Below are 56933 nucleotides of genomic sequence, written 5' to 3'. Positions count from 1 at the left end.
CCGGGCTCTTGCCCAGCAGCGCCAAGTCCTTGTGACGGATGCTCACCCCGGGAAGGCCCTGCAGATGCTGCAGGAGCCACCGGCCGACCTTCTCGTCCTGGCTCAGCTCCTCCTGGTCCAGGTCGAGGACCGGCGCCTGGTTGATCTGGTCGAGCGCCGCACTCAGCTGCGGCTGCGACTTCAGCGAGGCGCGGACCAGCCCGGCGAGGCCGGCCCCGACCAGGGCCCCGGCGAAGACGGCGATGACGGGGATCACCGTGCACCCCCCGCCAGTGCGGCGGCGCGCCGGTCGGCGGCCTGACGAGGTGTCAGCGCGCTGACGGTGACGGAGCTGCGCGGGTCGGCGGCCAGGAACCTCGGCGTGGCCCTGAACGTCGCCAGCTGCCGCATCCAGGCCAGGACCCCGGCGAACCCGGCGACCAGTACGGTCAGGACCAGCTGGCCCAGGAAGGTCCCGTAGGGCTCGATGTAGGCGGTGTCGAAGGAGCCCGCGACGACGATGCCGAGGGTCATGAACGTCATCCACCGCACCGTGGTCCTGGGCTTGGCGCGGTCGGCCTCGATCTCGCGCCGCTGGCGCACTTCGTCGCGCACGGAGTCGGCGAGGTCCTCCAGGTTCCGGGCCAGGCCCGGGCCGCGGTCCGAGGCCCGCAGGATCAGGGCGGCGCACACCTTGTCCGCGGTGGCGTCGTTGAGGTGGTCCGCGAAGGCGACCAGCGCGTCCTGGGGCCGCCACCCGGACTGCAGGCGTGCGGCCAGCTCACCCACCGGGCGCTCCAGCACGGCGGGCGCGGTGCGCCGGGAGTCCTTCATCGCCTGCTCCAGGCCGACCCCCAGGTAGAGCACGTCGGCCAGGCGGCGGGTCCACTCCGCCAGGGCGTCCAGCTCGGTGATCCGGATCGTCGCGGCCTTGCCGGGGCTCAGCAGCCACGGCAGGCCGGCGGCGAGCAGCACCAGCAGCAGCCCCGCGACGAACCAGCCGGTGACGGCCCACGCGGCCAGGCCGACCAGGCCGCCGACCATCCACCTGGCGCGCAGCCTCGCCCGGGCGGCGGCGCTGTGGTCGCTGCCGCGCAGCGTGGCGCGGAAGCGGCCGGCGGGGCCGAGGGTGCGCGGCGCCGTGGTGCCCACGACGCCCGCGACCAGGCCGACCAGGCCGCCGGACAGCAGCAGCCCGGCGAGCAGCCCGGCGAGCATGAAGGCGGTGCCGCCCATCACCGGCCCACCTTCACATCGAGCGGCGCCCGCCAGGTCCCCGCGGGGGCGCGTAGCAGGTCGGCGTTGAAGCCGACGCGGACCAGGTCGTCCAGGGCCGTCGGGTTCATCCGCGGCACGGCCCGCAGCTCCCCGAGCTCCGGGTTCGGGCCGAAGATCGTGTTGCTGGTCGGGCGTCCGTTCTCACCGGCGCCCGTGACCTCCAGTACCTGGGACACGAAGCGGTGCCGGCGGCCGCCGATCGCGGTCTCGTCGATCAGCCGCAGGAAGACGACCGCGTCGATGCCGTTGGCGATCTGCCGGTACGCCAGCTGCTCGGAGAAGCCCTCACCGGCCTGCATGTACAGCTCGGCGATGCGGTCGTAGACCATGCCGGCTTCGCGGGCGTGGATGGTGCACAGCGAGCCGCCCTCGCCGTTGGTCATCGACTGCAGCATCGGCACCACCTCGCGTCCGCGGACCTCGCCGACCACGATCCGCGACAGGTTCATCCGCAGGGAGGGGTAGATGAGGTCGTTGACGGTGATCTCTCCGGCGGCCTGGCCGTCGACGCGTTCGCCGTTGCCCTCGCGGGCCTCCATCGCCACGATCTGCCGGTCCGGCTCGAGCTCGTGCAGGAACAGCTCGAACTCGGTCTCCAGCGTGCCGATCCGCTCGTCCTTGGGGATCTCGCGGGCCATGGCGCGCATCAGGCTCGTCTTGCCCGCGCCCTGCCCGCCCGCGATCAGGACGTTCTTGCGGGCCAGGACCAGGGCCTTCAGGTACGCGGCCAGCGTCGAGTCGATCGCGCCCAGCTCGACCATGCCCGCCAGGTCGCTGCTGCGGACCCGGTGGCGGCGGATGGTGACCTGGGGCCGCGGCGTGACCTCGGTCATCGCCTGCAGACGGGAGCCGTCGGGAAGGCGCAGCGCGAGCATCGGGCTGGCTGTCGACAGGGTCCGCTCGCCGTGGCCCGAGCGCCGCGCCAGGTCGCGCAGCAGCTCCACCAGGTCCTCGTCGGACTCGGCGATCGGCCCGACCCTCACCTTGCCCCGGTCCGCGTAGTCGATCACGACGTCGTCGCAGCCGTTGACGAGGATGTTCTCCACCTCGGCGTCGTCCAGGTAGGGCTGCAGCCGCCCGGCGCGGAACAGCAGGTCGAAGACCTGCGCCTCCAGGGCGCGCTGCACCTCCTCGCCCGGTGCGGTGCCCAGTTCCCCGGCGCGGTTGACGACCCAGGTCGCCACCCGGTTGTTGATCATGGCGCGGGCGCGTTGCTCGCGATCGGCCGCGCTCAGGCCCGGCAGCTGGGCGACGACGGTGGCGAGCTCGTCCGCGACCATGCGCCGGATCTGGCTGACCACCGCGGGGTCGACCTGCGCCGCCTGCTCTGCGGGCCGGGCGCTGCGCCCGGCCACGGCGGCGGCCGGGGTCGGCGTCGGCAGCAGGCTGGTCGCGAACGGGTCGCCCGGCGCCATCCCGGCGGCCCGCGCTACGCCGCCGCGGGCGACGACGGCCCGCCGAGGCGCGGGGGTGGCGACCGCGGCCTCGGGATCGGCCGGTACCAGGACCGGCTGGTTGTGGACCGGGCTAGCGCGCAGCATGGGCACCTCCGGGAACTGCGGCCCCCTGCGGGGCGTGGGGCGCCGGGCGGGGAGCGAGCTGCTCGCGGCGCTGGAGCACAAGGGCGTGGACGCGCTCGGCGGCGGTGGCCGCATGGCGCATCAGGTCACTGCGGCGGAAGCGGCGCTCGCCCAGGTCGGCCCCGTCGGAGAGCACCTCGGCGGCCTTCGGGTCGAAGGGCAGCTCGGCGGCGACCGGAACCTGCAGCCGCTCGCTGATCTCCGCCGCGCTGTAGGGCCCGGCCGCAACGAGCAGCAGCCGCAGCGCGTCGCGCCCGACCCCGCGGGTGTCGAGGTCCTCGGCCAGGGCCCGGACCCGGTGCTCGGCGTGGTGGACTCCGCGCAGTGTCGTGCGCACCACCGCCAGCACCAGGTCGGCCCGCAGCACCAGGGCCGCGGCGCTCTCCGTGCCGCCGCGCCGCCCCAGGTCGGCGATCACGTCGTGCTGCGCGCCTTCGTCGATACCGGCCAGCAGGTCGGCCAGCTGCGGCCACACGCTCTGCATGCCCGGAGCCTGGGCCGGGCTGGTCAGGCCGGGCAGGACCAGCCGCTGCCTGGCGCCGTCCGACAGGTCCAGGAGCTGGCGCCAGAACGCCTCGCCCAGGCGGCCGGTGCGCGCGGCGACGGGCAGGTTCTGCAGCCCGTGCGGACCGGGGGTGGCGCCGCGCAGCGCCCCGGCGACGACGGAGCCGCCGTCCGGGTCGCACTCGGCCATCACCACGTGCCTGCCCGGGACCAGGGGCCAGGCCATCGCCAGAGCGAGCGCCGCGGTGGTCGCGCCGGGCGCGCCGGGGCAGCCCGCGACTGCGATCAGCGCCATCAGCCGACCGCCGAAGGGCTCTGCACGATGATCGCGATGTTGCCGGTGGAGGCCCGCGCCGCCACAGTGGCGCCCGCGTTGGCGTCGACGGAGACGTCGACGGTGAGGCTGCCGCTGGAGTCGGGCGAGCCGACCCGCACTACCTGCGCGGGCAGGGTGCTCGGCGCGCCCGCCGAGGCGCCGGGGTCGGCGGCGGGATTCTGGCCCGGCGTCGAGACGATGACGACCTTCTGCCCCGGGACCAGCGCGGTGGCGGGCAGCTGGCCCGGCTTGACCTGGATGCCGACCAGCTGTTGGCCGGGCTGCACCAGCGCGTCGGTCGTCACGCTGCCCTTGGTCAGCGTGGTGCCCGGCAGCAGCTGCGCGGAGGCGTGCTTGCCCACGACGGAGTCGAGCTGCGCGGCGCTCACCGGCTTCAGGGCCGGATCCAGGCTGATGGAGGCCACAGTGAGGTCGTCGCGGGTGATGACCTGGCCGAACGCCAGCGGCTTGGCGACGACGAGGACGTCCTCCCGCTGCCCGGCCGCGGTCAGCGTCATCGCGCCGACCAGGCCGCCGACCGCGATGAGGGCCACGGACAGGCCGATCAGCGCCGGACGGCGCCGCCGGGCGGCCACCGGCTTCAGGGCCGGGGCCGCTGCAGTGAGCGCGGCCTGCTCGGCGCGCGGCTTGGTGATGCTCACGTTCAGGCTCCCGAGGAGGCTGGTCAGTTGTTGAGGACCTGCAGCTGCCCGATGGCCACCGTGGTGGTGGAAGTCCGAGCAGTCATGATCGTTCCGGTCTGTCCGGAGGTCGCCGTCCAGTCCACCTGCCACGTACTGGTCGCGGTGATGGTGTAGGCGCCGGAGGAAGACGTCTTCAGGTACGTGTGACCGCACGTCGGCGACGAGGTGTTGCCGTACGACGGGCTGTACGGGGTGCCCGCGTTCGCGCACGTCACCGAGGCGCCGTCACCGGTGCTCCACACGATCTGGGTGACGTGCGCGGTAGCCGTCACGGTGATGCCGGCCGCGCTGACGGAGGCGCTCTTGGGCCCCCAGGTGGAAGGGGCCTTGTTGTTCCAGAGCCAGACCGGCAGCCCGACCAAGCCCATCGAGCCGTTCTTCGGAGCGATGCCGATGTCGGCTCCCAGCAGCGCGAGCTCCTTTACCGCCTGCTGCGCCATCTGCGCGGGGTTCGCTCCGCCGCCGTAGCCCGGAGGTGGGTTGCGGCTCCAGGTCACGCCGCCGGACAGGCTCGCGCCCGGTCCCGTGCAGGTCACGTTGTACAGCTCGCCCTGGTCGGGGCCCGGCTGCCAGTCCGCGGGCCGGCGGTTCGCGATCTGCCATAGATGGTCGGCCGGGTCTGGCTGGGGGTCGAGCCGGGCCCAGTAGCAGGCGTCGGTCGAGTTGAACCAGCCGACGCCCGGACGGTAGCAGGGCACCTCGACGGTCTCTGCCAGGCAGGTGCTGCTGCCGCCTCCGCCACCGCCGCCCCCACCGCCGGTCCCGCCGCCACCGCCGGTTCCCCCGCCGCCGACGATGATGGTGCAGTTGGGGATGTTCGGCGGGCAGGTGACCGGGCCGCCGTCGGCGAAGGCCTGCGGCTGCGCCAGCATGGCCGCGGTCACGGCCACGGCGACTGAGGACACCGCGATCCGGGCGGGCCTGGCACGGCTCAGCACGACTGGTCCTGCTGGATCACCGACTGAGTGATCAGCCACGTGCCCCGGTCCTGGATCGCGGTGGAGTTCTCCACGTGGCGGAAGACGTTGCTGGCGAGCTGCGCCGGCTTGCCGCTGGTCTTGTCGACCGGCAGGAAGTTGGAGCTGTCGACGCAGCTGGTGATCTGCGCCGTCGGCGGGTTCGCCGACAGGTCGATCGAGGTCACCTGCGGAGTGAGGACCGGCTCGCCCTTCACCACGAGGTTCTGGTCCTGGTAGTAGACCTCGCTGGCCTTGATGCCCGCCAAAGCCTTGTCCGCAGCGTATTTCTCCAGGTCAGTGCCCTCGAGCGTGCCGGAGCTGTAGATCTTCACCATGCTCGCCCACATGCCGCGGTAGGCGGTCAGGACCTGGGCCTTCGCCGCCTCGTCCGGGGAAGTGCTGCTCGGCGGTGCGGCCACCGGCGGGGAGGACGGGGGAGTCGTCGGCTTGTCTGCGGAGGTGCATCCGGCTGCCAGCAGCGCAGCGCATCCGACGGCGAAGCCGGCCAGCACCCGCGGACGGCGCGATTGCATCAGTGGGCGTGAAGATGACACGGTCGTTCCCCCAAGGTCAGAGACGGTCAGGTGGACGTCGGGCTTCTAGTTGGCTACACGGGAGCGGGCACGACGGCCGTTTCGCGCGGCACCGTTGCCGCACTCGCACAAAGCCGGGACAGAACACAGACGTACCTGACCGGTCCAGGCGCCAGGCGTGTCCGGGCCCTGGCGAAGAACCAGCCGCAGTAGCAGGGCGCGGCACGAACCCGGCGCGGTTGCACGGCCGGGCGCACCCCGATCTGCTGCGGCCGCTGCGCTCGATACAGGCCGCGGTTCAGCCTTCGCGAGCGCCGGACGACGCAGCCGCAGTACACGCTCCCCCGACTGCCCGAACTGCCGGTCCCCCCATACCTTGGTGCGTGCCCGCGCACGGTCCCCCCGTCCTGAAAAGCCCCGCCCGCCTGCCAAATGCATATGCCGCAGGCCTAGTACTGCTTCAATCACGACGATTGAATCTTGCACGTCAATACAGCCAGGTCAAGGTAGTTCACCCTTGGTGACGCTGCTTGTTTCGCATGTCGCCCACTTGCATACCTTTCGACCGATTTTGGGATCACTGAAATGGAGCATCGCTACTCTCGGCAACTGCTTGATCGCTTCCCGGCAGCGCCGGGCGCAACTTCCCCGCTAAGACCTGGCCGGTTCGGGGTCTTGACACCCCTACGTCAAACCGACGTGAGGGGCTCGGCCCGCCCGGCGTTGTGACGAAAAGCGAAAGCCCCTGATATGCCGCGAGGCGGCATACCAGGGGCACTACGGCCACAGGCCGTCACACCGGCACGGGTCCAAGGCCGTTCACGGTGCGCAGCTCACGAGGCGGCGATGGGCACCAGGAAGAACGCCTGGCCGTCGGGCCCTTCAAGGCGCAGCGGCGTGTCGGGCAGGGACTCGAAGACGGCGTCGGCGACGTCCTGCGGGTCCGTGGCGCGGGTCAGCGGCTCCCGCAGGGCGCTGCGGACCGCAAGGCGGGTCTCCGGGGAGGGCGCCGGCGCCGAGGCGTCGTCCCGGGCCTCGGCGATGCACTCCAGCAGCTGATCCTCGGTCATGTCCGCGCTCAGGCCGCGGCGCAGCGCGATTGCCGCGGCGCCGGTCGCCAGCGCCGCCCGCGAGTGCGCGCGGCAGATCTCGCCGGCGGTTCCGACGGGGTGGAAGGAGCGGGCCGTGCCGATGTTGGACTTCACAGCAAGCCTCCAAGGCAAGCAGAAGGGACACGGGAGTGGAGGGCGGAAACCGGCAGAACCGGGGGGACTGACCTGCCCTGACCTGCACTTACATTCTCTCGCCCGGCACTGACATCCAGGCGCCCCCGGCTGCGCACCTGCGCCTCCATCACCGCACCGGCCCGCCGGACAGGCAGCGGCGCCGGTCTACGACGCGATCTCGCCGCTCTTGGCTTCGGCCAGGTCGATCCCCGCGCGGATCCCCTCGACCATGGAGACGTACGCGAGGATCCGGTCCCGCTCCCCGCGCAGCTGCGTGCGCGCGGCAGCGGCCCGCTCGGCGACCTGCGGGTCCTGCAGCGCGTCACCGCGGGCGACCACCACCCGGGGGCCCAGCCCCCACACGATGGCGTTCACGGCCGCCGCCGCTGCCGCCAGGCCGTCGAGCTCGACCAGGACCCACTCGTAGTGGCCCGGGTCGCCGCCCAGCTCACGCAGCCGCTGCGCCAGCGCCTGGAACAGGCCGCCGGAACCGCCCGCCGGCTCCAGGAACCGCTCCCCGGCGGGCGGCAGGCCGTCCACGGCGATCTTCGCCATGAGGTCGGAGACCTGGGGAGGGGTGTGGAACTCGCCCAGCCGCTGCCGGGCGCCGGGAGAGCGGAGTTCCGTCAGCGTCCACGACAGCACGTCCACCTCGCTGCGCTGGCCGGGATCGCTGCTCCCGGTCATCTCCAGCAGGCCGTGCTGCAGGCAGGCGTCGACGACCTTCCGCACCGAGTGGGCCAGGTCGGCGGGGACCTTCTCCGTCAGCCAGGCCATCAGCGGCGCGAGGGCCGGGGCCAGCTCGGGCCGCTGCGCCCAGTGATGGACCCAGACCTCGCGCAGTCCGCGGACCAGGTGCTCGTCGCAGGCCTCGTTGATGGTCCGGGCGACGTCGGCCGGGTGGTCCTTGACGGGGATCAGGGCCAGCGACGCGACGATGCTCAGCGGGATGTCGGTGCGGCTGCTGTAGGGGGTGGTGTGCCAGGCCTGGGCGACGGCCTCGCCCAGGCGCTGGACGTTGCCGCGGCTGAAGGTGCGGCCGGGCAGGAGGGCGGGGCGCCGGGAGGGTGCAGCGGTGCGCATCTGGGCTCCTTCGGGAGTGGAGGGGGCAGGCAGGGGACGGCCGGGGCCTGGGTGAAGGCGCGGGGCTGGGTCAGTTCGCGAGGGCGTAGGGGCCGGGGTGCCCGTACGCCTGGGACAGGTAGTGGCGCAGCGGGGCTTCCCAGGGGCGGCCGACGAGGGTGCCGATGACCGGGGGGACGACGACGGGGGAGACCACGTCGCCGATCTGCTGGCACGCCGCGGTGCGCGAGCCCTTCCACGGGTAGCCGGGCAGGATGCCGACCAGCAGCGCGGCCTCGTCGAGCGTGAAGCGGACGTTCGGGTCGTTGACCGGGTACCAGGCCCGGATCTTGCCGGTGATCGCGGTAGCGGGCTTGTCCAGGGGGAAGTCGTTCCCGCCCGCGGTGACCCTGTTGCCCCTGGTGCGGATCTTGATGTCGGGCGGCCAGTTCAGCGCCTGGGCGGCGGTGGTGGTCGGCAGGGCGGTGACGGGGCGCGTTCCGGCGAGGTCCAGGTAGCGGTGGCGGGCGGCGAGCATGAAGGCGCGCTTGCGGCGGCTGGCCAGCCCGTAGTCGGCCGCGTCGAGGACCTGGAAATCCACCGTCAGCCAGTCGGCGCACTGGAACTCTTCGCGGATGCCGTCGATGACGGCCTGCGGCAGCGAGCTGGACTGCTCCATGGCGATCCACCGGAAGTCCCGGGATCCGGCGCTCAGCGCCAGGCCCCAGATCACGACTTCGGCCAGCAGGGCGACCCGCTGGTCCGTCATGTCCTTGGCCATCGCGCGGACTTCGTCGAGCCCGTAGATCGGGCCGGACCAGCCCTCGTAGCAGTCGTCGCAGTCGGCGGGGCACTCTTCGGTGCATTCCTGGTCCTGCCGGACCCCGATCGTGGCCTCCCAGGCGCAGACGAACATGTCGAGGAGGATCTGCAGGTTGTGCTGGTCGTGCCCGGCGCGCTTGCCCGCCTGGGTCCACGGCTGGCACGGGGCGGAGAAGATCAGCCCGACGACGTGGAGCAGCGCGGGGTGGTGCGGGTTGAGGGTGGTGACGTCGGCGACGATCCGGCGGAAGCCTGCGGCCACCGCGGTGGCGGCCGCGTCGCGGTTCAGCTCGACACCGATCATGTCGACGTCGAAGCCAAGGGCGTCGCGGATGCCGACGCACCAGCCGCCGGGCCCGGCGAACAGGTTCACGATGCGGGGCGGGGCCGCGGGGGCGGGCGGGAAGAGCCACTCCACCGGGTACGGGTGTGCGACCTGTTCGAGGATCTCCAGACTCCACGGACCCATCTGGTCCGGCACGGCAGGAGCCTCAGAAGTCATCGGCACCCGCCCCGGGCTTGGGCCCGCGGCCGAACCGGTCGGCGGGCTCCCGCGGACCGCAGGAGCCCTGCGGGCGGCCGCCGACATCGGCGGGGCGCCGGCGGGCGGCGGTCGGGCGCCACCTGTGGTTGCGGCTTCTGGCAGCGGTGTTCGGCACGACAGAACCCCCTTTGCGGATGGTCAAGGTGCGAGGAAGGCAGGGTCCGTAGCCGCTCGCGTCAGCGGCCACGGACCGGTCGGGGGGGCTCAGTACAGGGGCTGGGGCAGGCCGTCATGGTTGTATCCGGGCTCGTCCGGGAAGCGGCCGTCGGCGTCGGGCACCACGATCTGCCACACCCCGTCGACCGGGTCGCTGCCGTAGATCCGGCGCGTCGTCGCGAAGCGCCTGGTGTCCGTGCAGCGGTGCAGCCGAGCGGTATATCCGCTTCCGAGGAGACCCTCGACGAGGTCGCCCTCGCTCGGCGTGGCGGTCAGGAGCGTGGCGGCGTGGTGCAGGATGGGTCCGGCAACCTCGAACGGCAGCGTGGCCAGAGCGAGTTCGAAGCCGAGCCGCGCGCCCAGGCCGGTGGTGTAGGTGTACCACTCGTGTTCGGCCGGTGCGGGGCTGTCGGCGGGGAAGACGCCGGTGAGGTGCAGTCCGTGTTTCTCGATGTTGGCGTGCACGCGGGCGAGCACGGGGTCGAGGACGGTCACGAAGGTGGCGAGCGTTTCCTCGAACTCGGCGGCCGCGTCCGCGAGGTGCGCCGGGATGGTGCGGGTGCGAGCGGGGAGGGCGTGCAGACGGCCGCTGGTGAGCGCAGCAGCGATCAGGAGGTTCTTGTTCATCGTTCTCCGTGTTCAGGGTGTTCAGGGAGGGCCTGGGGCCGGTGCGCTGATGTCGGGCCGTGCGGCCAGCGAAGACCGGGCGTCTTCTGGCGGCGCGCAGCTGGCCCACGCCTTGGTGCGACGGCCACAGGGCGGTGAGGTCCGGGTGCTGTACGGTCGCGGAGCCAGCGGCGCGGAGCCGGGCACCCGGGCCTCGGCCGGACGGGAGCACCGGGGGGATGGAAGCCGCTCCAGGCGGCCGGTCGGCGGATTTCGCCGTCCAGGAGGCGAGAGCTTCCGCGGGGGTCCGGCTCGGGCGCCGGGCCTCGGGACTGCCCGTCCTTGCTCCAGCGGCCGAGCCGGGCCGCAGCTGCTACGGGCGCAGCTCCGTGCTGCGGCTGTAGCCGGGGAACGGCCTGGTCCGGCCAGTCGGGAGGAACATGCGGCAGTTCCAGCACAGGAAGCCGATCTGGACGATCGCCTTCCGCTTCTATGGGGGCGGTTCAACGGTCTCGTAGGGGCGCAGATCCGTTCCCCGGCAGTGCCGACACTTCATAGGCGCCTCGTTTCCGTCGAGGGCCAGAGGGCCCGTCGGTTCGGTCAGCAACGCTCGTGGTACCGACCAGGTGGAAGGATCCGGCCCGGTAGTTCCGGTTCTCGGGCGAGAGACGCCGTAGCGATAAAACCCAATGTACAGCCAACTTGATTATTTTGCAATGCAAATGGTTGGGGGTGATGCCGCGGCGCTCCGCGACCTCGAATGCGTCGTCACCGCCTGCGACCTGGAGGCGTTCCGGATCCACGAGATTGAGGACAGCGCGACCATCAGCGGCCACGGATCTGCCGCCTCCTTCTCCGGCACGGGCTCGCCCCCGTTCCCGCCGCCGAGTCCAGCGCGCGCCATCCCCCGGCGCGTGGCCGTCTCCGTCAGCCGGCGAGGTGACGGCGGATGCTCTCCGCGCGCATCCGGGCCAGGCGCTGCTTCATCTCCCCGATCCCGCGAGCGCCGGACAGCGGAGCATCCAGGCCCGGCCAGACGGCGCGCGCAATCTCGGCGTACCGGCTTCCGGCCAGCACCGTCACCTGCGCGTTCCCCAGCCCGCGTTCGAGGACCTGGTCCCGTACGACGTCTGCGCCGATGCTGCCGGGATCGTCGACGGTCAGGTCGTAGGGGTCGATTTCGGTGTCCAGGTCGAGCAGGCCGTGCGCGGCGGTACGCCGGTGTGAGACGGGGCAGGGGCGGGCCGGCCGGGTGCGGCCCGCCGGAGGTGTTCGGGTCGAGGCGCGTGGTCATCGGGTTCCTCCCTGAGGGGCCCGCTTCGCGGTGCGGCGGCAGCGGGCGAAGGCGTGGCGCCGGACGCGCCGGCCGAATCCGGCGGGCTGGGCAGGGCCTGGGTGCAGGCCCTGACGTCGGGGGTCGCGGGCCTTGTGGTCGACGGCGACCAGGCGGTAGCCGTATCGCGAGATGGCGGCCGCCCGGCCGGAACCGGGACCGGGCGGCCAGCATGCGGACCTTCAGGCGGTGGCCGACGGAGCGGCCTTCAGGAGGATCGGGAACGGCACCAGGCGGTAGCCCCGCGCGTTCCGCCCGTCCCGCAACTCGATGAGCTCGTCGTGGAACGCGGTGCGGTCGAGGTCCACGGTGGTGGAGGTCCCGTCGGCGTAGCGGGCGGTGACCTCGGTGTAGTACTCCGGCCCGTTGTCCGGGCTGTGGTCGACGATCACCTCGATGCGCAGCACCTCGGCGGCGGTCTCCAGGCGGTCTGCCAGGGCTTCCTGGGCGGCTTCGACGAGGAGGCCGGGCAGGCTCGGGTTGAGGGCGGTTGCGCTGTTCACATGGTCTCCGGTTTCAGGAGGAGGGCGCGCACAGGGCGGCGGAGAGAAGGCGATCCGATGACAGACAATCTACATGCAAAATGCTTATATTACAATGCACAGCAGGGTGGTTCCCGACATCCGGCCAGGGTGGCGAGCTGCTGGCGCGCAGGTGCCGACCACCCGCCGAGGAATCCGTGCGGTCGCACAGCGCTCGCCGTGACGACGGACCGTCAGCTACTCGCCCAGCGGGCGGGGAGCGCGATGTCTCCGGCGTCCTCACGACGCTGGTCCTCCAGATCCGAGGCGCGAACACGGGTGATATGCCACTGCCGTATCTCCCACCCGCTCGGCCGACGGCAGCGCTGCCCAGGCAGCGCCCCGCACTGGGGGCAGGTCAACGCGCCCGGGCAGGTGTCCCCCAGGTCGACGCCATCGCAGTAGGCGCAGGGGCCGCCGGCGCTCGCCGCCAGAGAGCGGCCGACGACGTCGACGAGCATGCCGGACTCCCGCCGGGCCGCAGCCTCCTCCCCGGACGAAGGAGGTCCGAACGGCTGCCGCACTCCGGGCGGCCCCCAGGGCCTGCCGGTGCTCACCAGCCCACCAGGCAGCGGCCCTCGGACGCGAGCCGCGCGAGGTGCCCCAAGTGGACGCGCAGCCGGGCCAGGTCCGGCTCGGTGCACCCGTAGCGGTTGAAGATCTCGCGGGCGGAGACGGCGCGGGAGGCCGCCCAGGCGAGCTGGTCGCGTGCCCGCTGGAGCTCGAAGAGGGCCCGCACCGCGGCGACGTGCCGGGCGGTGTCGATGACGGGGGCAAGTCCGGCGCGGTGGCGGGGGTCGTGCACGAGCTGGGTGATGTGGGGCCCGGCCGCGTCCGTCATCTGCCGGGCCGAGGCGAGCCACCTGCGCTCCGCCTTCGCCAGGGCCAGCGCCCAGCTGGCGCCTGCGTCGGTGCTGACCAGCCCGAAGCGCAGGGTGAGGTCGACCCGGTACCTGAGCGACACGGTCGCCCTGATGTCCAGGTGCTCTCCGTGTGCGATGCCGCTGTCGGCGAGGCCAGCGGTGAAGGCGACGCGAGCGGAGCGGCCGCCGATGGAGGTCTCGACCGTGTAGGACCGGCTGGCCAAGGCCTCGACGTCAAGGTCTGCGGTGCCCGCACTGCCCTCGCCAAGGGCCGCTGCCTCGTGGAGCAGCCCGCCCCGCATCTGCTGGATCAGGTGCGCGGCAAGGTCGTCCGCCGGGCAGGTCCCGGCGGACCTGCGGATCGTGCGGATGCCGTCGTGCGGCACGGCGAGCAGCTGCTCCTCGGCGAGCAAGTCGGTGGAGGCTATGGCGATGGCTCCTGTTCGGGAGGGACGGGTTCGGAAGGCCAGGGCCGGAGGCGGGCCGGGCCAGCGGCCCAGTGGCGGGACAGCAGGCCGCCACCGGGCCGGGAGCGGCGCTCCGGGCTGTCGATTGCACGAGAGGGGGAAGGGGCCCGGCTGCGGCCGGGAGGGACGCTAGGGCTGCGCCTGGTCGGCGACCGGGCCGAGCCGCGTCCAGACCTGGAGGACTGCACTGGCCCGCTGGACCTCGGCCTGCCAGTAGAAGCCCGCGCAGTCCTCGACGAGCTGCGGTTCGGCGGGCATGAGGGCTGCGGCCTGTTCGACGCGCAGCATCCGGTCGACGTCGTCACCGGTGCCCGACGGGACCTGGAGGCAGGCGCGGGCCTCCGGGCCGACCACGGCCCGAAGGGGGAACGGTGCTGCGGCGATGGCCGCGGCGAGTGCTTCGGCGGCCTTGAGGACGTCGGCCAGCGCGGAGGGAGACAGGGGCGGCTGTGCGAATCCCGGGCGGGCACCGGCTGTCACAGGTGCCCCCCGGAGTCCTCGGCGGCTAAGAAGTGAACGGGCGCCTGCTTGCAGCTCATAGCTGGTCCCTAAGAATGTGAGGCGGTCCGGGAGGACCGGGTGTGGCTGATGGCTGGTTGCCGTTGATGGCTCGGAAGGAATGGCCGCCCGGTCCTTCGGGACGCTCCGACCACTGATTGAGAACTGCGGTCATCGCTGGTTAGGGACCTGTCGGCGGCGTCGCGGTCGGCGACCCGGCGCCCGTTCCCTTCGCCGGTGACCACGAGGCTGCCGCGCGTGCGCCATCGGGCGAAGGCAAGGCGGGAGGCAGAGAAGCGAGCCCAGTCCCGCAAGGGCCAATCTACCTCGCAAAAACTTATAATGCAATGCGTGGGGATGGTTCTTTGGCTCTCGGCCGGTCAGCCCGCGGACGCAGCTGTGTGTGCGGCGTCGAGGAGCGCTGCCCGGCGCGCGTAGGCGGCCCGGTGCTCGGCAAGTGCCGCTGCAACTCCCGAATCGGGCTCCCTGATCGCATCGGCCCGCGCAACCAGGACCCTGGACCCCAGCCGCCAGATCACGCTGTTCGCTACCAGCACGGCAGCTGACAGGGCGTCGATCTCGACGCCGACCCAGGTCTTCTCGGCCGGGTCCTGACCGCGGAACTGCAGGTCTGCGGCGACAGCACGCCACAGTGCACCCGAGCCGGCGGCCGGTTCCATGATGATGCCGTCCGCGGAGCCGACCTCCAGGATCTCCGCCATCAGTACGGCAGCTCCCCTCGGGGTGTGGAAGGCGCCGACGGCGTCCTTGTCCGCCCGCCCGCGCAGCTGCTGCATGAGGCGGCCGAGCAGATCGCAGCCCACGGCCCGCTCGCGGTCGCCGGTGAACTCCAGCAGCCCGGTGCGGATGCAGGTCTGAGCGGTCAGCAGGGCGCCAGCGGCCTGCCACGCCTCGGGGGCGTCGAGCCAGCTCCGCAGGGGCCGCATCCTCTCGACGTGGGCGGGAAGCGCCCAGTACATCTGCTGCCAGACCCGGTCGAGCAACTGGCACAGGTCCCCGGGCCTCAAACCGGCTACGGCACCCGCCAAAGAGCCGGCCTCGGGGTCCAAGACAGGCAGGAAGGCCATGGCGGCGACCGTGCCGACCACGACGTCGAGCCCGGCTGCGCCGTGGTTGGCGGTCCAGGCCGCCGCGACGGTATCGGCGATGAGGCGGCCGTGCTCGTCGGCGTCCTGCGGCATCAGCATCCGGCGGGCCGCCGAGGACTGGAACAGGGGGATGGCGGCGACTTCGGCCGCCGTGTAGATCGTGGTCAGGACGTGCTCCAATCCGATGGGGCAGTGGGTAGCAGGGCCAGTTGAGGCGGGGCCGCCGCAGCGGCAGGGTCAGGACGGGGCCGGCGGCTCCGTGGGCGGCGGCCAGGCCCGGGAGCAGGAAGGCGGGCTGAGTGCAGTGCAGGGGTCGGCAAGGGAGGCCCTACCGGTTGCACTGCGGGCTCGTGCCGCGGCCGCAGATCTTTGCGACCAGCTCCATCTGCGCGAGGTTCTTCTCGGCCCAGCCGTACGCGCGCTCCTCGTGCGATGTGCGGCTGTCCATGATTCCGCTGGGCGATCCGGGCCACTCCGAAGGGCGGCGGAGGTCATAGCGGTTGTTCCTCCACTCCAGCCAGATCTCGCGGTGCGCGGGGCACTCCTTCACGTGCTCGGGCATCTCCACGCCGAGCGGAACGCCCCAGTCGTGCCGCAAGGGATAGCAGCCCTGCAGCCGGGCCTGCTCGAAGATCTGACGGGAGCGGGCCGCGTCGTCGGTCATGCCGCCTCCTTGGAGTGTCGTATGGCCGGGCTGCGGCATTCGGAGTTCAGGTCGAAGCGGGGGTTGCACTGCGGGAGTGGGGCGCCCGGCGCGCTTTCGGCGCCGGGCGCGTGGAAGGACGGTTCCGGCGAGAGCGGTGTCAGCCGAGGATTTCGTTGACGAGTTCGGCGAACTCGTCGAAATCGGACCGCAGGGTCGCCAGGTCCTTGGAGTCGAGGGTTCCGGTACTGGCGAAATCCTCAACCAGGACGAAGAAGGAGTTGGCCAGGCCCTCTGCGAGGTCCCCGGCTCCCTTGAGTTCGTGGATGTCGAAATCCATGCGCACGCCCTTTGCTGCTAGCAAGTCGGCATCTTCTGATAGGTACAGTCTACAGCGAGAAAGTACATATTGCAATCTCTCGTCTTGTTGTGCTCCCTCCGCTCGCGGTCAGGCCGGGAGCCCGAGAACAGCGACGCGCTGCCAGACCTTGGGGAAGTTGCGCCGGGCCTTCTCCAGGGCCGTGGCGGGCGCGCAGACCAGGAACTCCTCGGCGGCGCCGAAGCGCATCGGGTTGGGGAGCCGACGCAGGTAGAGGCGCTGGATCGGCACCCCGTGGCGCCGCTCCAGCTCCAGGGCCGCGCCCGCTTCCGCGGCTTCCTCGCGCAGGCGGGCGGCGCACGCCGCCCGGGTGCCGGTCGCCACGACCGTCAACGACCGCCAGGGTGTCCCCTTGAGCGCACGGTCGCGGCAGGCAGCTGCAATGCAGTCGGCGCGGTGCTTCTCGCGGCACGCCCTGATACGGCCTGCGGTGTAGACGCGCCGCACCCGGTACAGCGCCCACTCCTGGGCCGGATCGTTCAGCAGGGCCTCGAACTCGCCGAGCGCCGCGGTGTTCCCGTCCGCGGCGACCTGGGAGTACAGCGGCTCCTTGTTCGGGTACAGCGAGCCGTTCTCGTTCAACGCCATCGATACGTACTCCAGCCGCATCGCCCGCGCCGCGGCCGAGGGCTCCTCGCGCAGCCGCAGCAACTGCTCGGGCATCGACCCGCACGAGAGGCTGTAGGTGCAGAAAAAGCACGCCGACCGCCTCCAGGACCGCCCGGTCACCTCCTCCACCCTGCGCACCACGTCGTCCCGGCTGCGCCCGGTCCGCACCAGCGGGTACTCCAGCGTCACCGCGGCCGGCCCCGGCTTCGCCTTGGCCTGCGCCTTCTCGGACTTCAGCGCCCGCCCGGCCTCGGACGCGCTGTAGCCGATCGCCGTACCCACGCTCGCACCGGCAAAGGCGTCCGCGACGAAGCCGCTGAGCACGTGAGCCTTAAACTTCAACGAGCACGTGTTGCCCCCGGCGGCCTGGACGACGGTGCCGCCGCTCTCCAGCTCGTCCAACAGCGTGAAGCGGCCCCGCCGGTGCAGCCGGTAAGGCTCGCGGGTGTCGGACAGGACCTCGTAGCCGTCCCTCAGGCTGCGCCCCCTGCGGGCCACCTCGACGAAGCGGACGCGCCGCTCACGCAGCCTGGGCAAGATGGCCTGCTCCACCAGCGCGTAGGTGCTGTCGTACTCGCTGCCGACGACGGCGTGAACGACCGTCAGGTCGGACAGGTCGGGCAGCAGGCCGTAGCTCTCCGGGTCGCGCAGGTACTCCAGCAGGATGTCGGTCGAGTCGAAGCCCAGCCCGTACGACAGCGTCTTGTGCCGGGCGGCGCGGAAGCGGGCGAAGGAGTCCCGGAGCCGCGCCTCGTCCAGGACGAGCTCCGGCTCCGGCACCGGCGCGGCTGCCTGGGGGGCGAGGTCGAACAGGGTCAGCTCACGCACGGGCGCCGCCTCCCCGGCCGTCCGGGTTGATCAGGCGGAGGCTTCCGTGCAGCGCGGCGAACTGCCGCAAGGTGCGGTCGCGTTCGCGGACCAACCGGGCCTTCTCCACAGCCGCGCGTTCGGGGCCGTCGCCCTCGTGCAGCGTGTCGCCGCACCACACCAGCACCCGCGGGCCCAGATCCCACAGGATCGCGCAGCAGGCCGCCACCGCGGCGGAGACCTGGTCCAGGTCCGTCATCGCCCAGGAGAAGTCCGCCGGCGCCAGGCCCCGCTCGTGCAGGTGGAGGGCCAGGGCACGGATCATCGCCCCGGTGCCGCTGGTCGGGTCATGGAACGCCTGGCCGGGCTTGATGTCCTCGGCCCGCTCCGCCAGGAGGAGCCTGCCCATCAGCGCCGCCATGTCCGGCGGGGTCGGGAACTCCGCGAGCATCTTCCGCTCGCCTCCGGAGCGCATGAGCGTCACCATCCAGCCAAGGACGTCGGTGTCGGTGCGCGCCCAGGCGTCGCCGCTGCTGACGAGCTCCAGCACGCCCTCGGTGACGGCGGTGCGGATCACCGCCCGCACCGCGGGCATGGCCGCGGCGCACACCTTGTCGTCGTCCAGCCAGCTGTGGAGCGGCGCGGCGCGGTGGATGAGATCGGGGCGCTGGATCCACCAGCGACCCCAGCACTCGCGCAGCGTCGCGGCGAGCTGCTCCTCGTCCAGGGAGAGCCACCAGCTGCCCTGCATCCAGGCGTCGGGGCCCTTGATCGGCCACAGGGCCAGGGCGGCGACGGCGCCGACGGGGATCTGGATGTGAGCGCCTCCGCGCTCGCGGTACCAGGCGTCTGCGCACGCGGTGGCGATGGCGAAGTCGGCTTCGCGCCGAGGGCCCCGCGGGAGGTAGCGGCGCGGGGCCGGGGCGGGCAGGGGCATGGAACTCCTTGCTGGGTGAGAGGGGGCCGTGGCCCGGCCCGGCGGAGGGCCGGGGCATGCGGAGCGCAGGCGGCGGAGTCCGGCATCCGGCAGCCGGCCTGCTGGGGCTGGGGCGTCAGGCGCGGTGGAGAGCCGCGCGAAGGCGGGATCCGATCCAGGCCCCGACCTGGGGGGACACGGCGTTGCCGAACCCGTCGGTCTGGTTGCGGGCGCTGCCCCACACGATGAACGAGCCCTGGTAGCCGGGGAAGTCGACGTCGAAGCCGCAGCCCCGGCCGATCTCGTACTCCCGCAGCATGCGGAAGTAGCAGTCCTCCAGGGACAGTTCGCTGAGTGCGGCCCGCCACCGGGCTGTGAGCAGCGCGGTGGTGTCGTGGGTGGTGAGGGTGCCGACAGGGTCGGTCAGGGGGTGCGGCGCTGTCTCGTTCCCGGTGGAACCGTTCCGCTTGTACCAGTCGGAGAGCAGCAGGCCAGGGAGCTGCATCGCCTCGGCGGGAGCGGGCGGGAGGGCCTCCGCGCGGAGCAGCTGCGCCTCTGCGGACAAGAGCCCCATTGTCTCCGAGCCGCCCTGCGTCGGGAAGGGCTCGTTGGCGCCCCGCGGGCCGCCCTGGAAGTTGTCGATGGCGAGCAGGAGCGCCTTCTCGCCATCGGCGGTGGCGCTCTGCGTGGCTCCGGCGTGCCGGGGCCCGGCCGCCAGGGTGCCGGTCGACAGGATCGCGGCCTCCTGCTGGCTGGTCTGCGTCGGCAGCGGCTGCCCCAGGGGCCGCTCGCTGCCGTGCACCCCCTTGGCGGGCATCAGCACGGCGGGGAACTCGCCGAAGCGCTGCAGGCACCGCTGGGCGCGGGCCGTCGTCGATGCCGCGAGGGGCCTGGTCCGGTCGCCGATCCGGGTTCCGAGCACGCTCAGGTCCAGGGCGGCCACCGACGGGGTGGCCGGAGGGGCGACCGGGCGGTGGCAGCTCGTGCACCGGTACTCGTACTGCTGTCCGTAGCGCACCGACCCGGTCGCCGGGAGTCCCGTCTTCCACGACCACACGGACTCGACGTCCCGGTCGCAGTGGCGGCAGCGCGCCACAGGCCGGAACTCGAGGTCGGGCGCGGGGATGGACTTGTCCCAGAACACCCAGTACCCCCGGTCGCGGGACTGCGGCACGCCGAAGTGCATTGAGTTCAGGTACAGCACCTTGTGCTGGTAGTTGAGCAGCTCGAACTGCTTGAGCCACCAGCGGTAGGTGGAGCCGTCCCCGACCTTCGGGCGCCCGGGCAGTGCCGGTCCCCAGGAGGCGAGCTCGGTGGTGCACTCCACGAGGATCATCCGCGGGTGGTGCTGGGCGGCGTAGTGCAGGACGCAGCTCGCGGTGGCGCGGTCGCGCTCGGACTTGGTCACCCGCGCCTCGAAGTCCGGGTCCTCGAGCTCGAACAGGGACAGGCCCTGCTCGTACGCCTTGCGGGTGTTGGCCTGCGAGTGGTTCACGCAGGAGACACCGGCGACCAGGAGGTCGGCCGCGGGCAGGTCGCGGGCGGAGTGGTAGTCGGCGGCTGCCGGGTCGACCAGGTCCGCGATCCAGTGCTCGGCGTGCGGGTGGTTCGCCTCGTGGATTTCAACCTTGTAGGCGTTGTGGTTGGCCGCCATGATCGTGGTGAACCCGGCCATCTCGATGCCGCGGGTCAGGCCCCCGAACCCGGAGAACAGGTCGACTGCGACGAGGTCGTCGTGGCGGAAGCGGCGGCGCCTGACGGCGGGCCTGTGCGCTGCGGTACGAGGGGCCTGCGGCTTGCCCATGGCGAGGGTTCCTCTCTTCGGTCATTGGGGCGGTGCGGCAGCGGCGTCGGCGGGAAGGCAGAGCCGGCCGTCGGCGGAGATCGCGGTGAGGTGCCAGACGGGCGGCTGCTGGCGGAGATCGCGGTGAGGTGCCAGACGGGCGGCTGCTGGCGGAGCTTGGCGGTGAAGAGGCCTCGGCTCCGCGGAACTCCCCGAGAAGGCGTGCTGCATCTGGAGGCTGCCGGGCTGCACCCGGCCAACGAACACTCAACTTACATTGTTTATGCTCATAATGCAATGCAAATGGGTGGCGTGGTCGACTGTGGGCCGGACCCTGTCGGCGGCCGGTGCGCGGCTGCCCCGGCGGGCGGCTGCCGCCTCGGGATGCAGGTGCGCGGGCGGGGATGGACGAAGGGCGTAAACGGCCGCCGGCCGGACCCTTGGGCGGGTCCGGCCGGCGGCAGTTGGGGAGCGAGGGTTGCCGGGAAGGCGGCCGCGGCGGACGCGGCGCTGCAGGGGGAGGTCAGTCGCCCGTCGAGGCGATGCGCCGCTCGAGCTCGGCCTCGGTGGTGACCTCCACGCCGACGGCCTGGCGGCCGTGGAGCTCGGCCGGGGCGGCGGCCAGCACGAGGTCGACGGCGGCCCGGGCGGCCTCGGCCGGGCCGGCTGCGGTGAGGCTGAGGATGACGGCGAAGTTGCCGTTGCCGGCGGTGGTGGTGTTGGCCGCGTGCGCGGACAGCGCGCGGAGCACTTCGTCGTGGGTGTCGTCGGAGACGTCGGTCGCGTCGAGCTCGACCAAGACGCTCCAGTCCTGGGTCTTCATCGTGGTCCTCCTGGTCGGGCGGTTTGATGCAGGGGGCGAGGGCCCGCCGGTGTCCCGGCGGGCCCTCGTGCTGGTTCAGCGCTTCCAGACGAATCCGGCCCGCCGCAGCACGGCGAGCTCGTTCAGCCGGGTTCGGTGGTCGGACGGCGTGCTTGCCAGGGTGGCGATCCGCTGCCCGTTCAGACGCACGATCAGGTGGCCGCTCTTGGAGGGGGTGACCTCGAAGCCTTGCTTCTCCAGGGCCTTTACCAAGTCCCGCACGTCCTTCTTCACTGGCTGCCTCCGCAGTTTCCCATGGGCGTCCGCCGCCCCTATGAGAATCATTCTACAGCCGGAATGTTCATTTTGCAATGCCTATGGGTCTCTTCGTGCCACACGCCCCACGCCGCGCCCGCCCATGCCGGGCTGGCTGACGATGTAGTCGTACACCGTCGCGCGGAACCACATGTCCTCGTAGACCTCCGGCCTGAGACCGTCCCCCTCGCGGCGGTCCGCCGCCGGGATCTGCTGGCGGCTGCGGTAGGACTGCATGGTCGTGCGGGCGATCGGCTTGCCGCGGTTGAACTCCCCCAGGAGAGTCCGGAAGTCGTCCAGGTCGAGCAGGTCCCCGGGGCCGCCCTGCGGCAGCCGGCGCAGGGCCGCCTCCCGGGCGGCTTCCTTCCCCTCGTGGGTGGCCAGCCACAGCCGGTTCTCGTGCTCGCGCACCCACGCGTCCACCGCCACCTCGTCGAACCGCTCCGCCTCGCGTCCGCGGTCCGCCCCTGCGGCTGCCGGGGCCTGCGCGGCGGGGAAGCTGGGCCGGGCGATCCACCCCTTGACGACGTTCGCGCCGACGCTGTACTTCCCCCGGATCTCCTGGCGGGTGACGAAACTGCGCCCGCCGGCCATCAGGACTCCTCCCCTTCGGCGGCCGCGGCCACCGCGACGCGCGTGGCCGACAGGTGTCGGCTCGCGTAGATGCGCTCGCGGACGGTGGACCAGTACCAGCCCACGAAGTCCACAGCCGGCTCCAGGCCGTCCTCCGGCCGACGGTCCGCCGCAGGGATGAAGGCGCGCGCCTCGTAGGTGCGGATGGTCGTCGGCGGCAGCGCCCGTTCGCCCTCCGGCAGGGTTGGCCGCAGGTAGGCCATCATCTCGCCGAAGCGCCTGGCGTCGAGCAGCTCCTTCTCCGGGAGCTCGGGTAGGCCGAGCGGGTTCTTGCTCCCGTCGCGCAGCTGGGCGTACGCCCAGGCGCCGGGGTTGTTCAGCCGCATCCACCGGTCGACCAGGATCGGATCCCAGCGTCCCTTCTTCACGGCCTCCGGGAACGTCTCGTCCTTCACCCAGCGGCGGACCGCCTGCTCCGCGACGTCGTACCGCGCCGCGATCGCCCGCACGGGCATCGGTAGGGGGGCGTGCTCCTGCTCGGGCATCCGACGTCTCCAGATTCTGTCGGCCGCTGGCGGCCGGAGGGGAAACCCGCAAGGGCGGGCGCGCCACAAACCGTACAGCCGCAACTGCCTTTTTGCAATGTGAAGTGCATCTGGGGCGCCCGCCCGAGCTAAGGTCATCGCCGATCTGCGACCGCGAACTTGAACTGTCGGAGATCACGGGGAAGGCGAAGTGGTTGCCCTCTGCCGCGGCCCAGCCCTCACGTGGTGACAGGTCTGTCCGAACACTCCGGTGGGCTGAGGCCACGAGCTTGAGCAGTCCGACTTCGCTGTCCCGGCACGCCGGTGCACGGCGCCGGGGTCCTGGGCGCCGGTCGGGCGTTCCCGGCCGGACCGCAGCCAGCTGCGGCCCCGGCTGATTCAGAGCCCTACGGGGTCAGCCCTCCTCGGCAGCTTCCGCCGCCTGCTGGCCCGCCTTCAGGCGCAACCGCTCGCGCTTCGTTTCCTCAACGATCTCCAGGCGTCGGGTTTCCGCCTCGATTTCCGCTTTGCGAATCTCGGCGCTGGCGTCGATCTTCGCCTTCACGGCCATGCTGGCAGCAGCGAATGCAGCACTAGCGGCAGTCACCAGCCCGGGGTCGATCTCGATTTCCGCTGTGCGAATCTCGGCGCTGGCGTCGATCTTCGCCTTCACGGCCATGCTGGCAGCAGCGAATGCAACACTAGCGGCAGTCACCAGCCCGGAGTCGATGTCGCCGACGACCTGACCGAGGGGATCCCCGTCGTGACCATCGCTCACCTGCACGGCCCTCGTCCCGTGTTCGTCCACTGCCTTGGCGGTGTCGTCCACGATGCTGTCGATGTGGTCTTCAGTGCTCATGGGCAGCACGTTAGAGCTGGTGCCCACAGCCCGGCAGCGGTTCACCGGTATAGGGGGCCAGCCGGAGCCGATGCGCGAGGCCAGGACCGACGAGGGCCGGAGGCGACCCGCGGGGCACCTCCGGCCCGCTGGACGACCTTCGCGGTGACTGCGCGGGCGCGATCAGGTAGCGACGGCCAGGCGCTGCTCCCAGCGCCGACAGGCTTCCTCGCCCAGGTGGCGCCGGACCGCGTCGCCGCGGCGCCAGGCGAGCGGACCGTCCAAGGCATCGAGCATCCGGGCCGCGGCGACCACCCCGGCAAGGGTCTGGCCGGGCTTGAAGGTGTGGCCGATCCTGCGCTCCAGCTCCACATACACCGTGGGAATGGACAGGCCCAGGGCGAAGCACACCCGGGTGGCGAGCACGAGTGCCGCCTCCGGCGCCAGGATGCAGTAGGCGCACGAAAGGCGCTCCAGGCCGGTGTCGTAGATCGGGTGGTACTCCAGGCCGTGCTCGCTGATCTCCTGCCAAACTTCCGCCGTGGACAGGTGATGGACGATGTTCCAGGTCAGCACGAGGCGCCTGCCGCTGCTGGCACGGGAGTCGAGGGACAGCGCGGCCTTCTTGGCCCGGGCCGCCGACTCGCCCCCGCGGACGCCGTAGACCGACACGATCAGCGCCTGGTCGTCCAACCCGAGCGCCGCCGTGATCTGCGTGTAGATGGGAGCCAGCTCGTCGCGCTTCAAGGTACTCGTGCACAGCCGCCGCTTCGAGTCGGGAAACATGCCGCGCTTCTCGACCATCCCGACGAAGCCGCCCTCGGCGGCGACAACCAGGAACCTCAGGCCGTAGCGCTCGGCCTGCCGCTGCGCCAACTCCCGCACCCCGGGCCACTCGGTGTCGGGTCCGAGGTCGGCATGGACGACGACCAGCTTGTGCAGGCACCCTGCACACTTGGCGGCCTGGACCGCCCGGTGCAGTCCCACGACCGAGTCCTTGCCCCCCGAACTGTGGAACACCAGCGCGTCGGCCCGCCGCACCAGGTCCACCGGGTCGGCCGCGAGCTCCGCGAGGACGGCATCGGCCGCCTGCCGGGCGGGGCCGCGGAACACGCCGCCGCGGCACGCCCGCCACGCCGCCCGCCAGGAGGCCTGCTGCGCCTTGGCCTTCCTCCGAGCGGCCCGCAGGCGGGCGAAGTCGGCGCGGGGGTCGTGCCCGGCCTTGGGCTTCCGGCGGGTTGCGTTGCGGGCGGTGCGTACGGCACCGCTGCTCTGGATGCCCAGCCTGAGCTGTTCCAGCAGCCTCTGGACGGAGTCGGTCACGGGAGTCTCCAAGGGGAAGCGGGGCAGGACGAGTAGGGTGCGAGCCGAGATCGGCGAGTCAGGCGGCCGCCGCCCGGGCGTACAGGGCAGAATCCGCGGCGCAGTCGGCGCCGAAGCCGAGGTCGGGTGCTGCGCTGCAAAAGCTCAATCGATGATCATTTTGCAATGTTGCGGGTGAGGGGGATCTCGTCGTCCAGCAGTGCGGACGTGGCGGACAGCAGGGCTGAACGAAGCAGCACTGCGGCGGCGTCCAGCGTGATGGCGGACGGCAGCGTGAGGAAGGAGTCCTCGCAGAACTCGCCGTCGGACGCGAACAGTGTGAGCGTCGCCAGGTCGTCGTCCTGGCCGCCGCTCGGCGGGATCTCCACGGTCACTCCGGTCAGGGTGTCGACCAGCTTGTGCGCGCCGAACATGTCGACACCCGCCGAGATCCATGCACCGCCGAGCGCGGTGATCGTGGCCTCGATCAATTCGTCCAGCGGGAGTTCGCTGGGGAGCCGGGTGAGGTCGTCGAGCCGGACCTCCTCCCAGCCACCCCCGGTCCCGGCGGGTCTGTCCATCTGGACCAGGAGCACGTCCGGGTCGGCGACATATCCCCGGACGCTTCCGGCGCGATGGGTGGAGTCCTGCCGGATACGAGTGCCGATCGGGTAGAGGGCGGCCACGGAGGGGTGAGAGGGCATGGCAGTCGGAGCCTTCTGTGTGCAGATGGGCAGAGCGAGACCGGTCGGCGGGTTGGCGGCGGCCCCGAGTGAGGCTGAACGCCCTTTGCAGGTGCCCCGCGCCCACCGAAGGGGCCTGGAGTGAGGCCAGATGCGCCTGTGAGGACCACCGGGATCGGGAAGGGGTTTCCGCGATGTCGGCAGCCTGGTGGCCGCCCCACCGGAGGCTGCCGGGCGGAATCGGCGGCGGGGGCCGGGCCCGTTGCCTCCGGCCCGGTGCGCTGCGCTCAGGGGCGCAGGTGTTCGTCGTCGATGAAGAGGGTTGGGAGCTCGGTGGTGGTCGCGTCGGACAGCACGTCGTGCGGACGGCACAGGCCGGTTCGAAGCGCTCGCAACGCGCTCGAAGGCGGCTGCCCTCAAAAGCACCAGGTGCGGTGGTTACGCGCAGACGGTGCGGCCCGTATCGCGGCTGTTGCCTGCATGCGCGCACGCGGCGTCGATGATGACCAGGGGAGTGGGCGGCATCGTCACCGCCTTCTGGTCGACACCTCCGCCAACGGCGGCCAATCTACAAAAATCTCGGTCTTTACGCAATGTCTCCGGTCCAGAGCGTCCGCGCCTCGGCCAAGAGGTCCCGGTGGCGCGCCCGGGCGTCCGGCAGTGCGCTTTCCAGGCAGCGCCAGAACCGTGGACCGTGCGAGGGGCCTGCCGGCCGTGCGGCGTGGGCGAGCTCGTGGGCGAGCGCGTACTCGACCAGGCGGGCGTCCAGCTGGAAGATGCGCCAGTGAAGTGTGACCCGGAACGGGCCGTCCTCGAAGAGGCCTTCCCTGCGCTTGCCGAGGTCGCGCACCGCCAGGGTCGGCAGCGGCCCCTGAGGGGCGAGGCGGCTCCACAGCGCCGGCGCCTGGGAGTTCATCCAGGCAAGCCCGAAGTCGCGGTACCAGTCGATGACCGAGTGCACCCCGCGCCGGTCCAGGTCGGCCCTGGGCAGCAGCATCACGGGGCCATCGGTCGCGAGGGCCGGAGAAGGGGACAGCCGCAGGACGGACGGCTGGCCGAGCAGCTGGAAGATCTCCCCGTCTTCCAGGCGCAGCGCCGGGCGCCGCGGGGCAGCCTCCCGGTTGCGCCTGGCGTGCTCCTCCAGGGTGGCGCGGTTGTCGCGGATGAATTTGGCGATCTTCTCGGGCGTGCTGGTGGCGAGGATCCGCACGACATGGCGGCCGTCGGCGAGGGTGTCCACCGAGGCCCTCCTGCGGCGCGAGAGCACGACGCTGTAGCTGCCCTCCGCCAGGGCCCCGTCGGCCGCGATGGCCTGGGCGACGCGCGTGGCCAGGTCGGTGGTGGGCTCGGTTGACATTGCGCTCCTTCGAATGGAGTTCGACAAGGGCGTGCGGGCGAAGGCCGCTGCGGGCGCCGGCCCTGAGGTCACCCCGGTCGTCGCAGCTGGCGGATCGTCAGCCGGGCTGCTGCCGGGGGGTGTTGCGGATGCTTGGATCCTGCGTCATACTATAGGTACCTTATAAGGGGTCGTTACAACGGTCCAGTGTAAGGGGTAGGTATCTGCGCCGCCATCGTGCGGCGCGAAGAAGCAGAGAGGGTGGATCGAATGACGACCACCGATCGCCAGCTGCCCGTCTTCGTCTACGGGACGCTGCGCTCCGGTCAGGGCAACTACCGGGGAATCCTCGCCGGTCACACCACGAGCGAGCGCCCGGCGCTCCTTCGCGGGTACAAGTTGCTGAACTCCGGTGTCCCGTTCGCCGTCCCCGGCGAAGGGCTCCAGGTCATCGGCGAGGCGATGGACGTCAGGACCTCGGAGTGGGACGAGGTCCTGTACCGCCTCGACTGCCTGGAGGGCTACACCGGCCGCGACCACGACAGCCTCTACGTCCGCGCGGTCCGCCAGGTCGAGCTCGCCGATGGAGGCGAGATCGACGCGTACGTCTACCTCGCCTCGCAGAGCACCCTGCGCGGCCACTGGCTGACGAACGCTCCGGAGGTTCCCGGTGGAGACTGGCTGGCCGCCGATGCCGCGTAACCCGGTCATCAACCGCAACAACGCGGACCCGCTGAAGCCGCGCAAGATCGGGATCACCGACGACGGGATGGCCGCGCTGCAGGAGACCGCAGCGCAGCTCCACGTCAGCCAGGGCTCCGTCGTCGACGCCATGATCCGTGAAGCGGCCGCGATGCCGCCCGAACACCTGGCGAACGTGCTGCTCAAGCACGAACTGCTCACCCCCGCCGAGTACCGCGCAGTCATGCGCATCCTCGGCGCCAAGGAGAAGGAAACCCCCGCGTCCACCGACGAAGGGGGTGCAGAAGGACTGTAATGTGCGGCCTGTTTGGAATGATCCGCAGCGACTCGTGCGACCCGCGGAAGGCCACCGCCATGTGCGTAGCCCTCGGCATCCTCGCTGAGGAGCGCGGCGTCGACTCCGCCGGTCTGGCGATGGCCACCACCGGCGCCACTACCGAACTGACCCGCGCACCGGCCGTCAGCCGCCGCGACACGAACGCTGGCGGCTGGCGCATCGTCAAGGGCCCCGGCCCGTTCCGGGGCGTGTGGGACGCCAAGTACGGGGCCGCACTCAACGCGGCCCCGGCCGCGATCGGGCACACCCGCTGGGCCACCCAGGGAGGAACCGGCAAGCTGGCCAACGCCAGCCCCCTCCAGGTGGGGCAGCTGATCGGCACTCACAACGGCGACGTGGACGCCTGGCGGCTGCGCGAGGCTTACGACCTCCCGCAGGCCGTCGGCGACACCGACACCGAGGCCCTGCTCCAGGCCCTGGACGCCCAGCGCGGCGTCATCATGCCCACCCTGGCCGTCCTGGAAGCCGTCGTCGGCCGGGCCGCTCTCGTCTGGACCGACCGCCGCTGGCCCAACCTCATGATGCTGGCCCGTACCGCCATCAGCCCCCTGGCCCTCACGCTGGACACCGACGGGAACCTGTACTGGGCCTCCAACCCGGGCTGGTTCGCCAAGGCAGCCCGCACGGCGGGCGTTGAGCTGAAGCGCGACAGCACCTGGCTGATGCCCGAGGGCACACTGCTGCTGGCGGACTTCGCTTCCGGACGGCCGCGCCGCGCGGGGATGTACGACTTCACGGCGACCGCGAGGGCGAAGGACGACCGCCTGGCCTCGATCGTCGCCTACCGCGGATTCAGCACCAAGGACAAGCTGGCCGACCAGGCTGGCGTGGCCCACGTGACGCTGCCGGATCCGCGTCCCGCCATCCGCAACAGCTGGCGTAGTCCGCTGCGGACGCACGTCTGACCTGGAGGACTACCGGACGCTGCGCCCGCACGTGAAGGCCGGGGCCGGGAGCAAACACGTTCCCGGCCCCGGCCTTCACGCGCCGCGGTGCCAACGCGTGCCAGCGAACAGCGCCGTCACCTGCGCCCTGTTCTCCTCCCGGCTGAAGAGGTGGTCCACCATGTTCCGGAAGGAGCGGGTGCTCTGCTCCCACCGCTCCCCGGTCAGCCTGCGGCGCAGCAGTCCCTCCCGCGCCAGGGCCGCCCGTTCGCTGCCGACCGGGTTGCGAGCGGGTGCCGCGGTTCGGCCGGCGTCGCGCAGGGCGGCATCGGCCAGGCCCAGCGACACGTTCACCTGAGCCTGGATGACGCCGGGGTCCAGCGAGCCGTCCCACATGCGGAACTCCGCGTGGTCGCCGGGACTTCCGCTCACCGACTGAAAATTGAGGCCGATGCGATGGCTGCTGTTGGCTGATTGCACGGCGCCGACCCAGACGTAGGGAGAACTCGGCAGCGTGTTGGGCCGACACCAGCGAAGGCCGCGGTGCTCCCGGCTGCCCGGGTTCTGGGCAAGGCGGTAGACGACGTCTTCGTACCCGGCGACCGTGTTGATCAGCTGGTTGTGGTTTGCGACGGTGTGGTCGTAGTCCGGGACGGCAACGTGGACGTGGCCACCCGTCCGGCGGCTGGCCGTACCGCCGTGACGGCGTACGATCTCACACACCTGGGCGAGGTTGTCCCAGGTCTGCGGCTCGTCGTAGAGGATCGGGGAGACGATCTCGCCTGCGACCGTGCTGTCGTACTCCATCCGCCAGGCGCCTGGGGCGTCGGTGTAGCCCTGCCGTGCCGACTCGTGCCAGCCGTGGATGTGCGGATCGGGCGCCAGACCAGCCTCGTGCATGTCGCGGGCGATCGCCCGCTTCGCGGCCGCCTGCTGGGAAGTGGTCATGGTCTGTGGGAAGTCGAACTCGATCTCCACGCCGAAGGCCCTGCCCCCTTCGCGGGCGCCGAGCCCGCCAGTGGCGTTCTCCCGCATGTAGGGCACGAGCGGCTCGCCGTTACGTTGCCGTTGCCTAGCCTCGTTGTAAGCGGCGTTGAAGGCGTCCATGTTCTCGCTGTAGGAGGCGACCGGTGGCCGCGCGCTCCGCTCGGCCCGCGCCTGCTCCTGGGCGGCGATGGAGGCCGCGTGCTCGGCCGCGACCTCGTCCAGCACGTCCTGGGCGGCGAGCCGGTCCGCAGCGGTGGAGGCGGCGGCGTTCAGTCGATCTTGGATTAGGCGGCTCACAACCTCCTGGTGCTGGCAAAGCCCCTCCGCGCCAGCATCCCCCTCCTCGCACCGCAGACCACGGGCGTCGACCTGGAACCGCCCGTCCGAACCCTGCGAGATTCGGGCCTCACCCTCCAGGTACGCCCGGTCGGCCCCATCGCCCACCGAGGCGCCGAGCTGGACCAGGGCGTCCTGGTCGTCGGTGACGTGGCTGCGGATGGTCTCGGGCTGCTGCGGCAGGAACACGAAGTTCCCGGCCTCGTTGAGGTTGTACCCCTGGATGCCGGCGTGATCCAGCGGGATGTCGTTGGCCACCCGCACGGCACCGCGCTCGGGCGCTTCTTCAAGGGTCAGCGTCGACGGGGCCGAGGTCAGGGCCTGTGACGCGGGCCGTGATGGGGCCACGGTGTGGTGCTGATGGTCGATCCGGCTACCGGAACCCACGTCAGTTCCCCTCCTTCCGGCCCGCCGCGGGCAGCATGCCCTCGCGCGCGTTCAGCACGATGACGCCGGCCCCGTGCAGGGACCGCAGCAGGCTCCAGGCGTCCCCGGGGTCGATCCAGACCAGCGCTCCGGCCGGACCCGTCGGCCGCGGCAGCCGGCCCTCGGGCCGGTAGAAGGTCGACACCAGCACCAGCGGCACCGGCGCATCCCACACCCGGACGGTCGGCGGAGTCTCGCGGCTGGAGAGCAGCACCGCCCGCTGCTCATCGGTGCACTGCGCCAGCTCGGAAGCGGTGTCCAGCAGCGCCTGCAGCTGCACCTGCAGGCGCAAGGCCAGGCGGATGCGGTCTGCGGCGCGCTCGCGCGGGCTGGCCTGCGTCGTGTACCCGGGGATGAGCGCATCGAGGAGCTCGTCCGGAGTGTCAGCGTAGGCACGCCAGCTACCGCCGTCGTAGATCATCTCGAACAGGTAGAAGCTCTGGTCGTCCTTCAGCGGCGGGGCCGGCGGTTCGACGGCGGAGGAGGCGTTGCGGATACGGATGACGGTCATTGTCGGTCTCCTACAGGTTCTGCCAGCGCGTCGTGGAGAACAGGGCGGTCGCCTGCTCTTTGTCCTGGGCCCGGTGGAAGACCTCGTCCACCAGACGTCGGAAGTTCAAGGTGCTGCTCCGCCAGGCGTCGCCGCTCAGACGTCGCCCGATCAGCCCCGCTTGCCTCAGCTGCGCGCGGTGGCTGCCGAGCTCCATCGGCGATCCGTACGCAGGGCCTGGGGGATCTTGGCGCACGGCCGCCGCGACCAGCCCGAGGGACAGTTTCGCCTGCGTCTGGATGACGCCAGGGTTGAGCGAGCCGTCCCACAGCCGGAACTCGCCGTGGTCGCTCCGTTCCCCGCAGGCCGCACTCAAGTTGACGGCCATCCCGTGCCAGTTGGCATACGCAACATCGTCGACCTCCCTGTAGCCCCGGGTGGGATCGCGGTTGGGGCGGCACCAGTTCGTGCCGCGGTGGCGGTTGTTCGGCGCACCCGGGTTCTGCGCGAGTCGGAACAGGACGTCCTCGTAGGTCCGGTAGCTCTCCAGGAGACGGTGGTGGTTGTCGATCTCGTGGTCGAAATCGTGCATGCCGACGTGGACGTGCCCGCCGGTGCGGGGGGTGGCGCAGCCGCCGTGCTCCTGGATGATTTGGCAGGCGGTGGCCAGGTTGCGCCAGCTGTCCGGTTCGTCGAACAGGATCGGGGAGACCAGCTCCCCGGCGACGGTGCAGTCCTCCTCCAGGCGCCAGGCGTTGGCCGCATCGGTGTAGCCCTCACTGGCCTGGGCGTGGTACTCGTGCTGGTACGCGTCCCGCGACAAGCCGGCGGCGTACAGATCACGGGCGATTCGCCCGAGAGCCTGTTGCTGGTCGAGGTAGCTGGTACCGGGCAGGTCGAACTCGATCTCCAAGCCGAAGCCGCGCCCGCCCTCCCGGGAAGCCAGACCGCCGGTGGCGTTCTCGACCAGGAACGGCACGACCTCCTCGCCGCGCCCCGCCCGCTCGCGTGCAGCCTGGTAGGCCTGCCGGAAGGCGTCGAAGTCCTCCTCGTAGGAGACGTCATGGTCGGCCGGCCACCGGTCGCGCGCCTGCATCTGCAGCACCGCGGCTGCCTGGTGCTCCGCCAGGGTCTCGTCCAAGACCTGCTGCGCGGCCGCGCGCTGAACCGCCCGGTCCTCCGGCGCGCCCCACTCCTGAGGTAGCCCGGAGACCGACAGTTCCGAACCGCCCGCGCCCGCCCCCGAGCCCCCGTCCTCGGACCGCGCCGTGGCGTAGCTGCTTCGCAACTCCTCGGAGACCTGGGTGAACTGCTGCTCTTCCTCGGGCGTGGCCTGACCGCTATGCACGGCTTCAGCCAGCCGGAGCATACGGTTGATCAGGTCCTGGTGCGCATCATCCGCGGTGAGGCCCTCCAGGCCGTCGGGGACAGTCAGGGTGCGCCCCACGGTGGGGGCGACCAGGTGGTGCTGGTGGTTGATCCGGCTACCGGAGCCCATGGCCGCCTCCGATGCCCTGCTGCTGACCGCCCGCGGCAAGGCCGGCGTAGAAGCGGACGTTGGCAGTGAAGAGATCCTCGGTGCGGGCCTGCGTGTCGACCCGCCCGCCCGCAGTCATCACCGCGCCGTGGCGCGCGTACTGCAAGGGGTTCTGGCTGATCAGACGCAGTCGGCCGCCCGGGAACAGCGCCTGCAAGGAGGCGATCCGGTCGGCGCGGCTGGCGCCGGTGAGCACGATCGGCAGATCCTCCGGCAGCGTGGCCGCGAGGTAGGTCAACCCGGGCAACGCCATCTCTTCCCAGTCGACCTGGGTGCGGAAGGTCTGCAGGTTGACGGCCAGGGCCGGCGGGCGGGTCTCGTCCAGCCAGTCAAGGTACCGGTCCAGGTCCTCCAGGCGCAGCCAGTAGCAGTTCGGGACGGCCGCTACCCCGGCTGCGGCGAGTTCGGAGGCCATCATGAGGTTGCGCCGCATGTTGATCAGGTTCTCGGCGCGGGGCTGGTTGAAGTACATCGACGCGTTCGGCGTCAGCACCAGGTCCCACTCCTGCTCGGCCAGCTGCTCGGCCAGACGGTCCTCCACCCTGCGGGTCCAGTACGCCTCGACCAACGGATCCTCGGCGTAGCCGACCAAGATGGCCCGCTGCTCGCTGCGCAGGCCCAGCGCCTGCCGGGCGGTGGTCCCCTGGAACCGCGGGTACACCTTGTGCGTCGCGGGACTGATCACGCGGCGCAGGCCGACGGCGTAGGCCGGCCACTGCAGCTGGGCGTCCAAGGCAGCGATGTCGTGGCCGTCGACCTGGGGGATGAACGGCGGCAGCTCGGGCAGGGTCCCGGGGATCCTCAGCCCGGTGAAGTGCATGGTGCCGCCGATGTCCTCCATCCACGCGGCGATGTCGGAGCGGGAGCCGCAGCGGATCGGGCAACGGCTGCACGCACTCGAGGCCACGGGGTCCGCCAGCGCCGGGCGCAGGTCCTCGGCGCGGCTGCAGCCGCAGTACTCGCAGCTGGAGGAGCTGCCGGAGCACACCGGCTCGACCGCGTCGGGGTTGTCGATGAAGAACGGGCACACCGCGCAGTTGCACCCGGCCGCCGGCACGGGCACCGGCCTGCCGAGCCGCGGCATGGGAAGGGAGATAGTCAACGCTCGGCCCTTTCTCAGATGGTCCGGTGCTGGACCTGGTCGAAGATGTCGGTGATCAGCAGGCGCAGGGAGCCAGCGTCGAAGCGGTGCAGGACGCGGCCCGCGGTGAGCTGGCGGTTCAGCTCGCGCATGGCGTCCAGGGCGCCCTTGACGATCTCGGCGTCGACAGGCACAGCTTCCGCTGCGCCCTCCTCCGCGTCCTCCGCCTCGGTGGCCGCCCCAGCAGCACCGTCGGCGGCCCGGACGACAGGAGCAGGACCCACACCGGGACCGCCGGACGGCTCGGGGAAGCGCTCTTTCGCCGCGTCGTCGCTGTCCGCCGCTGCCTCCGCGCCGGCTGGTGCGTCGAGCGCGACCGGGCGGGTGAGCTTGGCGGCCCGCAGCGCGTTGGCGCTGTGCTGGGCCGCGCTGGCTGCTTCGGCAGCGGCCTGCGGCGACATGGCGGGATCGCCCGCCTGGGCCCGCGCGGCAGCAGTCAGCAGGTCGGTGCGCCCCAGCCGCTTCACGGCCTGCCACAGCTCGTTGGCGACCTCTCGGCGGCCGCGGGTCAGCCGGGCCAGGTTGGTGCGCGCGGCAAGGGCGACTTCACGCTCGTCCATTTCCGAGGACAGCTCGCGCGGCAGCGTCCGGAAGGCTGCGACGAGCTCCCGGGCCCGCCGCGGGCTGATCTGCAGTCCCAGTCGGCGTAGCACGAGCGACCACGGGGCGGCCAGGCCGACGTCGGTGCCGCGCAGCTTGTCCAGCGCCTCGAACCGGGCCGCCGGGTCGTCCAGCAGCGGGATGCCCTCGTGGACGCTGATCCCGGCCTGGTCGAGGTTGTTCTGCAGGATCGCGCAGCGCTCCAGCAGCAGGGCGGCGGCGAGCTCGCCCGGCTGGAGGTCCTCGCGGGCCAGGTTCTCCACCAGCTGCCAGGTCCGGCGCTCCTCGACTGAGAGCGGGCCGGGGCAGATCACCGCCGGAAGGGCCTCGAAGTAGGGATTGTCGGGCTCGTTCACCGCGCCCCACCGGCAGGCGCGGTAGCGGCGCTCGCCGAGGACCAGGCGCAGCTGGGTGCCGCCGCCTTCGCCGGTCGCCTCCAGTTCCTCGACCAGGACGGGGTGGAGGACTCCGACGGAGGAGATGGAGGAGATCAGGTCGGCGAGTCCTTCCGGACTCACGCTGGGCCCGGGGCCGCGGCCTTGGACGTCAGTGGCGACGGCCCCGCGCAGGGGCAGCATCTCGAAGCGGCGCCGGCGCAGCCGCTCGGAGCGCTGGAGGGTGTCGGCCAGCGCGGCGAAGCGCTCGGCGTGCGGCGCGACGGTCGTGGTGGCGATGGCGGCAGTGGTCACGGTGGGGCCTTCCTCAGCTGCTGGCCGGCGGGCGCAGGAACATGTCGGTGGGCTGCTGGTGGCGCAGCAGCGGCTTGAAGATCGGCGCGAACGGCCCGTGTTCGCGGAGCCTGTCCAGCGTCGTCACGCCGATGGACAGCTCTCCCGCGAGGGACGACAGGCGCGGGTTCGCGCTGGTCATGGCCCCGAGGTCGTTGGTGCGTGCACTCAGGACGCGCTGGCTGGGGTGGTCGAGGACGATCAGCAGCCTCGGGAAGCGGCTGTAGGTCTGCTGCCAGGCGGGCCGGTTGCTGCTCGGGCGCCGGGAGCGCTCGTGCTCCTGCGGGATGTAGTCGAAGTACCGGCCGTAGGCCGCGACCTTGTCCGCCAGGCGGGAGACGGTCATCGTGCACCGGTCCAGCTCGACGAAGGCCCTGATCAGCCTGCGCCTGCCGTTGGTGCCGACGTGGGTGTAGTCCAGGACGGCGTCGCTGATGACATGGTCGTCCTCGAACCGGCGCTGGCCGTCGCGCAGCCGGTGCGCGACCTCCGGGATCCAGTCCAGCGGCCCGAACTCGTGGCCCAGGTGCCGGGCGTGCTGGAACATCGCAATGCCGATCTCGTTGACCGCGATGGTGTGGGCCTGCCTCGGCCCGACCGCGCTCGCGGCCGTCGTGCGGTGCTGGCGGGTGACGCTCTCCTCGGCGTCGTCCATGCAGGCGTAGCCCTCCTCGGAGAGGAACCACAGGAGCTGCGCGTGCCGGGTGTTGCGCCGCAGGGAGCGGACTCGCTCGACGAGACCGCCCTCTGCCAAGCGCTTGAGCTCGCGCAGGAGGTAGACCGGCCGCCGCGCCTCCGGCAGCAACAGCCGGTGAAGCTGCTCGGTGGTCATCAGCCGGTGCTGGTAGAGCACCTGCATGACCATCTGGGACAGCGCGGGCATGGTGGCCGGGCGCTTGAGGGACGTGGTGCTCACTCGATCTCCGTGTTCCACGCCTGGTCGGCGTCGTCGGGTCGGCTGTACTGCTCCTGCTCGGGGTCGACCACGGAGTCCGCGAGCGCGGTGCCGGGGTTGCCGCGAGCGCGGTGCCGGGCCGGTGCCGGTTGCTGCACTGGCGAGTCGCCGCTGTCGCCGTCGGCGGTCGTCCGGGAGGAGCCCCTCTCGGGCACGAGGTAGGAGATCGCGCCCTCGTAGATCCTGTCGTCGAGCGTCTCCAGCTCGGAGAGGATCTGTCCGACGGGCCGCCGGCGCAGGTTGCGGTTCAGGGCCTGCTGCAGGTGGTCCGCGCCGCCGGGGTTGTCGTAGAGGGTGTAGGCCTCTTCGACGCTGGCGCCCCGCACCCGGAACGGCGCGGACATGCCGCTGCCCTGGTTGACGGACATCACGTAGTGGTAGGGCTGCAGCTTGACCACGGTGTTCGGGTCGACCGCGCCGCCCCACCGCTTGGTGACCAGCGCGGCCTCCTCCACGTCCGCGGCTGTGGAGGAGAGGATCGACAGGTTCTGCAGCAGCCCGGCCCGAGTCGGTGCGCTCAGACGCTGCATCATCTGCGTCATCGCCAACAACTTGACCTGGTACTTCCTCAGCTGCTCGGTGATCGCCGCCAGGTGGCCCTTGCTGGCCCCGTCCACCGCGGTGAGCTCGTCGATGAACGTCCAGAAAGGCCGCCGCTGCGAGGGGTGGATGTTGCGGCGCGACAGGCCTGCGCGGAACAGGTCGTAGATCAGCAGGCAGGAGATGATCCGGTCGGTGTCGCCGGAGCCCTCCGGGCAGACGAAGACGACCTTGCCCTCGTCCATCGCCCGCCGGATGTCGTACGTCGACTCCGGGCTGCCCAGGAACGCCTTCAGCGCATCCGAACTGTCGAGGCGCTCAACCAGGTTGGTGACGACCGGCGCGGCCTCCGCCGGGTACCGGGGGAAGCTGTTGCGCCAGAAGCTCTGCAGGCGGGGCGGCAGGTAGGAGGTGACGAGCTTGCGCCAGTCCTCGTCCATGAGCAGGGCCTGGAGCTGGAACACGGTCGGCGCGAGCTCGGGGTGCCCGGCCTCGGCGAACTTGTAGGACAGGTAGGTTAGGGTCTGCACCGACCTGGTCAGGATCGTCTTCGCGCGGCCGCTCGTGTCGCCCCAGTTCAGCGCGGAGGCGAAGGAGTCGACGATCGCGCTGACGACCTTCGGGATGTCCTTCGGCTGCCGGCCCTGCATCGACAGCGGGTTCCACGAGGCGACCATGGCGTCCGGGTCGGTGATCGACAGGTCGATCTCCCACAGCCGGTCGTACAGGCTTTCGTGGGACAGGAACCGCTTCGCCTTGCCCCAGCCGTCACCGTGCGGGTCCAGGAACATCACCCCGTGGCCGCTGTGCGCGAGCGAGATCGCCTGGATCAAGGACATCTCGGTCTTGCCGTAGCCGGACTTCCCCAGGAACAGGCCGAACAGCACCCACCGCAGCGGCACGCCGACCAGGAACTCCCGGCCGTCGGCGCCGGTGACGAAGCCCAGCGGCAGCAGGTCCCGCTGGCCGGTGTACTCCACCAGGTCCAGCGGCGGCAGCGGCACGCTCGCGTCCGGCAGCTTGGTGTGCGCGTTGTGGGCAGTGGGCGGCTTGAGGAGCCCAGCGATCTCCGAGCCGTTGACCCAGCGCCGACGGCCGCGCGGGGAGAACTCCCCGGTGGCGAACCGCCGGTCAAACTGGCGCCGGTACAGCACCGAGTCGGCCCCCACCCGGCGCACGAGCAGGTTGAGGCCCGCTTCCTTCCACTGGTTGTCGCCGCTCCAGATCTCCAGCGCCGTGATGATCTCGTCCAGCAGCATCAGCTCCCGGCCCTCGACCCGGGACGTGGCCCGCACCAGCAGCTGGAACGCGAAGACCGGCTCCTTCGGTTCGTGCGGCAGGAACTTGCCCAGCACAGCGGTCATGTCGGCGCGCACCGACAGGCCCTCGTTGTAGAAGCCGGGGCCACCGCGCCCGCCGGCGGAGGAGCCGGACTGCTTCACCTCGCGCGCCACCTGCGCCACCAGGCCGCCGAGGTCGAGGGACGTGCCGCCGCCGTGCGGCATGCCGGGCAGGACCGGCTCGGAGCCGCGGCCCCGGCGCCCGGAGCGCAGCAGCTGCTTGCGGCGGCGGTTGAGCTGCTGCGCGGTGACGGGGACCAGGTCGAGCACCACGTCCGCCTGCTCGCCGTCCTCCTGGTTCACCGAGCTCAGCGCCGCGGTGATGCCCTGCAGGGGGTCGGGGCGCAAGGGAACGCGTCGCAGCGCGAGGTGGTCGGGCATGGCCAAGGTGAGCTCGGCCCGGGCGACGAACTCCGGGCGCGGATCCTCTGCACCCTGATCCGGACCGTCGGAGAGGATCGCGTCGAGCCCGGCAGGAGGTTCGTCCTCGGCGCTGCGCTGCTTGGCCAGGGAGATGACGTTGGACAGGCTGCTGCTCATCAGGCGGCCGCCCCGGTGGACTCCAGGCTGGCCGGGCCTTCGAAGGTGATGGTGACGCCCGAGGCGGCGGTCAGCTCCTGCTCAGGGTCGCGCAGCTCGCAGCCGACGTAGGCGTGACGGCTGATCAGGGCCAGGGTGCGGCTGCGGGCCTCCACCCGGTAGGAGGCCGGGCCGCCGTTCGAGGTCAGGCGGATTCGTACCGCGGTGGCCCTGCGGGGAGTCAGGTGCCAGCGGGAGGCGCTCGCCTGGGCCCGGGCGAGCTGGTGGACGAAGCGCAGGATCTCCTCGTCGTCGGGGCTGAAGCCGGGCCGGGGAAGGAACTCCACGCTGGCCCGGTCGGCGAGCGCGCGGCGGGCCAGCAGCGACTGCCCGGCGGCCAGCAGGAGAAGCAGCGGCGCGGTGACCAGGACGATGCCGGGAAGGTTGCCCGCCACCGCCGCGCCAGCGGACTGCGCGAGCTGGGGGGTGTGCGAGACGCTACCGAGTACGGAGTCGATCACGTCGACGACGGTCATGCAGAAGTCCCTCTTCCGAAGGCCCGGGCGCGGGTGCGCGGGGCGGTGATGCCCTGTCACCTCTCCATAGATGGCGGCAGGACAGTTGGTGTGACCGTGAAGGCGAGAAGTTTCCGGGAAGCCGGCCCCGCCGCGGCTACGGCGCGGCGACCGGCAGCCAGTCGGCGCCGCCTGCGCTCTGGGTGAGCATGATGGTGATGGTCTGGCGCTCCTGCGCCTGGCCGTGCGGGTCGGTGCCCGCGTACACCAGGTGCGCGTCGACGTCACCGCCGCCCTGGTGGCGGCGGGCGATTGCGGCCTGGACGCGGACGTCGCTCCACGGGGCGGTGGCGGCTTGGCCGCCGAAGTAGGAGGCGAACGCGGAGCGGCCCTGGCCGGTGAGGTCGGCCAGGAGGACCTGGCTGGCCAGGGCGACGAGCTGCTGCTCCTGGGCGGGGGGAAGGTCGGCCGGCTGGGTCTGCTCGAGGACCTGCTGCAGGTAGCTGTCGGGCATGTCTCCGGCGAGCAGGTCCGCGGGCGCGCTCTGGGCAGTGCTCGGCGCCGCGGCCGACGGCGAGGCGGGGGAGGCCGGTGAGGGCAAGGACGCGCTCGCGGTCGGCGCTGCCGGGGCCGAAGCAGAGGCAGTGATGCTGCGGGCCGGGGCCGCGGGCTGGACCGGCTGGGCCGGTGCTGCCCCTGCGCCCGGATGCCGGGCCTGGGGGTGTTCCCGGGGGATGAGCAGCAGGCTGCCCGCAAGGGCGAGCAGCGCGGCGGCGGCGATGAAGGGAAGGCGCGCGCTGCGCGGCGCCGGTCGGTCGGACACAGGACTCTCTCCTCGGTCGGCGAGCTGGGGGAGCGGTTGGCTGTCAGTACCGGCCGCCACCGGTGTACGACCCCATCCACACCGGCTCGGAGCGCACGTTCGCTCCGGTGTGCGGCGCGTTGATCATCTGGCCGCCGCCGACGTAGATGCCGACGTGGTAGATGCCCTGGCCGCTACCCGGGTTGAGGCTGAAGAAGACGAGGTCGCCGGGCTGCAGGGCCGCCAGACCTGCCGACATCGGGATCTTGGTGGGCGCGCCGTCGTACTGGGCCTGGGCGGTGCGGGCGATGCTGACGCCCGCTTGGCCGTACGCGTACTGGGACAGGCCGGAGCAGTCGAACCCGACGGTGTGCGAGGCGGAGCAGGTGCCGTTGAGGTAGCCGTTGCTCCCGTCGCAGAAGCCGAGGCTCGGGCCCGCCGTTCCGCCGCCGCCCCAGGAGTAGGGGATGTTCTGCGCCATCTCCCGCTGCGCGGCGGCGACCACGGCCTGTCCGCGGGCGCTGTCGGCGGGGATGGGGGAGCCGTTGCCGACGTTCTGCCCCATCTGGTCGTAGGTCGCCTTCCAGCCCAGCACCTGGTCGACGTAGACCTGGCTGTGGTTGTAGCGCAGGATCGCGCTCCGGAGCTGCTCGGGCTTGCCCAGGTCCGCGGTGCCGGGCCCGCACAGGTACGTCGCGGTGGTCAGCGTGGCGTCGAAGACGTTCTGCGGGCTGCGGACCCCGTCGCCGTTGCCGTCCTGCCCCTCGCTGATCCAGGTGGCGGGCATGAACTGCATCGGGCCCGCGGCGCGGGCGTAGGCGCTGCCGCCGGCGAGCTGCTTCTCCGCGTCACTCGCGTTGTACATGGCCGTGGTGTTCCCACCGGTGCCGGACCCGTCGAGGGCCGGGCCGTAGATCGCAGGACTGATGTCCCCGTTCGCCGCGATTGAGCTGCCCGCGGCCTGGTTGGACTCCACTTCGCCGATCGCCGCGAGCAGCGACCACGTCATCCCGGAGCAGTTCGGCCGCAGCTTCGGCAGGTGGGCGACCGCGTTGTTGTAGGCGCTCAGCAGCACCGGCGGGATCCCGGCCACGCTGGAGACGGCTCCGGGCTGCGCGGCCTGACCGGCCTGGGCGGACATGGTGGCGCCCAGGACCGCCGCGACCAGGACCAGCAGCAGGATGAAACCCGTGAAGGGCAGGAGCAGGACGCCGACGAGCAGGGCTTTCTGCTGGCCCGTCACGGCCTGCCCCCGCTCGGCGGCTCTGAGGGGCGGGCGGCCCGGCCCCGCGGCCGCGCGGGCGACGCAGCCGGGGCCGGAGCGGAGCTTGGCGTGGTCGGGGAACCGGTGGCGGCAGCCGCCGTCGTACCGCTGTCCGCCGGGGCCGCAGCCGGGGGCCGGGCCGCGCCGGGGTTCGGCCGCCGGGGGGAGGCGAGCGGCGCACTGGGACCGGAGGTGTTCGAGGAGGTGTCCCAGACCGAGTCCGCGACGAACTTGGCGCCGCGGCGCACGGCCCGTCCGGCGGCCCGGCTGTTGTCCGCGTACTCATGGAGGAAGGGCTTGGCCTCGTTCCACTGCTTCTTGATCGCGCCTCCGAGCCGCTCCTCCACACGGACCATGGCCGCGCTGGTCTTACGGGCGGCCGTGCTCGCGCCGCGCTTGGTTGCGGCCGCGCTGCGGGGGATACCGACCGGCCAGCCAACGGGGCTGGCCAGGAAGCCGTACTTGGCGGCGAACTTGGTGGTGCCGACCGCAGCCTTCCCTGCGGCCAGCGTCGCCCGGCCGCCGCGGGTGTTCGACATCCGCGCGGCCAGACGCCGGGCCAAGGCCTGCTTCGTCGCCTGCTGGGCGGCGACCTTGGCCGCGGTGGCAGTGCCCCCGGTGCCGACCGCAGCGGCCACGTTGGTGGCGGCACGCACCACCTTGCCCAGCCGCCCGCCCCTTGCTGCGCCCCCGCGGCCGGGCTGCGGGCCGACCCACAGGTCCTTGGCGGAGCGGCCGGCCTTCGCCAGCGGCTGCGTGACCTTTCGGGCCTCCGCTCTTCCCTCGCCCCAGATCTGCTTGAGGGACGGCGCGGTCTCGGCGTAGCGGCCAGGGGCCGCGAAGGCGCTACGGCCGGAGCCGCCGACACGCGCGTTGGCGAGCTTGCGGTTGATGCCGACGGCGACCTGCCGCGCCGTTTCCTTGATCTTCTTGTGCCCGGCCAATCCGGCCACCGCGACGAGGTCGATCGCCGCGAACTTCACGGCCAGGACGGTGCCGGTGTCCGACTTCAGCAGGGCGAGAATCATCAGAATGAAGATCGCCAGGAAGAGAACGCTCAGGACCACCGCGAGGACGGCCTTGATGATGGCGCTCACCCAGCGCCACAGGGCGGCGCGCCCGCCGCCAGGCAGGATGCCGACAGTCAGCGCCCAGGGCGCCCGAATGGCCTCGAACGCCACCCAGCCCTGCGCGACCAGGAAGCCGCCGCTGACCAGGGTGATGAGGATGACGCAGATGAGCGCGGCGACCGCCACGAACAGCGCGCTGAAGGCGGTGTCGGCCGAGGCCTTCTGGGCGCTGGGGTCGAAGTCCTTGGTCTGGCAGGTGTCCTTGAACCGGTTCCCGGCTTCGTGGAGCTGGTTCTGGTAGCGGGTCTCCAGCACCTCGCCGGAGGGAAGGTTCCAGGCGTTGTACTGGACGATGCTGTAGACCGCGTACGCCTTGGCGCAGTCGCCGGTGAAGATCCGCCCGTAGGTCATCAACTCGGTCGGCGCGACGACGAACGCGTTGATCAGCCCGCTGGTGATCGGCGTCGCCACCGACTCCGGGCTGCTGGACGACGAGCCCGGATCCTTGGAGAGGACCAGGTTCGAGACCTGCAGCGCCAAGTCCTTGGACTTGCCGACGACGCCGTCGTTGCTCAGCAGCATGTCCGAGCCCTGCGCCGCCGGTGCGCCGTCGGTGCCGAGCAGGATCTGGGCCGGGGAGAGCAGCACGGTCGCGGCGGCCGCGGCGACGACCAGCGAGATGCCCGCCTCCGCGAAGCCGCGGGCCCGCTGCCGAAAGAGGATGTGCCAGCCGCCGTACAGCGCGGCGAAGGTGAGGAACAGTCCGACGAGCCCGAGCCGGTTGACGACCTGGTCGCGGATCGTCTGGGAGATGTCGGCGACCGGCGTCACCATGATCTTCGCGAGTCCGAAGCTCAGCGCCCAGTCCACCAGCCAGCACACGAACCCGACCAGCCACTTCGCGATCGTGAAGAACAGGCTGGTCAAAAAGCCCCAGATCTTCAGGTCGAAGTCGTCCCAGTCGCCGGTGTCGACGTTGACGTTGTAGACCTGCAGCGGTGCGCCGTACTCGTCGTGGCCGTTGAAGGGAGCGAGGATGCCGCTGCCGTCCTGCAGCGGGAGGGCGAGGTTCTTCTCGGGGCCGGAGCCGTTGGCCACGCCGGTGGCGCCGGGCGACGGGGTGGGGTTGATGGAGGGGACCGAGGCCGGGTCGGTGGCGGCCGGGGTCGGCGCCGGGGTCGGGGTCGGGGTCGGCTTGTCGGTGGGGGTGGAGCCGGGCGCCGAGGGCTTCGGCCCGGGCTGCGGCGAGGGCACGGGGGTGTCGGCCCAGGCGATCGTGGTGAACAGTGCGACCAGCAGGCCGATCAGGACCGAGGTCACCACCAGGCGCCGCCTGCGGCTGCCGCGGCGTGCGGCGCGCGGCGCTATGGCGCGGGCGGCGGTGCGGCGGCTCATGAGCGGCCCTTGGCCAGGGAGAGCTCGCCGGGGGTGGTGTGGATCGCGTCGGCGGCCTGCTCGTCGGCCGGGATCAGGACCTTCATGCCGCCGATGCGGCGCTTGAGGTCGCGGTAGAGGCATTCGCCAGCGCGGATCGCGCGTTCGTGGTCGGAGACGTTCACCGGGGAGAGGCTCTCGGTGATGATCTTCAGCATGGTGGAGTCGGTGCCGTCCAGGCCGAGGAACTCCAGGGCCCGGGCGGCGAGCTGACGGGAGCGCTGGCGAAAGACGAGGACGTGGGTGATCAGGCCGCGGATCTTCTCGCCCTGCTCGTTGTCGGGGCCGATGTCGTAGGGGTCGTGCGAGGCGGCGAACAGACCCGCGTTGTGCTTGCGGCCGTCGCGGACGATCTCGAGCATCAAATCCAGGCCCTCGGGGCTGGAGGAGAGCCACCAGCACTCGTCGAAGAAGACACCGGTGAACTCGTCCTCCGACATGAAGGCGATCTCCCTGCACAGCGCGGCTACCAGGTACATCAGCCGCCAGCCGAACTTCTTCTCCACCTCCAGCCGGCTCAGGCGGTGCTCGTCGAGCTCCTCCTTGGTGGGCAGCTTGAGGCTGGAGACGGCGAAGACGATCGAGTCGGCGTCGGAAACCCGCACCACCGGCAGGTTGGGGTCGAAGATGACTCGGCCGAGGTCCTTCTTGGCGAGGGACCGGAGCTTGCGGACCAGTTCGCTGGCGGCGGCGCGCACGGCGTCGTCGTTGGGCTCTTCGGGGTCGGAGGTGCGGGCGCGCTCGACGAGGGTGTCGATGAGGCCGGACATGCTGCGGTTGGCGCCGGTGTTGGTCGCCTCGATGGCGTCGGCGAGGGTGACGCCCTCGACCGACATGGAGGCGATGTCCAGCAGCGGCGTCAGGAAGCTCTCGGCGTAGCGGGCGGCGCGCGGCCCGGTGAACACGCGCAGGGGGTCAAGGCTCAGGCCGGCGTTCTCGTCGACGTCGATGACCTGGGTGGTGCCGGGGCACGCCTCGACGAACCGGACCCATTCGCGCTGCGGGGTGCGGTCGATGACCAGGCCTCGGCCGCGGCTGGCGGCGCGGGCGAGGCGGTGGCCGGTGGACAGGATCGAGTACAGCGCCGCCTTCAGGGCCACCGACTTGCCCGAGCCGAGCTCGCCGATGAACGCGGCGTTCGCGGCGACGTTGACCCTGGGCCCGTGGGAGAAGTCGACCAGGACGGGCCGCACGCCGCCGCCGGACAGCTGCAGGCCGAACAGCGAGCCGGCGTCGTCGCCCAGGCCCTGCCCGGAGAACGGCATGCCCATCGCGAAGTCCCTGGCCAGCAGGATCTGCGCGTAGTCGTTCATCACCCGGGGGCTGCGGGCCCCGGGCAGCATCGCGTGGAAGAGGTTGACCTGGTCCCCGGCCGGGCGCTCCAGGGTGTAGTCGGAGCCGCCGAAGTGGTTGCGCAGGGCGGCCATCTGCTCGTCCAGGTCCGCCGGGGAGTCGCCCCACACGCACATGGCCACCGACGCCCGGATCTCGACCTCGGTGGAGGAGGAGGTCAGGCGCGAGCGGTACTCGTCCAGGGAGGCGGTGTCCTTGTCCAGGTGCGCGGGCACGCCCGCGACGTCGCCGTCGTACTCGGTGTACTGGTGGGCCAGCTCGTTGGCGCGCCGCCTCGACTTCGGCTCGGCCTTGGCGCCGGACTCGATGTGCAATCTCACGGTCCAGTCGATGGGGAAGGAGAACTCGTCCAGCGCCGAGAGGTATTCGCTGCCGGGGAAGACGAAGGAGTCCGGCATCTCCGACATGACGCAGAACGCCTGGTAGCTGCTGCCGTACTCGGTCTCGGCCCGCAGGTACTTGTGCCGCAGCGGGTTCGTGGGCGCCTTCGAGGCCAGCTGTCCGCGGCTGCCCTCGTCCAGGAGGACCTGCGTGTGTGCGGCCACCGTGCGCCCGCGGCCGCGGACGCCGCGCGGTGCGCCGTCCTCCGGCAGCAGCGGCTCCTCCAGCCCGCGCCGCGCGCTGTGGGCGTAGATCCACAGGATCTCGGCCTCGCTGGCCGGGCGCAGCCGCACGCCGGAGGGCCAGGTCGCCGCCAGGCGCCGCGCCTGGGTCAGACGGCGGGCGACCTCGTCCGCGGGGACGGCCGCAGGCAGCAGACCGAGCGATCCCATCACCTCCGCCGCCGCCGAGGCGGTGACCGCGCGCAGGCTCTCCCTGAAGTCCGCGTGCGACAGCGGCACGGCGAGGAAGTCGACACGGCTGGTCAGCTTGAGCTCCTCCAGCTGGCGCAGCACCTTCCAGGACAGCTCGACCAGCTCGGGGGACTGGTCCAGGTCCACACCGGAAGTCATCCGCTCCACCACGGACGCGGCGTCAACCTGCGGGCATAGGCTCAGCAGCATCACTTCACCGCGCAGCGCCTTGAACAGCGCCTCGAGCTGGTCGAGGCGCTCACGCTTGGTCTGGCGGGAGGCGTGGGCGTAGTTGTCGGACTCCACGCGCCACACGCCCCACACCGACGCGCTCGTGGTCCAGATGAGGTTGCCGCTGATATGGCGGACAGGCAGACGCATGGCGTTCTCCGGGAAGCGAGTGAAGGAGAGGGAAGGGGAGGGGTCAGTCCTCGCCGAGCTCGGCGAGGAGGGCCTGCAGCGCGGTCCGCGCAGCCGGGGTTCGGGCCCCCGCCCGGGGGCCGGTGGCGCCCGGACGGGGGGCGGCCACCGGCCCGCGGACTGCGACGGCGCCGGGTCGGGCCCCGGCCGCCGCGGCCCGCCGCGGCCGCAGACCCTCAGGGGCACGCGGTGCGGCCGCGGGCCGTGCCGCGGGGGCTTGGACCGGCCGGGCCGGCGACGGCTGGAGGGCCGCCGCCGGAGCCTGCGGGGTGAGCGTGATCCGGGTATCGAGCAGAGCCGGGCGCCGAAGCCGCACCGGGCGCCCGGCCAGCCGCCCGGCCCGCGGGGTCGACGCGTAGGTGAAGACCCCCAGCAGCGCCCGGGCCGGATCCCGGCCGTCCATCCGCGCGTACCGCAGCGCGAACGCCAGCCCCCACGGAACGGCGACCATGACCAGCACGTTGCCGGGCCCGAAGTGCGCCCACAGGGCCTTGGTGGTGATCAGCACGACGAAAACCAGGACCATCGTCACAACCTGGGTGATCGTGTACGGCCCACCCGGCAGCCGTCCCGCACCGGGCAACTTCCCGATCACGAGCGGGCTGCGCCGCGCCCGGGTGTAGGAACGCCCGACCAGGACGTCCTCGCCGGTGCTGCTCACGCCGCGGCCTGCCCGTGCTGCTCAGGCGCGGGCGCCGCTGGCGCTACGGCTGCAGGGGCGCGGGAGGCGCTGACCTCGGTGCCGACCTTGTTCTGGACGGTGGTCATGTTGTTGATGGCCCAGATGACCAGTCCGGCCAGCACGAGGGCGACCAGGGTGGCGACGAAGGAACGGGACTTCCACCAGGCCATCAGCACAGCGATGATCCCCATCAGCACGGCGGCGGCCAGCGCGAGCGTGTTCAGCTCGGCGATCTTGGTGTTGCCCCAGGTGATGATGTCTCCGGCGAGGTGTACCTGGCCGGTCACCGGGTGCGTGGGTGCGGGCATGAGCGGGACTCCTTCTACGGGGTGGTGGAGGCCGTCGCCGCGGGCGCGGCGGCGGGGGACTGGGAGACAGCGGGGGCCGGGCTCGGCATCGAGGCGGCGCTGCCCGGCGCCAGGCGCGGCGCCGGATCGAGGCCGTAGACCTCCCAGCGGCCAGCGCGGGCGCGCAGGGTGAGCGCGTAGTTCAGCGCGAAGGTCCCGGCGTTGGACGTGGCGTTGACCCGCGCCAGGACGCGGCGCAGCGCGCCGTCCGCGGGCACCGCGGAACCGCCGCTGGAGCCGCCCGGGCTGTCGTCGCTGATCCCGGTGATGGCGAGGGTGGAGTACGGCGCCGGGCTGACCGGATTCATGACCACGCCCGGCGCGGTGTACGGGCCGAGCTGGCCCGTGCCGGTCAGGTAGGCCGCCAGGAAGCCGCTCACGGTGGCCTGCGCCGGGTCGCTGCTGCTGAGCGCGGACGCCCCGTAGACCAGGGCGCCGGGCCGCAGAGCGCCGGGTGCGGAGACCTCCGCGGGCAGCGAGGTCGCGGTGTAGCCGACGGGGCCCGCGCCCTGCTGCGCACCACCGGCCGCTGCCGGGCCGGTCGCCGCGATGCCGACCTGGAAGTAGTGCAGCCCGGTGTCGACCGCGGGCTTTCCCTGCGGGTGGGCGACGACGTCGGCCGCGACCGTCACCGACCAGTAGCCGGGCGAGACCTGGGTGCTGGCCATGACCACCGTGGTGGCGGCGGTGCGGGCCCCGGGCGGGTTGTTCAGCGCGAGGGTGCCCGAGTAGTAGGGCGCCACGCTGTTCTCGGTGCCGGTGCCCGCGGCGAGGTAGGCCTGGACGTACAGCTGCGCGAAACCGGCCGGACCGGTCCCCGATGCCGAGGTGGCCGAAGTGCTGGGACTGGGCCGTGCAGTGCTGGCGCTGCTCGGCCCGCCGAGCAGCGCGGCCGCGCCGAGCACCGGCCCGGCGAGCAGCGCCGCCCACACGCCGATCCGGGCCAGGCGGGCCGCACCGGCCATCGTCGCCGTGCTGATCTGCCACCCGCTCGGCTCGTCCTGCAGCTCCGCCTCTCCGCCCTCGTCGACCTGGTCGAGGAGGGCGAGGTCCTGCACGGCGGCGGCGCGCTTGCTGTCCTTGCGGCGCGCGCGGCCGCAGCTGCGCTTCACTTCCGGCCCCGGGCGGCCGCGCCGAGGACCGCGCCGCGGGCCTTGGCGGTGAGCTCCTGGTCGGACAGCGCGTTCAGGCGCCCCCACGCGGCACGGGCCTCGGCGGCCCCGGTGGTCAGGAAGGCCAGGAGCTCGGCGTGCGCGTGCTCGTCGAAGGGACTGGTGACCAGCACGGTGGCGAGTCGGCGAAGCAGGCGCTTGGCCTCGACGACGGTACGGGCATCGGCATCGACGGCCGTGGACGGTGTCTGCTCGATCTGGTGAGGGATCACGTGCTGCCTCTCGGTGGACGGGGTCGCGGAGCGGTACAGGGCAGAGGAAAGGCAACGGGACTGGCGGGGCGTCATGCGGCCAGCCAGTAGGCGTTGTGGTCCGCGGCGCGCAGCCGGCTGACGGCGCGCGAGCGGGCCTTACGGACGCGATCGCCGTCGGAGCCCATGGAGCGCGGGGTCCGGCCGTCGCGGCTGTCGGCGTCGACGTAGTAGTCGGCGAGCAGCTGCGCCTCCTCGGACCGCAGGACGCCGGTGCGCACAGCCCAGACGATCAGGCGCAGCAACTCGGCCCGCGCGGTGCCGCTGTGGACGTGCTCGTAGTCGTCCTTGCCGAGCAGCTGCAGCTCGGTGGCGTCCATGAGCAGGCTCAGGCGCTCGAAGCGCTCCTCGGGCTCCAGCCCCTGGTCGCCCGGTCGCCGGTCGGCGATCTCGGCGACCTCGTCAGGGGGCAGGGGAGCATCGTCGAGGAGGCGACCGAGGGTCTGGCGGGCCAGGGTGAGGGTGCGCAGGGCGAGGCCGGTGTAGATGTTGCGCGGGCACCGCCCCAGCGGGTAGGTCCGCACGACCTCGAACAGGGCGCCGACGACGACGGAGAACGCCTCTTCGAAGTCGATGCCCGGACGCAGCTGGCTGCGGGCCATCCGGGCCGCCTTCGGCAGCAGAGCACGGACAGTGACGAGCCAGGCGACCTCGCCCTCGTAGCCGCCACGCGGCACGCGGTCGAGGAGCGCGCTGAGAAGTGCGTCGTGGCCCGGCCAGTCGCCCGCCCGGTAGAGCTCGTTCAGCAGTGTCAGTACCTCGCCGGTGCCGGTGCAGTCGGTGAAGAACTCGCTCTCGGCCGCCCAGCCGCCGACGACCGCCTCGGCCCGGGGGTCCTGGCACATCTGCAGCCAGGCGCGGTGCATCCGCATGTCGGTGGAGTCGTGGGGGCCGGACTCAGTGCCGGCGGAGGTCGGGCGGTGTGCCATGTCCGGGTCCGTCCCTTCGCGTCGATCGGGGTGATGACGCCAAGGTGCCGAGGCCCCCCTTGCCAGCCGTCTAGACAGCCGCGCCGCCGGGACCTCGTCCAGGGGATTCGCGCGCGCGATCCACCCGCGCGGCCGCACCCGCGCGCCGCGCGCTCACGCTCTTGTCCATCGCCGCGCGCCGCGCCTGGGTGCCGACAGCGCGCGCCGCGCGGCGATGGACACCCGCAGCAGCGCGCGCCCCGCCCGGCTCGAAAAGGGACGCTGCGCTCGCGCGGGCGCCGCGCGCGAACCCCTCTGCGGAACCGCGCCGAGCAGAGCGCGGGCACCGGCCGAACAGCTCCCGGAGCCCAGCAGGAGCTTCCGATGCCGGTCCCGGGGACGGAGGCGGACCACAGAAGCAGGGCGGCGGACCCTGGGGCCCAACCGGCCACCAGGTGGCCGCCGCAGACGAGGCAACGCGGCGGCCATCCCGCCCTCGGGCGGGCCCGCCGCTCGGCATGTCCACCGGTATTTCCCCTGGACAATCGCGTTTGTCCAGGGGAAACACGGCCGTCAGCAGGGGTTGTCCATAGGCCCGGCACCGGCCGCCGGGCATGTCCATACCCGGCAGCGGCCAACCCGCTCGGCCCACGCCCGCCCTGCGGCCGGACCCAGAGCGAAGACCTCGCGCCCGGTCCGGCGCGCCGCCCTTACCGGTCGCTGCACGCGGCCGCGGGGCCCACCAGCCCCTCCCGCGCGGCGCGGTCCTCCCAGCCCGACGGCGCGCTGGCGACGGCTGCGGCCATGCGGGCGACGCGCGCGGCGCGGGCCTCACGGTGCTCGCGCGCGCGGTCGCAGGAAGAACACAGCCCCGAGTCCGGACGGCGCGCGGTACTGCGGCGCGCGCACCGCGCGTCGGCACACCGCCAGCCCTCCGGCTCCTCCGCGCGCGGCGCGGCCCGGCCCGCGCGGCCCCCACTCCCGCAGCCGGAGGCCCACTCCGCGGCAGTGTTCTGCGCGGCCAGACGCGCAGCGAACTCCTGCAGCAACTGATCGGCCCCCTGCCGCTCAGCCTCGGCAGCCGCCTCCCGGGCAGCATCCAGGACGGCTCGGCGGGCCACCGCGCCAGCATCAGCGCGAGCGCCCGGCCGGTGCACCTGGGCGGCCTCCGCAGCCTCGGCCGCCCAGTCACCCGCCCGCTCCAGCACCTGCCGGTGCTCGCACCGGCCGCACTGCCCGCCTTCACCGAGCCGCTCCCCCAGGTGCCCGCAGACCGGGCAGATCCGCGCCCCGTCCTCCCGGACGGACGCCACGTGCGCCACGCACTGGTCGCACACCGCGCTGCGTGCCGACGGCGCCCCCGCGGTTCCGCGGATCCCGCAGCGACCACACAGCGTCACCGACGGAAGCTGCGACAACAGCCATGCCAGAGGGCTGCGGATCACACCGCGGTCCTCCAACGGCCCGCTCATGCTCATCGGGCCAACCCGCGCAGCGAGCTGCGCCGCCAAGGACTCCGGCGCCACGGTGCACAGCACGACCTCGGCGGCCCGCACCGCGACCGCGCGCTGGCCCGGCGTCATCGCGTCCAGGACGAACGCCACCGGCGCCAGCGCCGTCCGCACCCGGCTACGCGCGGACTCCTGCCGCCAGCCACCCGGCCGCGCGCCACCCGCCCGCTGCTCCTGCCCGGCATCGGGTGAGCTGGTAGGGGTTTGTCCCTCCGCGCGCAGCGCGCCCGCCCCAGCCGGGTTCCCAGAGGCCAGCCGCACGGGCCCGGCCCCGGTCCTCGCGCGCCCGCGCGCACCACCGGCAACGGCGGCCGACCCCAACGCGGCTTCGCCGGAGACCACCCCTGTACCCCCACCCTCTACTCCTGCAGCAACCACCGGGGTGTGAGTGGTGTGCAGGTCTGCCGTACCGTCCGGCTCTGCTGCTTCCAGGGCGTGCGCCTCGGGGCCCGCCGCCACCTGGGACTTGTCCGCAGCGGCGGGGCACTGGCCCCTGACTGCCGCAAGCGCAGGGTCTGAAATCGCGCGACGGCACGCTCCCGTGCCGCTTACCGCGCGGTGCGCCGAAGCCACCGCCGGGATCCGGATCTCCCCGCGCGCGGCCAGCCCGGACGCGGTGGCCTTGCGGACCAGCTCCAGCACACCCGCGCGCTGAAGGCGCGCTAGGACCCGCGCGCCCGCATGGATGCCGCTGCCGACCAAGCGCGCGACCGTCACTGCGGGACGGCCCACCCGCGTGTTCACCGCCCCGCCGCACAGCCGGACCCGACCATCGGCGCGCGCCTCCAGCACCAGCAGCACCAGCGCCAGCCGGTCGGTCGCCGCGCCGCGGCCCACCCGCGAGGCGAGCAGCCCCGGCAGGGTCCGCGTACCGTCCTGGTGCTCCCAGCCCGGGCCGAACAGCCTCTCCACCAGGCGCAGCAGCGTGGCCAGCTCTGCCCGGGTCAGGGCCAGGGGATCCGTCCCTGCGGCGGCGGCCGCGCGCAGCCCCGGCACCCTGCAGTCCAGCCCGGTCACCGCGCCGGAGGCCGCCCGCCGCTCCACGGTGTACAGCGCACCCGCGCGACGCAGCTCGGCCAGCGCCTTGTCCACGGTGGAGTTGCCCACCCCCATCCACCGCGCCAACTCGGGCACGCGAAGGCGCGCGACGCAGCCAGCGTCGTGGCGGGCCTTGGCCGCCACGACGACCCGCAGCAACTGCGCCGCATCCGAGAGCCCGGCGCCCACTTCGACCAGGGCGCGCACGGCTGCCGACAGCCGACGGCGCATCGTGCGGCCCAGCTGCAGGGGGTCGGCCGAGACGTGTCCCTGAGGGAGACCACCAGGAAGAACAACGAGTCCGGTCCGCCCCAGGGCGCGCGAAGGCGCGGAGCGGGATGCGGGCACGTTCATGCCCGCGCCCCGCTCTGACCCCCGACGAGCCGGGACGAATCGGGTGGATGTACGTGCGGCGTCGATCACGTACAGCCATAGATGGTCAGACGAAGGCCGGTGTGACCGCAGGGCCGAAAGTTTTCCACAGGTCACTAGCCAGTGGCATGGAAGGGGGGGGTGATCTCGCCCCCACGAAGAAGGGCTCCCACCATCGGGGCCGACGCACCCAAGGGGGGTGATCTCGCCCCCACGAAGAAGGACTCTCGAAGATACGTCGACCTGTTGATGGGGGGCGAGATTACCCCCATCAACAGCGTGGTCTGACGTCGCTCTCGGGATGAGAAGATGGTCGTTGGCAGAGGTTGCTTCTGAGGTTGCTTCTGAGGTTGCTTCTGAGGTTGCCTCTGAGGTTGCCTCTGAGGTTGCTTCTGAGGTTGCTTCTGAGGTTGCTTTAGAAACCCTCGCCCGAAGGGTCATTCCCGCAGCTCAACGGCCATTTGTCCATAGGGACTGAGGCGCCGACAACTTCTCTCCGGCCTGGATGACGGGCGAAGTTCGGGCATAGGGCACCAGGGCGTCAAGCAAGAGCTGAGGAACAGAAGAGTCGGCGCGCAGAACAGGGGCGGAGACAAGATCCCGGCAACCTGATGCTGCGCGCCGACGGCGTGATGGTTGATCCGCTGCGCGGTGGCCCGGCGGCACCGCTGCGCGGCGCCACCGGCCCGGGAGGGGAAGGGGACGGCTGGGGCAGCGGGGCCGCCGGGGAGGTCAGTAGTCGTCCTCGGACAGGGCAGGCAGCTGCTCGTAGGTCCCGGAGAGCTCGTCCCAGTAGAGGCCGACGTACATTACGTCCTGCCGCTCGCCCTCCTCGTCAGCGATCTCTCCCATCAGGGCCCGCCGTCTACGCTCTGCTGCGCCCGCGCTGGACGTGTTGAGTACCGTGACGGGCGCCTTGGCCGTCAACATGAGGACGCAGTGCGGAGCCGGATTCCTACATGTTCTTCATGACCTCGATGGTGAAGGGGAGATCGATGCTGCTGCTCAGTTGCGCGCGAACCTCGTTCTCGACGTTTCCTTCGAGGGAGACGAAGAAGATCTTCGGATCGCCGGGTTTTGGATCATCCTTTCCAGACGAGCGCCATACTTCGATAGGCCCGACGGGCCGTCCTCGGACTAGGCCTTCGGCCGCCTCTCGGGCCGTGTCTTCCGAGACACCACTCACCGCATGAATCGTCACGTGTGTTCGGGTAGCCATGCATCGAGTTTCCTGCTTCGGGGTGTATCCCGCATACGGTCGCGCCCTGGGCACTGGCTGTTCTCCCGGCCCGAGCCCCGACGCCCGGTCACTCCCAGCGCATCCCGAGCTCGGTCAGGCGTTCGGCGCGGGCGTGGGGGATGCTGGTACGGCGGCTGCGGCTGTTGGCGATGAACAGGCCGAGGCTGATCTCCAGGGTGGTGCCGTCGGCCAACTGCAGGGCTTCCTTGTGCTTGCGGGGGACGTTCAGGTGGCCTTCACGCTCGCGGTACTGCGCGGCGGCGGCGAGGTTGCGCTCCTCCGTGGCGGCACGCGGGACCTTCGGCGCCGGCAGTTCCTCCGGCTCCAGCGGGGCCAGGCCCAGGACGTGCTCGCACATCCACTGCTGGGCGGGGCCGAGCTTGCCCCAGCTAGTCTGCTGCGCCCGCGCCCACCCGGACAGGTCCTCGCCCTGGACGACCACGGTTCCCGGCTTCGTGCCAGCCAGCTCGCCACCGTCGGTGACGTAACGCCAGGCGAGGGTGAAGCAGCGCTGCCACTCCACCGCCCAGGCCGGGCACCAACCCGGGTCGATCGCGTCGACCGCCGCTTTCCGGTCGGCCGGGAACGCCCCCGTCCAGTCCAAGCCGCTCTCGCCCGCCTCGGCGCGCCGCTGGAGGGTCTCGGTGCGGCGCTGGGCGGTGCGCCAGTTCTTCAGGATCGTCCCGACCGGCCGCCCGTCCCACACCGCGTCGTTGGGCGGGCAGGCGTGGCCGTGCTCGGCCGCGTACCCGGCCACCGCGGTGAGGTTGTCGGTGAAGGCGGTGTCGAACGCGGACCACACCATGCCGAGGGCGTCGAGCTCGGCGATGCGCTTGTCGTCCAGGATCCCGGCGGCCTTGTAGCGGCGCTGGTCGGCCACCCACGTGCCCAGGCGGTGCCCGGAGGGTGCCCGGTAGGCGTAGGGGACCTTCGCGTCGCCGAACGCCTTGCGGTATGTGGCCAGCTCCTCCAGGCCGCGCCGGAACTCCTCGCGCTCGGGCTCCAGGACCCGGGTGCGGACGAACGCGGCGATCACCGCCGGGTCCCGCTCGGTGGAGAAGCTGAGCAGCCGCTCCTCACCGCTGGCGGAGCGGACCTCGTCCATCTCCCCGGAGTGCCGCGGCTCCCGCTCCGGACGGGTCTCGGACTGCGGCAGGGCGAGGCGTTCGACGGCGGCCTCGTCGTGGGCCCGCAGGGCCAGCAGCACCTTCGCCAGCCCGTCGTACGCCTTCGAGGTCAGCAGGTCCTCCCCGCTCTCCCCGGCCGCCAGCAGCACCGGCACCACGATGGTGGCGACCTTCCCCGAGTCGGGGGTGGTGCGCAGCGCCCGCCCGACGGCCTGGACCAGGTCGACCATCGAGCCGCGCACGTCCGCGAAGAACACGCTGTCGCACGCGAACGTGTCCACCCCCTCCGACAGCGTCTTCACCGACGCCAGGACGTGCCGCAGCAGCCGCAGCCCATCCGTGGGCCGCACCAGCTCCGCGAACTCCTCCAGCGCCGCCCGGCGCTGGGCCGGGGTGTGGTCGGCCTCCAGCCAGCTGGTGCCGACCAGCTCGGGGTTGGGGTGCAGCGCCGGGTCCTGCTCCCACAGCGTCCGGGCCACGCCCGGCAGGCCGGTGCTCATCGCCCGCGCCTCCGCCACCAGGTGGTGGAACGACAGGGTCCGGCTCAGGTCCCACTCCGCGCACGCGGACAGCAGCGCCGTCTGCAGCGCCGCGAGCCGGGCCCCGCGGTACTCGACGGAGCGGATGTCCGCGCCGCGCTGCTCCATGCCCTGCAGCACGGGGTCGGCGACGTCGACGCACACGATCCGGTATGGGGCAACCACGCCGTCGGAAATACCTTTTCCGAGCGGGTAGTCGTGCGCGACGGGGCCGAACAGCTCCTCGTCGTCCATGCTCGCGATCAGCTCGGCCGCCTCCACCCCCGCCTCGGCGGCCCGCTCGCGGTCGCCGTCCTTGAGCGCCCACACGCGCGCGGTGGCGGTCATGAACAAGCGCCGGTCGGCCACGATCCGGGTATTGTCCAGCACCGCCGCCCACGGCCGCCCGGCCTCACCGGACACCCGGTGTGCCTCGTCCACCACGGCGAGGGAGAAGGCCGGCAGGCCGAGCTGGTGCGCCTTCTCCAGGTGCCCCAGGCCCACACTGGCGTAGGTGGCGAACACGGTGACCCGCCCCGGCCCGGCGGTCAGCTTCACCAGCTCGGCCGGATCGGTGGTGCACCGCACCCCCACCGGCTGCTCGTACCCGGTGAGCGAGCACAGCCCGACCATTCGCCCGCCGTGGCCCTCGCGCCGCCACACCGCCACCGTCTGCTCCAGCAGCGGCAGCGAGGGCACCAGCACCAGCGTCCGCTGCGAGCGCAGCCGCTCGGTGATGTGAACGGCCGTCAGCGACTTCCCCGAGCCCGTCGCTGCCCGGAGCTGGCACCGCAGCCCCTGTGGCGGCACCACCCCCGACGCCGGGAGCGTCAGAAGTCGTACACAGGCGTCAGCGGCCTCCACCTGATGGCGACGGAGATTTTTCATCATGATTCCAATTTCCTTTCCCGGAATTGGAGGGGCCAGGAGAGAGGGCATTCGGCCGCTGCGGCGGCTCAGTCGACGACGTGCTCCAGCGGAAGGTGATCCCGGTAGTGCTGCGACTCGAACCACTCCTCCTTGACGAAGACGGGACGCGTCAGCCGGACTCCTCCCACCTTCTGGTCCCGCAGCAGCACCCCCAGGTCGGTCAGGGCGAGCGACCCGTCAGGGGTGAACAGGATCCAGTGCTCGTTCTCCGAGGCGTACTCCAGCAAGAACTCCTGCCCCCGCCCCGGATCACCCCCGCCCAGCGGCACACCGGCAAGGAACACCTGAGGCCCTGACACCGCATCCAGCGCCACGCAGGCAAGGCCGCCCGTCTCGGGGTCGTAGAACGCCTTCACCCCGTCAGCGAAGTCCTCCTGCCCGTACGGGCCGCCCACGCGCGCCAAGGGCTCCTCGACGCCCAGCGCCTGCGCCACCTCGGCCGGAGACATCTCGAAGCGCAGCGGCCCCACCCCGGCAGCCGCCACCAACTCCCAGGACTCTCGCTCATCAGCCCCGCCAAAATCGGAAACCAATTCCCACCGCCTATAATGTCCCGCCCGCACCAGAATCCGATACCGGCTATCCGAAGGAGCCCTAGCCCTACCCAAGCACTCAAGGAACGTACCAACAGAACCATGCTCGATTACCAAAGTCTAGCGGCACATCATCTTTGATGCAGGCGAACGGGCGAAGCCCGCCCCCTCGCCACCCCAACGAGTGACCCCGTCATCCGACACGCCCCGCAACGACCCCCACCCCATGAACACCGCCGGACCCACGGTGCGAAGCACCCACCAACCCCCCCAGCCCACCCACCCCAGCACGGGCCGAAGGCCCCCACCCCATTCGCCATCAAACTCCGCGCGAAGCAGCGGAGATGACCCACCACCATCCACCCGAACCCGGCACCCGCGAACGGGCGAAGCCCGAACAGCCCGGCGAAGCCGGGCAGTCGGCGGCGAAGCCGACGAGCCACCCCGTGCGAAGCACGGGGCCCGGCCGAAGGCCGACAGTCCCGCCGCCGAGGCGGCGCGCAGCGCCGAAGGCGCAAGCAACCCGGGCCGAAGGCCCGTGGTTACCCGGCGCAGCCGGG

General features: G+C 71.9%; 53 protein-coding genes (1 of these 53 running past the window's edge). 4 read left to right on the top strand and 49 right to left on the bottom strand.

Annotation, left to right across the window (positions count from 1 at the left end; genetic code table 11):
* The 11 genes from ACFY00_RS33175 to ACFY00_RS33125 form a co-directional block, all read right to left on the bottom strand.
* Positions 1 to 256: the start of a hypothetical protein gene (locus tag ACFY00_RS33175; protein WP_388036614.1), read on the bottom strand. 632 nt of this gene lie to the left of the window's left edge; the window shows 256 of its 888 coding nt (coding positions 1-256); its start codon is at positions 254 to 256; its stop codon lies beyond the left edge, outside the window.
* On the bottom strand, positions 253 to 1215 hold the full coding sequence (locus ACFY00_RS33170; protein WP_388036612.1) for a type II secretion system F family protein: 963 nt from the start codon (positions 1213 to 1215) through the stop codon (positions 253 to 255). Before ACFY00_RS33170 ends, ACFY00_RS33175 begins: the two co-directional genes overlap by 4 nt.
* A complete protein-coding gene (locus tag ACFY00_RS33165) occupies positions 1215 to 2798 on the bottom strand; it encodes a CpaF family protein (protein ID WP_388036610.1) in 1584 nt (527 codons plus the stop codon). Before ACFY00_RS33165 ends, ACFY00_RS33170 begins: the two co-directional genes overlap by 1 nt.
* Positions 2785 to 3636 (bottom strand): hypothetical protein, encoded by an 852-nt coding sequence (locus tag ACFY00_RS33160; RefSeq protein WP_388036608.1) that lies wholly within the window; start codon positions 3634 to 3636, stop codon positions 2785 to 2787. The genes ACFY00_RS33165 and ACFY00_RS33160 overlap by 14 nt, the downstream gene beginning before the upstream one ends.
* Positions 3636 to 4319: an SAF domain-containing protein gene (locus ACFY00_RS33155; RefSeq protein WP_388036605.1), complete on the bottom strand. Its 684-nt coding sequence runs from the start codon at positions 4317 to 4319 to the stop codon at positions 3636 to 3638. The genes ACFY00_RS33160 and ACFY00_RS33155 overlap by 1 nt, the downstream gene beginning before the upstream one ends.
* A 23-nt stretch (positions 4320 to 4342) precedes the next feature.
* A complete protein-coding gene (locus ACFY00_RS33150) occupies positions 4343 to 5251 on the bottom strand; it encodes a hypothetical protein (protein WP_388036602.1) in 909 nt (302 codons plus the stop codon).
* 41 nt (positions 5252 to 5292) lie between these two features.
* Entirely contained in the window at positions 5293 to 5853 is a 561-nt protein-coding gene (locus ACFY00_RS33145; protein WP_388036599.1) for a hypothetical protein, read from the bottom strand.
* 833 nt (positions 5854 to 6686) lie between these two features.
* On the bottom strand, positions 6687 to 7058 hold the full coding sequence (locus tag ACFY00_RS33140; protein ID WP_388036596.1) for a hypothetical protein: 372 nt from the start codon (positions 7056 to 7058) through the stop codon (positions 6687 to 6689).
* 186 nt (positions 7059 to 7244) lie between these two features.
* The gene (locus tag ACFY00_RS33135; protein WP_388036593.1) at positions 7245 to 8162 is read right to left on the bottom strand and encodes an N-6 DNA methylase; all 918 of its coding nucleotides are present in this window, start codon (positions 8160 to 8162) and stop codon (positions 7245 to 7247) included.
* A 70-nt stretch (positions 8163 to 8232) separates the two neighbouring features.
* Complete coding sequence (locus ACFY00_RS33130; RefSeq protein WP_388036591.1) at positions 8233 to 9444, bottom strand: DNA cytosine methyltransferase; 1212 nt, start codon at positions 9442 to 9444, stop codon at positions 8233 to 8235.
* A gap of 267 nt (positions 9445 to 9711) precedes the next feature.
* Positions 9712 to 10290 (bottom strand): DUF4262 domain-containing protein, encoded by a 579-nt coding sequence (locus ACFY00_RS33125; protein ID WP_388036588.1) that lies wholly within the window; start codon positions 10288 to 10290, stop codon positions 9712 to 9714.
* A gap of 918 nt (positions 10291 to 11208) precedes the next feature.
* On the opposite strand from ACFY00_RS33125, the gene ACFY00_RS33120 reads away from it, so the two are divergent.
* Entirely contained in the window at positions 11209 to 11496 is a 288-nt protein-coding gene (locus ACFY00_RS33120) for a hypothetical protein (protein WP_388036586.1), read from the top strand.
* Between the two features lie 288 nt (positions 11497 to 11784).
* On the opposite strand, the gene ACFY00_RS33115 is transcribed toward ACFY00_RS33120, so the two are convergent.
* From ACFY00_RS33115 to ACFY00_RS33035, 17 genes are all read right to left on the bottom strand, one after another.
* Entirely contained in the window at positions 11785 to 12105 is a 321-nt protein-coding gene (locus ACFY00_RS33115; RefSeq protein WP_388036584.1) for a hypothetical protein, read from the bottom strand.
* A 571-nt stretch (positions 12106 to 12676) separates the two neighbouring features.
* Positions 12677 to 13399 carry a hypothetical protein gene (locus tag ACFY00_RS33110; RefSeq protein WP_388036581.1) on the bottom strand — a complete coding sequence of 241 codons (723 nt, stop codon included), beginning with the start codon at positions 13397 to 13399 and terminating at the stop codon, positions 12677 to 12679.
* 183 nt (positions 13400 to 13582) lie between these two features.
* Entirely contained in the window at positions 13583 to 13933 is a 351-nt protein-coding gene (locus ACFY00_RS33105; protein WP_388036579.1) for a hypothetical protein, read from the bottom strand.
* A gap of 398 nt (positions 13934 to 14331) precedes the next feature.
* Positions 14332 to 15240: an N-6 DNA methylase gene (locus ACFY00_RS33100; RefSeq protein ID WP_388036577.1), complete on the bottom strand. Its 909-nt coding sequence runs from the start codon at positions 15238 to 15240 to the stop codon at positions 14332 to 14334.
* A gap of 148 nt (positions 15241 to 15388) precedes the next feature.
* Positions 15389 to 15724: a hypothetical protein gene (locus tag ACFY00_RS33095; protein WP_388036575.1), complete on the bottom strand. Its 336-nt coding sequence runs from the start codon at positions 15722 to 15724 to the stop codon at positions 15389 to 15391.
* A 139-nt stretch (positions 15725 to 15863) separates the two neighbouring features.
* Positions 15864 to 16043 (bottom strand): hypothetical protein, encoded by a 180-nt coding sequence (locus ACFY00_RS33090; protein WP_388036572.1) that lies wholly within the window; start codon positions 16041 to 16043, stop codon positions 15864 to 15866.
* Positions 16044 to 16151: 108 nt separating this feature from the next.
* Positions 16152 to 17519 carry a hypothetical protein gene (locus tag ACFY00_RS33085; protein WP_388036570.1) on the bottom strand — a complete coding sequence of 456 codons (1368 nt, stop codon included), beginning with the start codon at positions 17517 to 17519 and terminating at the stop codon, positions 16152 to 16154.
* Positions 17512 to 18435, bottom strand: coding sequence for a hypothetical protein (locus ACFY00_RS33080; protein WP_388036568.1), 924 nt, complete (start codon positions 18433 to 18435; stop codon positions 17512 to 17514). Before ACFY00_RS33080 ends, ACFY00_RS33085 begins: the two co-directional genes overlap by 8 nt.
* Positions 18436 to 18550: 115 nt before the next feature.
* On the bottom strand, positions 18551 to 20218 hold the full coding sequence (locus ACFY00_RS33075) for a DNA cytosine methyltransferase (RefSeq protein WP_388036567.1): 1668 nt from the start codon (positions 20216 to 20218) through the stop codon (positions 18551 to 18553).
* Between the two features lie 502 nt (positions 20219 to 20720).
* Positions 20721 to 21020, bottom strand: a complete 300-nt coding sequence (locus ACFY00_RS33070) for a hypothetical protein (protein WP_388036564.1) — start codon at positions 21018 to 21020, stop codon at positions 20721 to 20723.
* A 75-nt stretch (positions 21021 to 21095) separates the two neighbouring features.
* Positions 21096 to 21293: a type II toxin-antitoxin system HicA family toxin gene (locus ACFY00_RS33065; protein ID WP_388036561.1), complete on the bottom strand. Its 198-nt coding sequence runs from the start codon at positions 21291 to 21293 to the stop codon at positions 21096 to 21098.
* Between the two features lie 81 nt (positions 21294 to 21374).
* Positions 21375 to 21908, bottom strand: a complete 534-nt coding sequence (locus tag ACFY00_RS33060) for a hypothetical protein (protein WP_388036559.1) — start codon at positions 21906 to 21908, stop codon at positions 21375 to 21377.
* Positions 21908 to 22432, bottom strand: a complete 525-nt coding sequence (locus ACFY00_RS33055) for a hypothetical protein (RefSeq protein WP_388036557.1) — start codon at positions 22430 to 22432, stop codon at positions 21908 to 21910. Before ACFY00_RS33055 ends, ACFY00_RS33060 begins: the two co-directional genes overlap by 1 nt.
* A 394-nt stretch (positions 22433 to 22826) precedes the next feature.
* Positions 22827 to 23270, bottom strand: coding sequence for a hypothetical protein (locus ACFY00_RS33050; protein ID WP_388036555.1), 444 nt, complete (start codon positions 23268 to 23270; stop codon positions 22827 to 22829).
* A 162-nt stretch (positions 23271 to 23432) separates the two neighbouring features.
* A complete protein-coding gene (locus tag ACFY00_RS33045) occupies positions 23433 to 24572 on the bottom strand; it encodes a phosphoadenosine phosphosulfate reductase family protein (protein WP_388036552.1) in 1140 nt (379 codons plus the stop codon).
* Between the two features lie 155 nt (positions 24573 to 24727).
* The gene (locus tag ACFY00_RS33040) at positions 24728 to 25255 is read right to left on the bottom strand and encodes a hypothetical protein (RefSeq protein WP_388036549.1); all 528 of its coding nucleotides are present in this window, start codon (positions 25253 to 25255) and stop codon (positions 24728 to 24730) included.
* A gap of 565 nt (positions 25256 to 25820) precedes the next feature.
* The gene (locus ACFY00_RS33035; protein ID WP_388036546.1) at positions 25821 to 26591 is read right to left on the bottom strand and encodes a YgjP-like metallopeptidase domain-containing protein; all 771 of its coding nucleotides are present in this window, start codon (positions 26589 to 26591) and stop codon (positions 25821 to 25823) included.
* A 249-nt stretch (positions 26592 to 26840) separates the two neighbouring features.
* Here ACFY00_RS33035 and ACFY00_RS33030 point away from each other — a divergent pair, with 249 nt between their 5' ends.
* From ACFY00_RS33030 to ACFY00_RS33020, 3 genes are read left to right on the top strand one after another with little or no spacing between them, the layout of a single operon-like run.
* Positions 26841 to 27272 (top strand): gamma-glutamylcyclotransferase family protein, encoded by a 432-nt coding sequence (locus ACFY00_RS33030; protein ID WP_388036543.1) that lies wholly within the window; start codon positions 26841 to 26843, stop codon positions 27270 to 27272.
* The gene (locus tag ACFY00_RS33025) at positions 27262 to 27567 is read left to right on the top strand and encodes a hypothetical protein (protein WP_388036540.1); all 306 of its coding nucleotides are present in this window, start codon (positions 27262 to 27264) and stop codon (positions 27565 to 27567) included. Before ACFY00_RS33030 ends, ACFY00_RS33025 begins: the two co-directional genes overlap by 11 nt.
* A 59-nt stretch (positions 27568 to 27626) precedes the next feature.
* Positions 27627 to 28514 carry a hypothetical protein gene (locus ACFY00_RS33020; protein ID WP_388036538.1) on the top strand — a complete coding sequence of 296 codons (888 nt, stop codon included), beginning with the start codon at positions 27627 to 27629 and terminating at the stop codon, positions 28512 to 28514.
* Between the two features lie 75 nt (positions 28515 to 28589).
* Here the strand turns inward: ACFY00_RS33020 and ACFY00_RS33015 are convergent, their stop codons facing one another.
* The 21 genes from ACFY00_RS33015 to ACFY00_RS32915 form a co-directional block, all read right to left on the bottom strand.
* The gene (locus tag ACFY00_RS33015) at positions 28590 to 30203 is read right to left on the bottom strand and encodes an amidoligase family protein (RefSeq protein ID WP_388036535.1); all 1614 of its coding nucleotides are present in this window, start codon (positions 30201 to 30203) and stop codon (positions 28590 to 28592) included.
* A gap of 1 nt (position 30204) precedes the next feature.
* Positions 30205 to 30753 (bottom strand): hypothetical protein, encoded by a 549-nt coding sequence (locus ACFY00_RS33010; protein ID WP_388036533.1) that lies wholly within the window; start codon positions 30751 to 30753, stop codon positions 30205 to 30207.
* Positions 30754 to 30763: 10 nt separating this feature from the next.
* Positions 30764 to 32230 (bottom strand): amidoligase family protein, encoded by a 1467-nt coding sequence (locus ACFY00_RS33005; protein ID WP_388036531.1) that lies wholly within the window; start codon positions 32228 to 32230, stop codon positions 30764 to 30766.
* Positions 32217 to 33353: a hypothetical protein gene (locus tag ACFY00_RS33000; protein WP_388036529.1), complete on the bottom strand. Its 1137-nt coding sequence runs from the start codon at positions 33351 to 33353 to the stop codon at positions 32217 to 32219. Before ACFY00_RS33000 ends, ACFY00_RS33005 begins: the two co-directional genes overlap by 14 nt.
* Positions 33354 to 33385: 32 nt before the next feature.
* Positions 33386 to 34699, bottom strand: a complete 1314-nt coding sequence (locus tag ACFY00_RS32995) for a ParB/RepB/Spo0J family partition protein (RefSeq protein ID WP_388036526.1) — start codon at positions 34697 to 34699, stop codon at positions 33386 to 33388.
* Between the two features lie 13 nt (positions 34700 to 34712).
* Positions 34713 to 35654, bottom strand: a complete 942-nt coding sequence (locus ACFY00_RS32990; RefSeq protein WP_388036524.1) for a replication-relaxation family protein — start codon at positions 35652 to 35654, stop codon at positions 34713 to 34715.
* The gene (locus tag ACFY00_RS32985) at positions 35651 to 38113 is read right to left on the bottom strand and encodes an ATP/GTP-binding protein (protein ID WP_388036521.1); all 2463 of its coding nucleotides are present in this window, start codon (positions 38111 to 38113) and stop codon (positions 35651 to 35653) included. The genes ACFY00_RS32990 and ACFY00_RS32985 overlap by 4 nt, the downstream gene beginning before the upstream one ends.
* A complete protein-coding gene (locus tag ACFY00_RS32980) occupies positions 38113 to 38628 on the bottom strand; it encodes a hypothetical protein (protein WP_388036518.1) in 516 nt (171 codons plus the stop codon). Before ACFY00_RS32980 ends, ACFY00_RS32985 begins: the two co-directional genes overlap by 1 nt.
* A gap of 136 nt (positions 38629 to 38764) precedes the next feature.
* Positions 38765 to 39121: a hypothetical protein gene (locus ACFY00_RS32975; protein WP_388036516.1), complete on the bottom strand. Its 357-nt coding sequence runs from the start codon at positions 39119 to 39121 to the stop codon at positions 38765 to 38767.
* Positions 39122 to 39473: 352 nt separating this feature from the next.
* On the bottom strand, positions 39474 to 40652 hold the full coding sequence (locus ACFY00_RS32970; RefSeq protein WP_388036513.1) for a C40 family peptidase: 1179 nt from the start codon (positions 40650 to 40652) through the stop codon (positions 39474 to 39476).
* The gene (locus ACFY00_RS32965) at positions 40649 to 43138 is read right to left on the bottom strand and encodes a hypothetical protein (RefSeq protein ID WP_388036510.1); all 2490 of its coding nucleotides are present in this window, start codon (positions 43136 to 43138) and stop codon (positions 40649 to 40651) included. Before ACFY00_RS32965 ends, ACFY00_RS32970 begins: the two co-directional genes overlap by 4 nt.
* A complete protein-coding gene (locus ACFY00_RS32960; RefSeq protein WP_388036507.1) occupies positions 43135 to 45705 on the bottom strand; it encodes an ATP-binding protein in 2571 nt (856 codons plus the stop codon). Before ACFY00_RS32960 ends, ACFY00_RS32965 begins: the two co-directional genes overlap by 4 nt.
* A 43-nt stretch (positions 45706 to 45748) precedes the next feature.
* A complete protein-coding gene (locus ACFY00_RS32955) occupies positions 45749 to 46405 on the bottom strand; it encodes a hypothetical protein (protein WP_388036504.1) in 657 nt (218 codons plus the stop codon).
* Positions 46402 to 46734 carry a hypothetical protein gene (locus ACFY00_RS32950; RefSeq protein ID WP_388036502.1) on the bottom strand — a complete coding sequence of 111 codons (333 nt, stop codon included), beginning with the start codon at positions 46732 to 46734 and terminating at the stop codon, positions 46402 to 46404. Before ACFY00_RS32950 ends, ACFY00_RS32955 begins: the two co-directional genes overlap by 4 nt.
* A 14-nt stretch (positions 46735 to 46748) precedes the next feature.
* The gene (locus ACFY00_RS32945; RefSeq protein WP_388036499.1) at positions 46749 to 47885 is read right to left on the bottom strand and encodes a hypothetical protein; all 1137 of its coding nucleotides are present in this window, start codon (positions 47883 to 47885) and stop codon (positions 46749 to 46751) included.
* The gene (locus ACFY00_RS32940; RefSeq protein ID WP_388036496.1) at positions 47882 to 48157 is read right to left on the bottom strand and encodes a hypothetical protein; all 276 of its coding nucleotides are present in this window, start codon (positions 48155 to 48157) and stop codon (positions 47882 to 47884) included. The genes ACFY00_RS32945 and ACFY00_RS32940 overlap by 4 nt, the downstream gene beginning before the upstream one ends.
* A gap of 71 nt (positions 48158 to 48228) precedes the next feature.
* Complete coding sequence (locus tag ACFY00_RS32935; protein ID WP_388036493.1) at positions 48229 to 49125, bottom strand: hypothetical protein; 897 nt, start codon at positions 49123 to 49125, stop codon at positions 48229 to 48231.
* A gap of 689 nt (positions 49126 to 49814) precedes the next feature.
* Positions 49815 to 51860, bottom strand: coding sequence for a hypothetical protein (locus ACFY00_RS32930; RefSeq protein ID WP_388036491.1), 2046 nt, complete (start codon positions 51858 to 51860; stop codon positions 49815 to 49817).
* 1120 nt (positions 51861 to 52980) lie between these two features.
* A complete protein-coding gene (locus ACFY00_RS32925) occupies positions 52981 to 53244 on the bottom strand; it encodes a hypothetical protein (RefSeq protein WP_388036489.1) in 264 nt (87 codons plus the stop codon).
* Positions 53245 to 53332: 88 nt separating this feature from the next.
* On the bottom strand, positions 53333 to 55798 hold the full coding sequence (locus tag ACFY00_RS32920) for a Helicase associated domain protein (RefSeq protein ID WP_388036641.1): 2466 nt from the start codon (positions 55796 to 55798) through the stop codon (positions 53333 to 53335).
* 68 nt (positions 55799 to 55866) lie between these two features.
* The gene (locus tag ACFY00_RS32915) at positions 55867 to 56373 is read right to left on the bottom strand and encodes a hypothetical protein (RefSeq protein ID WP_388036486.1); all 507 of its coding nucleotides are present in this window, start codon (positions 56371 to 56373) and stop codon (positions 55867 to 55869) included.
* Positions 56374 to 56933 lie beyond the last annotated feature (560 nt).

The sequence above is a fragment of the Kitasatospora sp. NPDC001540 genome, assembly GCF_042894345.1.
GTDB classification, from domain to species: Bacteria; Actinomycetota; Actinomycetes; order Streptomycetales; family Streptomycetaceae; genus Kitasatospora; species Kitasatospora phosalacinea_C.
The sequence above is the reverse complement of the archived record's forward strand: the minus strand, read 5'-3'. Positions and strand labels throughout refer to the sequence as shown.

What these genes read in the sequence shown, in the direction of transcription:
- ACFY00_RS33090 (WP_388036572.1), bottom strand. Translation starts at nt 16,043, where the DNA reads ATGGATTTCGACATCCACGAACTCAAGGGAGCCGGGGACCTCGCAGAG.
- ACFY00_RS33030 (WP_388036543.1), top strand. Translation starts at nt 26,841, where the DNA reads ATGACGACCACCGATCGCCAGCTGCCCGTCTTCGTCTACGGGACGCTG.
- ACFY00_RS33010 (WP_388036533.1), bottom strand. Translation starts at nt 30,753, where the DNA reads ATGACCGTCATCCGTATCCGCAACGCCTCCTCCGCCGTCGAACCGCCG.
- ACFY00_RS32950 (WP_388036502.1), bottom strand. Translation starts at nt 46,734, where the DNA reads ATGCCCGCACCCACGCACCCGGTGACCGGCCAGGTACACCTCGCCGGA.
- ACFY00_RS32960 (WP_388036507.1), bottom strand. Translation starts at nt 45,705, where the DNA reads ATGCGTCTGCCTGTCCGCCATATCAGCGGCAACCTCATCTGGACCACG.
- ACFY00_RS33135 (WP_388036593.1), bottom strand. Translation starts at nt 8,162, where the DNA reads ATGCGCACCGCTGCACCCTCCCGGCGCCCCGCCCTCCTGCCCGGCCGC.
- ACFY00_RS33055 (WP_388036557.1), bottom strand. Translation starts at nt 22,432, where the DNA reads ATGCCCGAGCAGGAGCACGCCCCCCTACCGATGCCCGTGCGGGCGATC.
- ACFY00_RS33075 (WP_388036567.1), bottom strand. Translation starts at nt 20,218, where the DNA reads ATGGGCAAGCCGCAGGCCCCTCGTACCGCAGCGCACAGGCCCGCCGTC.
- ACFY00_RS32965 (WP_388036510.1), bottom strand. Translation starts at nt 43,138, where the DNA reads ATGAGCCGCCGCACCGCCGCCCGCGCCATAGCGCCGCGCGCCGCACGC.
- ACFY00_RS32925 (WP_388036489.1), bottom strand. Translation starts at nt 53,244, where the DNA reads ATGGCTACCCGAACACACGTGACGATTCATGCGGTGAGTGGTGTCTCG.
- ACFY00_RS33170 (WP_388036612.1), bottom strand. Translation starts at nt 1,215, where the DNA reads ATGGGCGGCACCGCCTTCATGCTCGCCGGGCTGCTCGCCGGGCTGCTG.
- ACFY00_RS33000 (WP_388036529.1), bottom strand. Translation starts at nt 33,353, where the DNA reads ATGCCGCGGCTCGGCAGGCCGGTGCCCGTGCCGGCGGCCGGGTGCAAC.
- ACFY00_RS33060 (WP_388036559.1), bottom strand. Translation starts at nt 21,908, where the DNA reads ATGGCCGGCGGGCGCAGTTTCGTCACCCGCCAGGAGATCCGGGGGAAG.
- ACFY00_RS32980 (WP_388036518.1), bottom strand. Translation starts at nt 38,628, where the DNA reads ATGACCGTCGTCGACGTGATCGACTCCGTACTCGGTAGCGTCTCGCAC.
- ACFY00_RS33070 (WP_388036564.1), bottom strand. Translation starts at nt 21,020, where the DNA reads ATGAAGACCCAGGACTGGAGCGTCTTGGTCGAGCTCGACGCGACCGAC.
- ACFY00_RS33005 (WP_388036531.1), bottom strand. Translation starts at nt 32,230, where the DNA reads ATGGGCTCCGGTAGCCGGATCAACCACCAGCACCACCTGGTCGCCCCC.
- ACFY00_RS33040 (WP_388036549.1), bottom strand. Translation starts at nt 25,255, where the DNA reads ATGCCCTCTCACCCCTCCGTGGCCGCCCTCTACCCGATCGGCACTCGT.
- ACFY00_RS33050 (WP_388036555.1), bottom strand. Translation starts at nt 23,270, where the DNA reads ATGAGCACTGAAGACCACATCGACAGCATCGTGGACGACACCGCCAAG.
- ACFY00_RS33095 (WP_388036575.1), bottom strand. Translation starts at nt 15,724, where the DNA reads ATGACCGACGACGCGGCCCGCTCCCGTCAGATCTTCGAGCAGGCCCGG.
- ACFY00_RS33165 (WP_388036610.1), bottom strand. Translation starts at nt 2,798, where the DNA reads ATGCTGCGCGCTAGCCCGGTCCACAACCAGCCGGTCCTGGTACCGGCC.
- ACFY00_RS33025 (WP_388036540.1), top strand. Translation starts at nt 27,262, where the DNA reads ATGCCGCGTAACCCGGTCATCAACCGCAACAACGCGGACCCGCTGAAG.
- ACFY00_RS33080 (WP_388036568.1), bottom strand. Translation starts at nt 18,435, where the DNA reads ATGCCCCTGCCCGCCCCGGCCCCGCGCCGCTACCTCCCGCGGGGCCCT.
- ACFY00_RS33020 (WP_388036538.1), top strand. Translation starts at nt 27,627, where the DNA reads ATGTGCGTAGCCCTCGGCATCCTCGCTGAGGAGCGCGGCGTCGACTCC.
- ACFY00_RS32935 (WP_388036493.1), bottom strand. Translation starts at nt 49,125, where the DNA reads ATGGCACACCGCCCGACCTCCGCCGGCACTGAGTCCGGCCCCCACGAC.
- ACFY00_RS33145 (WP_388036599.1), bottom strand. Translation starts at nt 5,853, where the DNA reads ATGCAATCGCGCCGTCCGCGGGTGCTGGCCGGCTTCGCCGTCGGATGC.
- ACFY00_RS32975 (WP_388036516.1), bottom strand. Translation starts at nt 39,121, where the DNA reads ATGCCCGACAGCTACCTGCAGCAGGTCCTCGAGCAGACCCAGCCGGCC.
- ACFY00_RS33035 (WP_388036546.1), bottom strand. Translation starts at nt 26,591, where the DNA reads ATGTCAACCGAGCCCACCACCGACCTGGCCACGCGCGTCGCCCAGGCC.
- ACFY00_RS33160 (WP_388036608.1), bottom strand. Translation starts at nt 3,636, where the DNA reads ATGGCGCTGATCGCAGTCGCGGGCTGCCCCGGCGCGCCCGGCGCGACC.
- ACFY00_RS32920 (WP_388036641.1), bottom strand. Translation starts at nt 55,798, where the DNA reads ATGAAAAATCTCCGTCGCCATCAGGTGGAGGCCGCTGACGCCTGTGTA.
- ACFY00_RS32985 (WP_388036521.1), bottom strand. Translation starts at nt 38,113, where the DNA reads ATGAGCAGCAGCCTGTCCAACGTCATCTCCCTGGCCAAGCAGCGCAGC.
- ACFY00_RS33125 (WP_388036588.1), bottom strand. Translation starts at nt 10,290, where the DNA reads ATGAACAAGAACCTCCTGATCGCTGCTGCGCTCACCAGCGGCCGTCTG.